Origin of the sequence: Phocaeicola sp. RTP21359st1_B8_RTP21360_211022 (assembly GCF_040911965.1) — a bacterium.
GTDB classification, from domain to species: domain Bacteria; phylum Bacteroidota; class Bacteroidia; order Bacteroidales; family Bacteroidaceae; genus Phocaeicola; species Phocaeicola vulgatus.
This window is the reverse complement of the sequence record NZ_JBDFXP010000017.1, coordinates 1-57671: the sequence shown is the minus strand read 5'-3', so window position 1 is coordinate 57671 and position 57671 is coordinate 1. Positions and strand designations below refer to the sequence as shown.

Here is a 57671-nt window from a genome sequence, read left to right as displayed (position 1 = left end):
TCACTGCTGTTCAATTCCAAACGTTTCTCATAATTATGGTTTGCAATTTCCTGTATAGCGTTGGTCAGCTCTTTAATAGGATTATCAATTGATGCGGGAAGACGCAACCACATACCAATACCAATACATATACATGCGGCACCAACAACATATATCCACAATAAAGCCCGCTGTAATCCGGGACCTGCTGCCGGACTGTCAGGTTCCGTGGCAGTCAGTATTTGCAAATTCACAACAGAAAGTACAACCAACAGTACAATCATTGCCACCAATATCCCTATGGCGAGGGTTAGTTTCGACTTTATATTCATAACTTTTATTTTTTATGCAAGTATAATCAAATCTATGTCCATTTCTGCTAAAGAGTGTAGAAATTTTCGATATTTGGAAAGACTGAATAATGCACCGGGCATTTTGAAAGCAGGATGCCCCATACAGACAGTTGTAATTCCACGTTGACGACAAGTCTTAATTATTTCTCCCATAATATCGGAAGATGAAACTTGGATAACTTCACCGCCCAACTCGGTAACCAGTTTAAAATGATTAAGTAAATGCCGCTGTGTTGCCAATGGAATACGTTCCGTACTTTCGGCAGGCGTTTGTACATAAAGGGCAAAAAAGACCGTATTGTACCGGGAAGCAAGCCGTGCCGCTTTACGGATGATATGTCGGGGAGTCCGTTCATTACTGCTGATACATGCCAAAAACTTCTCGTGCCGGATACCCTTTTCGCCTGTAACAATTTCATTTTCAACTTTTTTCTCGACTCGAAAGGCCACTTCTTTTAGTGCCAGTTCACGTAACTGAAGAATATTCTCTGTCTTAAAAAAATTATTCAGTGCCAACTGAATCTTTTCAGGGCGATAGATTTTCCCGGCTTTCAACCGGTTTATCAGTTCTTCGGCAGTAAGGTCTATATTTACCACTTCATCCGCATCCTGCAACACCTTGTCCGGAATCCGTTCCTTAACCTCTATACCTGCTATGCCTTTTACGTCTTCATTCAAACTTTCTATATGCTGGATATTAACTGCAGAAATTACGTTTATACCGGCATCCAACAATTCCATTACATCTTGCCAACGTTTCTCATTCCGGCTGCCCTCGATGTTGGTATGTGCCAATTCATCTACTATAACCAGTTCGGGATGTAACTGAAGAATGGCATCAAGATCCATTTCTTCCACTTCCTTACCTTTGTAAAATATCTTTTTCCGAGAGATAACAGGCAATCCTTCCAACATAGCAACGGTTCCTGCACGTCCGTGCGTTTCAATATAACCTATCTGTACATCTACACCGTTCTCCAACATTTCGTGAGCTTCTTGCAGCATACGATAACTTTTCCCTACACCGGCTATCATTCCGATATAGATTTTAAACTTTCCACGCCGTGAACGTTTAATCAAATCTAAAAAATGCTGTACACTTTCTTCTCTGTCTTCCATTTGTTACTTTATCATATTGGCAATATAACAATTTTCCGCATATTTAATATCAGTCCTTTTATAACAGGCAAAGAATATACCAATAAAACAAACGGCTTAGCTACAATGCCATAAGCGTGTCATCAAAGACTAAAGCTTACCAAAATGAAAAGGGGGCTCTTTCAAAATGAAACACTTTCTTAATCACTATAATTATTGCCGTTAGATCTCCTAGAATAGTTTATTCCTGCTTTTCTAGCTTGTGTATGTTGAAATTGACGGGCTATTTTATATTCACGTTCTCCTTTTAGTAATCTGTATCCGGTTTGTTTAAACCAAAAGCTTATATTATTTTCTATACATTGCCGACGAATGTCCAATACCCAGTCATAATTACATATACGCGCTTCTTTGCCCGATTCTCCACCTACCACAATCTGTTCTACCCATGTACCGAGTTCTCCCTTGAAGTTTATAGCGGACAACAACGGTTCACAGATAATGATTTTATGCTTTACAGGAGCTGCTTTATAAAGAGGAAGACGGTAATCCACTCTGTCTTGATTTTCCATGGTGCAACAAATGGTAACATTATCATACCCGTCCCCCCAATCCGGAGGCAGACATTGGCCGAGCCGGTCTATGCGTTTAGTTATAAACAAGAAATGAAGATCGTATCGTTCCCGCATCATTTTCCATGCTTCTATACGCCATTCATCGGCTTCTTCTATCAGAAAATCGGAGGTAAAACAAGTATAGACGAGATTGCCGGAAGGGATCTTGTAAGTCTTATCCTTTTTCCGTCGCACGGGCAGATTGAATTGTCCGGTTTTGGTTATTATGGAACTGTCTTTCCCATGTTTACTATCTCCGCGATATACATAACAATGCCGGCAACCTGTACTTAGCTTATGGCAGCCATGCCAAGGATTCCATAGAGAAGACTCCGGACTTATTCTATTTTCCATTCTGTCTGAATAAAATTTATCATTGTCTGCAAAGTTAGCTAAAGTCTTTTCATCATTTACATAATTCATTCCTGAATTTCTTCAAAAAGAATGGGAGTGTTATAGTTAATGCAAATGGATTAATGTACCTTTGCCGGTATAATCAATTAAGCCACTGGCAAGAATAAATTTTATAATGTAGAATATAAAACAAAAAACTTATTATATGAGCACAGACGATAGAAAATGGGAGATTATTGAAAGTGAATATCTTATCCGCCGCCCTTGGCTGACCGCACGCCGTGACCGGGTTAAACTACCTACAGGAGTTGAAATTCCTGAATATTATATTTTGGAATATCCTGATTGGGTAAATGTAATTGCTATCACCCAAGAGGGTAAATTCGTATTAGTACGCCAATACCGTCACGGAATAAAAGAAACACGTTATGAAATTTGCGCCGGAGTTTGTGAAACCGGAGAAGAGCCTTTGCTTTCTGCCCAACGCGAATTGTACGAAGAAACAGGGTATGGCAATGGAAATTGGACAAAACTTATGACTATTTCAGCAAATGCCAGCACCATGACAAATATCACTCATTGTTATCTGGCTACGGAGGTAGAACGAATCTCTACCCAGCATTTGGAAGAAACTGAAGATCTGACAGTGCATTTGCTGGATGAAGAAGAAGTAAAAGCGTTGTTATTGAATGATGAGGTGAAACAATCATTGATGGCTGCACCGTTTTGGAAGTATTTTGCTTTATATTCTCGTTTATAATAAAGACTTTTAGGGAGACTGAAAAAGCTCCCTAAAAGTAAGTTGAATCATTTATTCTATTAAACCGAGTTAATCACTTTTTATACTTCTTTGTATCGTCATTCGCTCACCTTCTCAGTGAGAATCCTTTTTTGCAGATAAAGAATGCATAGCCATAATATGCTTTATACTTACTATATAGCTCAGCCTCATGATGATTGGATGTTATCAATTCTTCTACGATTCTGCTTCCTGCATGTTTTCTTCTGAATATTTCCTCGGCTTTAGCTTGAGGAGCAAAATAATGTTCTATCCAGCAATTCTCCGGAAGAATGAATGTCGCAACTGGAATATATCCTGCTTTTTGTATCTGGGCTACTTTGTTGGGAACCGTATCTATTTCCGTATAAGCACTCATCCAGAAATCATGAATTTCTGCCGGGCGTTGATCGGTAAACCAGACACTTTCAGAAACGGCAAGGTATCCTCCCGGTTTCAAATAGTTGCGCCACTCTTTCAAGCCTCGTTCAAAGCCGATATTATAAATGGCTCCTTCCGACCAGATCAAGTCCAAAGAGTCCTTTTCAAAAGAAAGGTCATCCATCGAACCGACTATGCCTTTCACCCTATTCTGGAGATTCAGTTTCTCGGCATTCTTGTTGAAACGTTCAATGAATCCCGGGAAAAAGTCGATGCCTGTAATCTTCCCCGGCGCATGTTGTGCCAAGATCATTGTCTGCCCCCCTGTTCCACAGCCGAGATCGGCAATAAGGGATTTGTCGGTAAGATTATCTATAAAGCTTAATGCTTTAAGAGTTACTTCGGGACTTCCGGGTCCTTGTCGCTCCGTATTTAAGAAAAAATCACAAATCAAATTTACATCGAATCCTAGAATTGTATTGTTGTCATTATTCATTATCGTAATATATTAAACATACACTGAAAGCATAGCCATACTCCCTGTGTAATTAAAAAATAAAATTATAGTAATATGAAATTGCTCTCGAAAAAATATCCCGAGAATACACGAATAAACAATCTATTTATGAGAACAGATTGTTTACGACACCAAATCCGATATACGAGTTTTTAACATAGTGCAAAGATACACCTATTTCATTGAAAAACGATAGAAAACAATGTTTAAATTTAGGAGATATTTCAGTATTTGATCTTTTTCCACTCTTTTAAAAACCTATTTTACGTTTCAAATAAATCATATCTTTTAATAAAACCCCATTGTCAATGATAGGATGATCGTAGTTCTCCGTGAAAAAACCTTTTATACAATGAGAATATTCAAAGCCGCAACTTTTATAAAATGCAAGAACACCGGGAACGTCTCCTGTTCCCACTATCATCTGAGTATATTCTTTTGAATAATGATTTATCAGGTAGTTTATTAGTTTTCTTCCATATCCTTGTCGCTGGGCAATAGGGGTAACCGCTATATTCTTCAATTCACAAATTTCCGGACCTTCTTTTGTTACAACGCCCACGGCTTTTATCCCATTATCTTCCAATACAAACAAGTCACCACGCTCCAGATACCGGTCTATCATTGTTTCCTGTTCATCCCCAAGCAATAATAAGTCCAGATATTGCTTTTTATTTCTAGATATTTTAATGATGTGATAATCCATAATATTATATTTATAACATTCTTGTCTTTATAGATAGTGCAAAACAGCACTATTTTAACGATTCCCGGCATATCGGTAAACAGCAGCCGAAATATCAGAGATTATTTTAGCATTCGTTTCCATATTTTCTTTTGAGTCTTTGACAAATACAGCTACTACGTATCGGCTTCCATCAGGTAGAATTACAAAGCCAATGTCATTGATGCCAATGTATTCTCCCCGGTCATTCTTATCGGAAGTTCCTGTCTTATGTCCTATCTTGACTTCACTTTCGGGAAGGGGAGCAGGCAGTCTGTCTTTGCCTGTCCCACACTCTATCATAATATGCTTTAGAAAATCTGTATATTCATTTCTCATGAAATCTTGAGTCATAAAAAGTTCCAATAGATTGGCTGCTTCCATTGGTGTTGTCCAGTTTTTGTAACAATCATCCATGTCTTGATGCATCTCATCTTCGGTAGCAGTTATGGAAACATCGTTTATTCCCAATGAATGAATGTATTCATCCACCACGTTTACACCACCTATATAATCGAATAAGATATCACAGGCTACATTGTCACTTGACTGCATTGTATAAACTAAAAGTTCACTAATCGGAAGTTCTAAATTGCCTTGGGGATATTTATCACGCAAAGGGCTATATGTATCCGGTTTGAAATATTTTTTATCAAGATATAGGGAAGTGGAAAGTGGAATATGCCGTTTTTGCAGGTAATCACATACAGCCAATGCCTGATGAAACTTATAAACGCTCATCATGGGATATTTTTCGGCATTATTTATGGCCAGCGTATCTTCTCCATCCAGTATCAAAGCCACTCCTATAGTTGCTTTCTTATCTTTAATAATATGTCGAATTTCTGTTTTTAATGTTTTCAATGAATCTTGGGATTTATTCTGAACACATCCGCCAGACAACACACACCATATACATATAATAATATATGGACATCCGTTTTTTACTAAAGACTGCAAGATTAACCTTGGGCTCCGTTTTTTTGTTATACGCATTTTCCTGATTTTAATTGTACGAAGATACCGGATTATCAGTCATTCTCCAAATTTTTCCTTATTTAAAGATTAGCCTTTTATCTTCTTCCGCAAATAACACAGCAGTATTTACCAGTGCCAGATGAGAATAAGCTTGTGGGAAATTACCCAATTGTTCTTTTGTTTCGAAATCAATATCTTCACTGAACAGACCCAAATGGTTTGAATATTGCAAAATTTCATCGAACAGACAGCGTGCTTCGTCTTTTTCCCCGATGACATAAAGTGCACGAATCAGCCAAAATGTACAGATGGTAAAGGCCGAAGAAGGACAGCCAAAATCATCATGAGTATTATAGCGGTACATCAATCCTTTGTGTAATAAGGATTGCTTGACGGCTTTCACTGTTTTATGATAACGAATATCATCAGCATCTATAAATCCATAAGGTTCCATTAACAGTAAAGAAGAGTCCAAATCCAGATTGCCGTATGCTTGTGAAAAACTTTGTATTTCTTCCTTCCATCCGTTTCTCATAACATCCGCTTTAATTGCATCAGCTTCTTCTTCCCAACGTCGGCTATTCTCATATTTATTCAGAATACGGGCTATGCGGGCTCCTCTGTCCAAAGCAACCCAACACATCACTTTGGACGAAACGAAATGCTGTCCTTCACCCCGTATCTCCCAAATTCCTTTATCAGGCTTTCTCCAATCTTCCATCACAGTCGTCATAATACTTTTCACCATTTCCCACATATCTTCTATTTCATCCAATGTACCTGGCATCAACCGGTAATATTGGTAAATCAAGTCCATCAGATAGCCGAATGAATCATTCTGCCTTTGATGATAAGCATCATTGCCGATACGCACCGGTTGGGAATTTTTATATCCTGAAAGATGGTCGAGTATAACTTCAGTCAATTTCCTTTCCCCACGAATGCCATACATTATTTGATAAGTGTCATGTTCGGCAACAAAAGTAGATTGTATGAATTTCATGAATTTGCGGGCTGCATCGGCATGACCTATCTTGAAAAGAGTCTCTATGGACATGGAGGCATCCCGCAACCAACAAAAACGATAATCCCAATTGCGTACTTCTCCCACAGCTTCGGGCAGGCTGGTAGTAAGAGAAGCTAATACCGCGCCATTATAAAAGGACATCATCTTCAGGGTGAGTAAACTACGCTCTATTATATCGTTGTAAATAGTAAACTTTCTTGTACGATCCGTCCAGTTCAACCAATAAACCAACGTGCGGCAATACTCCAGTTTCTCACGCTCTATATCAACAGGTATCACCTTTTCATTGTATGAAAGGAGGAAAAATTCATCTTTCTCTAATATAAATTCCTGATGGTCTACGATACCTTGCAACGGCAAAGAGGAATACAGATATTGTCTGTCCTTGTTGTTAGAAGAAGAATAGGTTTCAATATACCGGGAAGTTACATAAAAAAATGCTTTTCCACGAGCATAGTCGGGAGCCGGATGGTAATTGACTTTAATGCGGGGACGACCTTTAATCCGGCGGATATAACGATAGACCTCAGCCGGACGATAATATTCCTTATTATCATATAACTCATAACAAGGCATAAAGTCGACTACCGCAAATTCGTCTTGCTCTGACACAAAAGTAGTGGAAAGAATATTGGTATGGGGAACATACGATTGGATGGTGTGATAGTCTTCTGAAACTTCAAAACCAAAAGTCCCGCCTTTTTCACGATCCAGAAGAGCTGCAAAAATAGAAGGTGAATCAAAATTTGGAAAACATAGCCATTCAATACTTCCTTTTTCGGAAATCAGTGCGGCTGTGCAGCAATTACCGATTACACCGTAATTCAAATTGTCCATGGTTATTTTTTTTGTAATGTTAGTGGTTTATTATCCGTTTAAAAAAATCTATAGCCGATGATAACTGCCCTTTCAAACCACTTTTCAAGGCTGCTTTCACCATGCCTTCATCTGTCAGCCGTTGTAAAAACGGCAAGGTGTCTGTCTGTACGGGCAGATTGTAACGTGCACTCTCGGATGCTGTACCAATCTTTACAGTCACAGCAGTAACAGGTACGGCTTTAAACATATCATCATCCGTAGTATCATCTCCTATTGCCAAGATAAAATCATATCGGGTGGCAAGCAAAAGCCTGTTTACTTCTGAACCTTTGGTAAATTCGGGAGATTTTATTTCTATTACCTTATTACCCTGCATGATTTGCAAATTCTGTTTCAAGCAAATAGATATCAAGGAATTGACCAACTGTTGCGCACGTAATCTGCCCAACCATGCATCGGCCTCACGATAATGCCAGGCAAGTGCCGTTTCTTTGACTTCAAGATGGGAGCGAGGAGTCTTGCTGACAAATAATTTTAATATAGAAAGCAATCCGGGGCTCCATTCCTGCCCGTGTACATTCTTGTGCCATACACCATTCTCTTTATAAAAGGCCCCATGTTCGGCTGCAAAGGAAAGAGGCAGTGCACCCAACCACTTCTCTAAAGTAAAATGGTCACGTCCGCTGTTTATTACCACATGATTCAAGGGGTCGGCGGTCAGTTTCTGCAATGTATCCAGCAATTGTGGAGTAGGAGAGGCATCTTCCGGCCTTTTCTGAAAAGGGACCAGTGTCCCGTCATAATCCAACAAAATCAAACGCTTTTTAGCATGTAAGTATTGATGCTGAATTTCCTGCATATTCTGTGATCCTATCTTCTTAAAAAGCATGGTTTTGTTTTTGTGTGCCACTTCCTGCCATTCATTTACAAAATCGGCAGCCCATTTATTGACAGTCTGTACGGATACAATAGACTGCATACGGTGCATCCGTTCTTGCTGTTCTTCAAACGGCATTTCCAATGCCCGGCAAATGGCATTTTCTATCTGCTCCGTATCATTGGGATTAACCAGCAAGGCGTCGGTCAGTTCCACAGCGGCACCAGCCATTTCACTTAAAACCAATACACCAGGATTGTCTTGCTTGACAGCAACATACTCTTTGGCAACCAAGTTCATTCCGTCACGCAAAGGAGTGACTAATGCAATATCAGCTATAAAATACATGGCAGCCAATTCTTCGAATGAGAAACCATGATAAAAATAGCAGACCGGAGTCCAGTTCATTGTAGAATATCGTCCGTTGATAGAACCTATTTCCTCGTCAATCCGGGTTTTCAATTCGGCATAACTGCCTACATGATCACGTGAAGGAACTATGACCATAGCCAGTGTTACCTTGCCATGATATTCGGGATGGTGTTCCAAAAAAGAGGCAAATCCATAAAGACGGTGCAAAATGCCTTTACTATAATCCAAACGGTCTACCGATAGGATAAGTTTATGTTTGCCAAACAAGAGACGGGTTCGTTCTATAGCTTTCCAAACATTTTTTTGTTGTGACACATTGTGGTAAAGGTCATAATTTATCCCCATCGGAAGTGCATCAACGCGCACAATGCGACTGCCTATCCGGGTTTCATCCAAACTGAAATCCATATGGAGTACCCGTTCGGCCGCGCTGATGAAATGACGCATATAGTCATGTGTATGAAATGCGATAAAATCGGCTCCTAACAATCCTTTCAGTATTTCGGCACGTTCAGGCAGAATTCGGAATAACTCATAAGATGGAAACGGAATGTGATGGAAATAGCCGATATGCAACCGGGGAAGCTCTTGGCGGAGCATTTCCGGAAGTAACATCAACTGATAATCTTGTACCCAGACCCAATCCCGACAAAACAAAGCGTTAACCTCTTGGTAAGATTGCCAGAAACTCTTTCTATATAATATATAGGCAAAGAAATAGTGACATAAAGGCCACAGGGTACTGTTACTGTATCCCTCATAATAGTTCTTATATTGCTCATCGGATAAAAATATGGGATGGAGATTCATTTCCTCCAACCGGTGACAGATATCCTGTTTTTCTTCCTCTTTGTCTGTACAGATTCCGGGCCACCCCACCCAATGTTTCTCGTAATTGCCTTGTAGGGAATTTAGGCCCGTTGTCAGACCTCCTTCACTACGTGAGAAAACAAAGGTATCTTGTTCTGCGACAGCCTTCACGGGCAGTCTGTTTGATATGATATACAATTTCATTTTTATATAATTCTTTTTTTCAGTTAGATGACAAAAGTCATACCACCAACTTAAATATCTTATTATCAATATGATATATACTTGTCAATTAGTTTATACATTTTCAATATGAAAGCCTTTTTTCTAAAATGGGAAATGAAATAGCCGAAAGATAAAAGTGCAATTTTTGTAATGGCATCGATTTTGATTTATACAGAGTATAACGCTATCAACTTATAGAAAAGGTAGCGAGCAAACAATAATAAACAACTGATTAACAAACTAATAAAGATGAAACTAGTAAGAATATAGCTTTCCAATATGGAAATTTGCCTGTTAAAATGAAAAAGAAACTCGAAAAGAATAAAATGCAATACAAAAATGAAAGTATATAATTTAGAAAATATTAAATCTGCTGCCGAACTGAAACATCGGACTGAAGTAATTAGCATGAACGAACGTTCTATTATAGTGCTCGACACTTTTACCGGCATTGCCCAAAAGCTGCAAGCTGTTTCTATTTCTTTATTCCATCTCGATATCGAAAAGGTTATGAATCAATTGCAGGATTTCGAGAATGATTGTGGAAATTGGCTGGACAATCTTCTTTCCTCCGAAATGCAGAAAGCAGAAGCTGCCAAAGAAATAAAAGTACACATCGATCAAATTTCCCGTTTATGTAATGAAAATCCGAACATCATTGACGATCATGAGATTATGGCTCACGGAGCAATGATATCCTCTCTTATTCTGTCACATTATTTAGAAGAATGTACGAAAAAGAACTTCATCTTGAACTCATGTCATTTCATGCGGCTAGGGCTTGATCGGAAACCGGATATAAAGTATGTGAAAAAAAATGTAGAAGAACTGATGAAAGCCTGTCCCGATGTCCCCATTCTTATTACCCAAAGCCGTTTGTGTAAAAATGCATATGATGAAGTGGATTTATTCCCACAAATAGGAAATGAGTATTATGCCACTGTTATCGGGGCTGTATTCCATGCGGATGAAATTATAACATCCTTACGTTCTGATGAAATTTGTTTCCAAGGTATGGAACATACTCGGACTCTTACATACGGTGAAGCCGAGAATTTTATTGATAGCGGCATTGCATTGCTTCATCCGGAATGTATTCCGCTGGCGCGCACCGTCGGTATGGCCATTGTATTGATAAAAACACCGGAAGATACATTACGGATATCATCAGAAAAAACAGGAACAAAAGTAAAAGCTGCTGTTTCACGCAGAGGTGTGGTCTTTGTCAAACTTCGTTCGTTAGGGGTTCTTACTTCTTATCTATTTATTGGAAAAGTATTTGATGTGTTCGAGAAATATAAGGTTCCTGTCTATTTAGCGACTTCCTCTAATGTGAGTGTTTCATTGGCTGTGAAATGTAGCAACGACACATTACGCCTGATATATCGTGAATTACATAAGTATGCGGAAATAGGAATGGAAACAGAAATGTCTGTGGTCAGCGTTATTGGCGATCTAAATTGGGAAAAGCATACAGGGTTGGAAGCCAGAATTATAGAAACGCTGAAAGAGATGCCGGTATGCATGATTTCATATGGCAGCAGCACTCACAATCTTTCAGTGCTGGTACGGGAACAAGATAGAGAAAAGGCATTAATGACACTGTGCAAAGCCTTTCTAGATATTCCATCAGAAAAATTTGATGTAATAAAACAAACTCAATTACAAGACTCTTTTGTCATGTGACCTTCTTGAATAAACAGAAGCAACAAATTTGCCCGACAGGTATTTGTTGCTTTTGTTTTTGATTAAATAATTCTTTCCCTTATAAACAAAACAGACATATAGTTGATTACCAGTCCTGAATAACCTTTTAAAATAGTTGCTGTTATCCATTCTTAACTTTAACACAGAACAGGAGATAATAAAATGGATTTAAAGCAAACAAAGAACATCTCTGTTAAAATACTTTTTGTATATTTGCAACAATACGTTTTATCGTTAAAATAGTTGTAACAGAAATAATACACATAAAAGAAAAACAGAGTAAATAGAAAATGAAGCGAGTTATTAACCTGGACAATTGGAATAGAAAAGAGCATTTTAAATTCTTCTCGGCTCTCGATGACCCTTTTTGGGGAATTACCACGACTGTTGATTTCACAAGCATATATCAACAAAGTAAAAATATGGAAGTTTCTTTTTTTCTTTATTCTGTGCACTTCCTATTGAAATGTATCAATGCGACTACTGCATTCAAATTACGTATAGAAAACGGAGAAGTAGTAGAATATGATAAAATCAATATTTCGCCCACTATCGGAAGAGAGGACGGAACTTTTGGCTTTGGATTTTTTGAGTATGACACAGATCTTTCCTTATTTATTGAAAATGCAGAAAAGGAAATACATAGAGTAAAAAACAGTACCGGACTTTCTTTTTCCAAGGACACAGCAAGAGCGGATGTCATCCGTTATTCGGCTCTGCCCTGGTTTGCCTTTTCCGAGATGAAACATGCCGGTTCAATTCAAACAGGAGATTCTATACCCAAAATTTCCACAGGTAAGCTGATACAAGAAAAAAAGAAACTTTTGCTTCCTATATCCATCAGTGTCCACCATGGCTTGGTGGATGGACGAAATGTTGCTGAATTTATACAGAACGTAAAAGACGGACAAAATAATACATTATGATATGATTGCTCTCTCTTCCTATTCTAATAATAAAACATGAAAAATAAAATAGAATTTATCGCTTTTGATGCCGATGACACTCTTTGGGAAAATGAACTTTATTTTCAAGAGTTGGAACACAAATTTTGTCATCTTCTGAGGAAATATTCACCGGCTCCTTCCGTATCAGAAGAATTGTTCAAGACAGAAATAAAAAATCTGCATATCTATGGTTATGGACTGAAAGGAATGCTGCTTTGCATGATTGAAACCATTTGCAAAGTTACTAATGGAGAAGGAGACCTCAATCTCGTAAAAGAAATCCTCCGATCAGGTCAGGAACTTCTGCAAAGACCAATCACATTATTGGACGGTGTGCAAGAAGTCATATCAGCCTTGCACGAAAATTATAAATTAGTATTGGCCACCAAAGGTGATTTGTTCGATCAAAAAAGAAAGATTTCTGCGTCCGGACTACAAGAATACTTTTGTCACATAGAAATAATGAGCGACAAGAAAAATGCGGATTATAAAAGATTGCTTGATCATTTAGGATGTAAGGCAGAAAATTTACTGATGATAGGTAACTCGATAAAGTCGGATATTATTCCCATATTGGAACTCGGAGGTTATGCAGCCTATGTACCTCATCATGTCACTTGGGCACACGAACAATATGAAGGAGAAGTAACGCACTCCCACTTTATTAAGTTGAATAACATTAAAGAGATACAAAACTATCTTTAGTTTTTGCCATACTCCATTCTCCACGTGGTAACTCTTTGAACAAAAATACCACGTCCGGCAAGACTCAAAAAAGGATAAGTCACTCTATACAACAAAAAAGGGTTGTCAAAACGTGGATAATGCTGTCGTTTCGTTCGTAGGGGCGAGGTTCGCTCGCCCGAAAACAGTTTGCTTTGTGTCTTCGGGCAGGCAAACCCTGCCCCTACAGTTGACGATTGGATAGTCCGGTTTCGTTTTGACACTTCCTTTTATACACATTTAAAACCCAATACTTAATCCGGCTATCAGATAAGTTTTGTCAAATGAGGGCGAAACAATAGCCTGTACAAACAAAGGCAAAGAAAAATGATCTGTAATATTAATGTTCTTGGAAGCTTTTAAAGCAATATCTGTAAAAGCAGCACCATCAGCATCATACATTCCTTTCCAGGGAGTGAAACCAACGGAAGGAGTGAGCGTAATTTCTGCCGGGCAAGCAATATTATAAGAAGCATTGATATAAGTGGAATAAGCACGATCACCGTCTTTGTTATCGTCTCCTCCCGCAAACATGGTAGACCAGCTCAAGGTCAGAGGAAAGTTCTCGCCGAAATTATAAGCTAATGTTCCTTCAAAATGATGATCATGTTTATAATCCCCGTAGGGCATGGTGATGCCATTCCACCAATAGTCGGTCACTGTAATACCTAAACCGCCAATGGTATAACTCAAATTGATGTCAAACTCTTGTGCACCGTCTGTCTTGGTCAGGCTCTGACTCCCCCAAGCAGACAAAGAAAGATTGCCGTAAGATAATCCTAATGTAGGCTGTACAGAGAATCCTGAATTCTGGTAAGCGCCACGCCAAATGTAATCACTTACAAAATCCGCCTTAGCCGTTACGTTAAATTCTTGTGCTTTTATCACTCCAGGCAACAGTAGAGCCAGCACCAAGACCACTTTTTTCAAATTCTTTTTCATCTTAAAAAATTAAACTAATCAATATTCGTGTTTTACATATTTATACTATTTCCTTCTTATTGTCTGAAAGGAAATATCCATTTTGAGTTTTTCTGAATCAAGATGCATCATTCAATAGGGTGATGCACGTCAAAGATCAAGAATCCATGTTATCAAAGCAAAGAACAATACAATGATAGCCACAGCTTCTAGAGCCGACAGGCTCTCGGTATCCAGGAAACTTCTCTTTTTCATGACGCACATCTTCCTAATTTAATGACTATATATTTTTTATTATTTTGCCTTTTCTAAAGCAGCATTCAGTTTTAATACATTCACCTTCTCTGTACCGAATATGCCCATAAACGGTTTTTCCACAGCTTTATCTACAATAGCTTTTACAGTTTCCTCACTCATTCCGCGAGCTTTAGCCACACGTTGTACCTGCACGTATGCGCAGGCCGGAGTGATGTCAGGATCCAGCCCGGAACCGCTGGCTGTGACCATTTCGGCAGGTACTTCCTTACGGCTCAAGTAAGGATGATGCTTTAAAAATGTATCAATCCGCGCTTCTACTTCAGCCAAGTATTCTGCATTGGTAGGGCCTTTATTGCTACCGGCCGAACTGGTTGCATCATAACCATCTCCGGCACATGAAGGACGTCCCCAGAAATAGATATCTTCCGTAAATGATTGTCCCACATTGGCGGCACCTACCACTTTTCCGTTAAGTTCCACCACCTCGGCATTGCCGGAATTAGGTCCGGCAAATTGAGCGAAAATCCATAAGACTAGTATATAGCATACTGAGAAAAACACACAAAAGACTAAGGTAAGTCTGAATGACTTTATAAAATTTTTCATTGTCGTTTACTTGTTAAAAGAATAATCCTACTACTAAATCTATTAATTTAATACCCACAAAAGGAGCAATAACACCACCTATGCCATATATCAAAAGATTACGACGAAGCAAGGCGGAAGCTCCTATCGGTTTGTATTGAACTCCTTTCAATGCCAGCGGAATCAGAATAGGAATAATGATGGCATTGAATATAACCGCAGACAAGATAGCACTCTCAGGGCTATGCAGCCCCATAATATTCAATGCAGCCAGTTCCGGAATGGAAAGCATGAACAATGCAGGAACAATGGCAAAATATTTGGCCACATCATTGGCTATGGAGAAAGTGGTCAGTGTACCACGTGTCATCAGCAATTGTTTACCTATCTCGACAATCTCTATCAGCTTGGTAGGATCATTATCCAAATCCACCATATTCCCTGCTTCCTTGGCAGCCTGTGTACCGCTATTCATGGCAACCCCCACATTAGCTTGGGCAAGGGCAGGAGCATCATTTGTTCCGTCACCCATCATGGCAACCAGTTTGCCGGCAGCCTGCTCTTTCTTGATATACTCCATCTTATCCTCTGGTTTAGCCTCGGCTATGAAGTCGTCTACTCCGGCTTTCTCTGCAATATATTTGGCGGTCAATGGGTTATCTCCCGTCACCATGACTGTTTTTACCCCCATCTTGCGTAAACGTTCAAAACGTTCCTGAATACCCGGTTTTATAATATCCTGCAATTCTATTACTCCGGCAATTTTCTTATTGACACTTACCACCAATGGAGTACCTCCATTACTTGTAATGGTTTGAATGATATCTTCCGTTTCTTTTGGGAAAGGGTTTCCGGCAGACAAAGCTATCTTTCGGATCGCATCAAATGCACCTTTACGGATTTCTGTTCCATCCTTCAAGTTAATACCCGAGCATTTGGTTTCGGCGGTAAATTTTATCATATGAGCACCATCGGTATTCAAATTACGCATCCGTAAACCCGATTCACGTCCCAGTTCAATAATAGATTTGCCTTCCGGAGTATCATCAGATACAGATGAGAGCAGGCAGGCTTCGATGAAAGCATGTTCAGCCACTCCCTGAGCCGGATAAAAACGGGTAGCTTTACGGTTTCCTATAGTTATTGTTCCTGTTTTATCAAGAAGCAACGTATCTATGTCTCCGGCTGTTTCCACTGCCTTACCCGATTTGGTTATGACATTGGCACGCAAAGCACGATCCATCCCGGCGATACCGATAGCCGAAAGCAATCCTCCGATAGTGGTAGGAATGAGGCAGACAAACAAGGACAGAAAAGAAGCAATGGTAATGACAGTTCCCGTATAATCGGCAAACGGTTTAAGGGTGATACACACAATGACAAAGACCAATGTAAATGCTGCCAACAGGATAGTCAATGCAATTTCATTCGGTGTTTTCTGGCGGGATGCGCCTTCCACCAATGCAATCATCTTATCCAGGAAACTTTCACCCGGCTGGGTGCTTACCATTACTTTTATCTGATCGGACAATACTTTTGTACCTCCTGTTACTGAACTCTTGTCACCGCCTGCTTCACGGATTACAGGAGCGGATTCGCCTGTGATGGCACTTTCGTCAATAGACGCCAGTCCTTCGATGATCTCGCCATCGGCAGGAATTACATCTCCTGCCTCGCATACAAAAATATCACCTTTCTTTAACTGGGAACTACTGACAGTTTTCAAAGTCCCGTTCACAATCAATTTGGCAGGGGTTTCCTCACGAGTCTTCCTCAGGCTATCGGCTTGTGCCTTTCCGCGCGCTTCGGCAATAGCTTCAGCAAAATTAGCAAATAACAAGGTGATGAACAGGATTACGAAAACCCATAAATTATAAATAAATGAGCCTTGTGAATCATTAACGATAGAGTAGAGCATCACCAAGAACATAATAGCTGTACAAACCTCTACCGTGAACATAATCGGATTCTTAATCATCACTCGCGGATTCAACTTCACGAATGATTGTTTTATGCTGTCAATGACTTGCTCCTTCTGAAATAAAGAAGCTGATTTATTATCTTTCATATCTTCTATTAATATCGTTGTCTGTTATCAGAATTATAAACTCAAGTGCTCGGCAATAGTGCTTAATGCATGTACCGGGAAGAATGATAGTGCGGCAACAATAAAAATAACCGCAAATGTCATCACACCGAATGTCACTGTATCGGTTTGCAATGTGCCGGCGCTTTCGGGAATAAATTTTTTCTTAGCTAGAATACCTGCTATGGCCACTTGACCTACAATCGGGACAAAACGTCCTAATATCAGCACAATACCACAAGAGTAGTTCCAAAACCATGTGTTATCACCCAGTCCTTCAAAACCGGAACCATTATTGGCGGCACACGAGGTGTATTCATAAAGTATTTCACTCAGACCATGATATCCGGGATTGTTCAGCCAGCCACCTTCACTTTCCACAAATGCAGGCGCATGAACAAACAGATAAGCAGCCAATGCCGTACCAACTAAAATGATAAACGGATGAAGTAGTGCCACAATGGAAGCAATCTTCATTTCACGTGCTTCTACTTTATGACCAAGGAACTCCGGTGTACGGCCTACCATCAACCCACTGATGAACACGGCGATAATAATAAATGTAAAGTAGTTCATCCATCCCACACCTACACCGCCAAACCATGTGTTGATCTGCATGTTCAGCATTTCCATCATACCCGAAAGCGGCATTGTTGAATCGTGCATACCATTGACAGAACCATTGGAAGTAACCGTAGTAGTAATACTCCACAAAGCAGTGGCGGCCGAGCCCAAACGTATTTCTTTACCTTCCATCGCGCCATTATCCTGCGCTATCCCCATTTCATCAATACGTGGATTACCACCCATCTCCTGACTCACATTGATACAAACTCCTACCAGATAGGCAAACAGCATGACACCATATATACTATAACCCAATTTTTTACGTTTCAGATAGAAACCGAATGCAAATGCCATCGCCATAGGTATGATAAGGATAGACCAACATTCCACCATATTGGCAAAATAGGTAGGGTTCTCCAATGGATGAGAAGAGTTTACACCAAAATAACCACCACCATTAGTACCCAATTGTTTGATAGGGACAATAGCCGCCGTAGGGCCTTGTGATACATATTGTGTAGCTCCTTCCATGGTGGTCACTTTCATTTTTCCGTCAAAGCCCATCGGAGTTCCTTGCACAATCAGGATAAAGCCTACGACCAATGAAAGAGGCAACAGGACACGGGTACAACTTAATACCAAATAGTTCCAGAAATTGCCAATAGTCTGAGTAGTCTTTGCAGCCAGCGCTTTCATTATACCTGCCATGGCAGCCATACCGGTAGCGGCAGTAATAAACTGAAAGAGCATGATGACGAATAGCTGAGTAAAATAAGTCAGCCCACTTTCACCGCTATAATGTTGCAAGTTACAGTTCACCATGAAACTGATACAAGTATTGAATGCCTGATGTGCAGTCTGACCGACATTTCCATCCGGGTTAAGCGGCAGCACACCTTGTGTAACCAACAGTACCATCCCCCAAAGGAACCAAAATAGATTTACCACCAGCAAGGCTCTCAAAAACTGTTTCCAGTTCATCTCCTCATTGGGATTGATGCCACTCAGTTTGAACATAACCCGTTCAACGGGCTTCATAAAATCCGACCAAGTCTTTTCACCTTTATAAACTTTAGCGATATATTTGCCCAAAGGATAGCTGAGCACTACCATTAAGACAATTTGCGCTATAACACCTAAAACTTCAGTATTCATAACTCTTTATTTCTTAACTTACTTTTTTAAAACTTCTCCGGCTTGATGAGAACATACATCATATAGCCGAACATAATCAAACTAACTACAAATAATGCTGTGTACATAACTTGTTTCTCCTTTCTTTTTTTAGATCTTCTCGAACCAGTCTATGCATTTAAAGAAAAGCCAAAAGCAAGCTATACCGCTCAAGGTACAAACCACAAATCCGATTGAAAATAAATCCATAATTCCTTTTTTTAATTAATACTATTGTTAACTGCCACGCTATATGCCAATAGTGTGCCATTACCGGCAAACAGGAGATAAGTAACTGATTTATATACAGATATAACAACAAGAAAAAAGAGGGAGCAAAAGAAGATCTTTTCAAAATGAAAAGGGATGAATATCAAAACAGGAGAATAATTGATTTATTTGCTGCCAAACTGCATAATTCCCCAATTTATTATATAGCTTTGTATAGAGGTTTTAATACAGAAAAACAGAAAGGAAAAATGAAGAAGATAAATGTTACCGTAGCCGATATCACTACTTTAAAAGTCGACGCCATTGTAAATGCAGCCAACTGCTCGTTGCTGGGTGGCGGTGGTGTAGATGGAGCTATCCATCGGGCTGCAGGCCCGGCGTTGTTAGCGGAATGCAAAACATTGGGCGGTTGTCCGACGGGGGAAAGCAAGATAACCGATGCATACAACCTGCCATGCAGGAAAGTGATTCATACCGTAGGACCCGTATGGCATGGGGGAACGCATGGAGAAGCCGAAAAACTTGCATCATGCTATCATACCAGTTTCATACTAGCGAGAGAGAACGGCATCCAAAGCATTGCATTCCCCTGTATCAGTACCGGCGTATATCATTATCCCAAGGAAGAAGCGGCACGTATCGCATTGAATGCCATCGGGGAAGAAATGGCACATGGCTATGAAGGAGAAGTGATTGTATGCTGTTTCTCGGAGGAAGATGCCGAAGTATATCGAAAGCTCTTGTCTTGCTGAGGAAAGTCACGGATCATTTCTATATCCGGAATGTATTGATTCCGTAGCCATCTTTGCTGAAACCATCTTGCAATAATGCTGCCTATGGTCTTTCGTGAAGCAGTAGAATTTGAGTGGGGCTGTTTATCCGTAAGGAATACATAAAAGACTTGGGAACCGGATTCGTCATTAAAAGGTTTTATCCGTATCCCTAACCCTTTCCTGCCCTATGGTTAAGGGTTTTCTTCCTGTTTGTTTTATCTCCGCAAGGTTATGGAGATAGAATACATCCGTATAAAAAGACTTAACCATAGGGCAGGAAAGGGTTGATCAATGACCTGCAACAACTAAATGCCGTACTCCTCTATCTTTCTATATAAAGTAGTCAAACCTATTTTCAATAAACGTGAAGCCTCGGTCTTGTTTCCTTTAGTATGTTGCAGAACTTTAGCGATATGACGTTTTTCCATAGCGGCCAGTTCAAACTCCGAATAATTCTTGCCGGAATAATCTTCCTGCCGGGCATTCTGTATTTCAATGGGAAGATCTTGTAAGGTGAGCTGTTTGTCGCAGACAATCATGCTGCGTTCTATCACGTTTCGCAATTCACGGATATTTCCTCTCCAGTCGGCAGCTTTCAAAGCTTTCAAGAACTCCGGAGCCATCCCTTCCACCTGTTTCCCCAGTTTCTTTGAAAAGAGTTGGATAAAGCTTTCCGCCAAAAGTTCGATGTCTTCTTTGCGCTCACGAAGAGGAGGGAGGTGTATCTGAAAAACAGAAAGACGATAATAAAGATCTTCACGGAAATTACCTTGTTCTATTTCTTTTTTCAGGTCCCGATTGGTGGCGGAGATAACGCGGACATTCACTTTCGTCGGTTTCGTGTCGCCTATCTTGATGTACTCTCCCGCTTCGAGCACACGAAGCAATTTGGCTTGCAGCTCGAAAGCCATTTCACCTATTTCATCCAAAAAGATGGTTCCGTTATCGGCCACTTCGAACAGCCCCTTCTTATCTTTCATCGCTCCGGTAAACGAACCGGCTTTATGACCGAATATCTCGCTTTCAAGCAGATCTTTGCTAAAAGCAGAACAGTTTACAGCCACAAAAGCATTCTCTTTGCGAAGACTGTTGCGATGGATGGCTTGTGCAAAGACCTCTTTCCCCGTGCCTGTTTCTCCGGTCAGCAAGACTGTAACATCCGTTGCCGAAACCTTTCGGGCCAATGCTACGGCTTGTTGCATACCCTCCGACTTCCCTTTTATAGCGTCAAAAGAGAAACTTTGGGTCTCTTCTGTTTTCACTTTTTCCCCTACATTCTTTTTAGCCTGAGCCATAGCCCGGCTGATTAACGGAATAATTTTATTATTATCATCCCCTTTGGTGATATAATCAAAGGCTCCATTCTTGATTGCCTGCACACCATCCGGAATGTTACCGTGGGCGGTCAAAAGTATCACCTCCAATTCTGGATAGAGTTTTTTGATGGTCGTAACCATATCCACTCCATTGCCGTCCGGCAAAAACACATCACACAACACCACTTGGGGATTATGTAACTTAAGTTGTTTCAATGTAGACTGGCAATCGGCTGCCTGGAATACTTCGTAACCTTCCAATTCCATCATACGCGAAAGAAGTTTGCGTATTTGCGGTTCATCATCAATAATTAAAATACTATCCATATATTTATTCTGTTTTGCGTGACAAAGATAGAATAAAATGAACGCTCGACAAAAGGATAATACTTAATTTCTGTTTTATAGAAAACGCTTTCTGATTAGCTTTTTTTAATCTCGGACTTTCTGAACCACTCCCGTAGGGAGTAAACAATAACAAGCTGTAAAAAAACATATTTACTGATCAATAAAACTCATCTTATGATGAACCTTTTTATATTTTGTTTCGTTAAATATACCGGATGACATCTCAATTTACTTCCGTCAATTCCTCCCTATTCTTAATTAATTTAAACTATTATAGACTATGAACAAAATAGAAATAAAAGACTTGTATCTTGTTTTCGGTCCGGAAAAGCAGAAAGCGTTCCGGATGTTGAAAGAAAGAAAAAGCAAAAATGAAATTTTAAAGGCGACTAATTGTACTGTAGCAGTTAAAAACGCCAATCTGACAATCAAAGAAGGAGAGTTCTTCGTAATCATGGGACTGTCGGGCAGTGGCAAATCAACTTTATTGCGCTGCATAAACCGGTTAATCAAACCCACAAAAGGACAAGTACTGATTAATGGAACAGACATTACTGCCGCATCTGATAAGGAATTGCTGGAAATGCGTCGCCGGGAAATAGCTATGGTGTTCCAAAATTTTGGTTTGTTACCTCATCGCAGTGTTTTAAGCAATATTGCATTCGGGCTCGAACTCCAAGGAGTTCCCAAACAGGAACGTGAGAAAAAAGCCATGAAGAGTATGGAAATAGTCGGGCTGAAAGGATATCAGAATCAGATGGTCGGACAACTTTCCGGCGGAATGCAGCAACGTGTGGGATTGGCACGCGCTTTGGCAAATGATCCGGAAATATTACTGATGGATGAAGCCTTTTCCGCTCTGGACCCATTGATCCGCGTACAAATGCAAGATGAAATGCTGGCACTGCAATCCAAAATGAAAAAGACCATCGTCTTTATCACGCATGATTTGAGCGAAGCAATTAAACTGGGTGACCGCATTGCCATTATGAGAGATGGAGAAGTGGTGCAAGTCGGAACTTCAGAAGAAATTTTAACTGAACCGGCCAATGACTATGTGGCAAGATTTGTAGAAAATGTGGACCGGAGCAAAATCATAACGGCAGGAAGTATTATGATAACCCGTCCCGCCGTAGCCCGTCTGCGTAAAGAAGGTCCCGAGGTTCTGATCAGAAAGATGAAAGAAAGAGATATTACCGTGCTTCCTGTGATAGATGAAAATGACAAGCTGATAGGAGAGATTACATTGGAAAGTGCCGCCATTCTTCGGCGTAAAGGTATAAAATCAATCCAGGAAGCCGTACAAAGTGAAGTACATTCCGTTACGGAGGACACAAAGATTGAGGATCTGCTTCCCTTAATCACGAAAACCAATTCTCCCATTTATGTGGTAAATGAAGAACGCGAACTGAAAGGCTTGGTTCCTCTATCGTCCATCGTAGTAGAGATGACCGGAAAAGATAAAGAAGAAATTAATGAACTTATTCAAAACGCTATCGAATTATGATAAACATAGGAAAATATATAGAAACAGCCATCAACTGGCTCACAGAAAACTTTGCCCCTCTTTTCGACGCCATCAATGTTGGAATAGGCGGGTTCATAGATGGGTTCCAAAACATATTGATGTGGATACCTTTTTATGTAACAATAGCATTGCTGGCCATCCTGGCTTGGTATAAATCGGGAAAAGGAGTCAGCATTTTTACCATTTTAGGATTATTGCTGATTTGGGGAATGGGATTTTGGAACGAAACCATGCAGACTTTAGCATTGGTGCTTTCGTCTACCATCATCGCTCTTATCATGGGACTTCCCTTGGGAATATGGAGCGCAAACAGCAAACGATGTGATAAAATTCTGCATCCTATCCTCGACCTGATGCAAACGATGCCTGCTTTCGTCTATCTGATTCCTGCCGTACTCTTTTTCGGGCTGGGAACCGTTCCGGGAGCCTTTGCCACCATTATTTTTGCCATGCCTCCCGTAGTGCGTCTGACCAGCCTGGGTATCAAGCAAGTACCGAAGAATGTTGTAGAAGCTTCGCGCTCTTTTGGTGCGACACCTATGCAATTATTATTCAAGGTACAATTACCGCTGGCATTGCCCACTATCATGACCGGTATAAACCAGACAATCCTGATGTCGCTCTCCATGGTGGTCATTGCCGCTATGATTGCAGCCGGAGGGTTAGGGGAAATCGTACTGAAAGGTATCACGCAGATGAAAATAGGTTTAGGTTTCGAAGGCGGTATCGCAGTAGTCATCCTGGCCATCATTCTGGATAGAATAACACAAGGACTTGGAAAACAAAAGAAAGGGAAATAAGCATGAAGAAAATACTATATTTTTTGTCTTTCCTCCTGCTGCTTACCTCTTGCAGCGGGAAAAAAGATGATAAGACAATAAGCATTGGATACATAAACTGGGACGACGGCATCGCCCTGACCTATTTGACGGAAGTGATTCTTGAACAACAAGGTTATCATGTCGTTTTAAAGAATGCCGATCCGGCTCCTATCTATGCAACAATGGCCCGTGGCAAAGTAGATTTGCTGATGGATGCTTGGTTACCGGCTACACAGGCCGATTATATGAAACAATACGGAAAGAATCTGGAAATCTTAGGCAAGATCTATCCGGATGCCCGTATCGGTCTGGTAGTCCCCGATTATGTGGACATTCATTCCATTGAGCAATTAAATGCCAACAAAGAAAAATTCGGAGGCGAGATTATCGGCATTGATGCCGGTGCAGGGATTATGCATGCTACAGATATGGCCATAGAAAAATACAATCTGGATTACAAATTGCTGGAGTCTAGCGGACCGGCCATGACCGCAGTACTAAAAAGAGCCGTTGACGAGCATCAATGGATTGTGGTGACGGGATGGACTCCCCATTGGATGTTCACCCGCTTTAAATTAAAATTTCTGGAGGACCCGAAAGGTATTTTTGGTAAAGCGGAAACAATTACGGCCATTGCCCGCAAAGGATTTGGTGAGCAACACCCGTTTGTGGCAAAACTGATAGAAAACATACATCTGAGCACCGAAGAAATCAGCAGCCTGCTGGATGATGTATCACAAAATGAATATAATGAAAAAGAAGGAGCGGAAAAATGGGTAAAAGAACATCAGGAGCTGGTAGATTCCTGGATTCCCCGGAAATAGAAATATCTCACTTACCTTGAGGGCCGCGCCCAAGGTAAGTGAGAAAACAAACGAACTTTGTATCAGCTCAACTATGCCATATATTTTAATAAGTTTCTCGAAAACAAAACCTATCTTTGCAACATAATAAAACACATATAAATTATGAATGTTATCAAATCAAGGTTCGTCTATCACTTAATGGCAATAATCACAGTAGCTATCTGGGGAACTACTTTTGTTTCTACTAAGATTCTAATCCAACATGGATTAAGTCCTTCCGACATCTTCTTTTATCGTTTCACTCTGGCCTATCTTTGCATGTGGTGTATTTCTTATAAAAAACTATTTGCCAACAGAGTAAAAGATGAATTGTTACTTTTATTGGCCGGATTATGTGGAGGAACTATTTATTTCATTACTGAAAATACGGCTCTCGGCATCACATTAGCCTCCAACGTGTCTCTGATAGTATGCACATCACCTGTTCTGACCACACTGCTTTCTTATTTGTTCAGAAGAAAAGAACCTTTCACCCGCCATCTTGTTTACGGATCGATCATGGCTTTGATAGGAGTGGGGCTGGTTGTTTTCAACGGCAGTTTCATTCTGAAAATTAATCCTTTGGGAGATATTCTTTCACTGACCGCTGCATTGATGTGGGCATTTTATTGCCTTATTCTCAAACAATTGGATAATCATTATTCTATCGTATTCATTACCCGTAAAGTATTCTTCTACGGAGTGCTGACCATTCTGCCCATGTTTTTATTCCGTCCGTTAAATTGGGACAATGTCTTGATGATGCAACCCATCGTGTTTGGAAATCTTCTCTTTTTGGGATTTGTCGCCTCCATGCTCTGCTTCATAGCCTGGAATGCTTGTGTCAAGGAATTGGGAGCCGTAAAAAGTACAAACTATATTTATATCGTCCCTTTGGTAACTCTTCTTACTTCAGCGGTCATTATTAATGAAAAGATAACTTGGATAGCCCTTACCGGCTGTTTTCTTATCTTGTGTGGTGTATATTTGGCAGAACGGAAAACAAATCCTACATTTGAGGCGAAATCTTAAAGCCCTTTAATTATGAACGAGATAGACAAAATGCGTAACAGTCAGCTGGCCGATATGGAGAAACCGGAAATACAGGCCAGTTTCATACACGCCAAAAAACTAGTGGCCCAATTACGGATGATGAGTACATACGATGATGGTTTCAGGGAAGTGCTGGAAGAATTAGTGCCGGGTATCCCTTCCACTTCTGTCATCTGTCCACCATTTTACTGTGATCATGGACACGGCATCCGCTTAGGAGAGCATGTCTTTGTGAATGCCAACTGTACATTTTTAGATGGTGGATATATCACCATAGGAGCACATACATTGATAGGGCCCAATGTACAGATCTATACTCCACATCATCCGGTAGATTACATAACCCGACGCGACCCCAAAGAGTATGCATATCCCGTAACTATCGGAGAAGATTGCTGGATAGGAGGAGGAGCTATTCTTTGTCCCGGAGTAAAAATAGGTCATCGCTGTATTATCGGAGCCGGAAGTGTCGTAACTAAAGACATTCCCGACAATTCCGTTGCTGTAGGTAATCCGGCCAAAGTGATTAGAAAAGTTGATTAAAAAAAGAAAACAGATAATTATGAAAGTTTTGGCCCCACATAATTATCTGTTTCTCGTATTCAGCCAATATAAACATTGACGCTCAGAAACAGGCAATCGTCTCCGTTAGAACATTCAAAGTCTATTTTATTCTCTCTGGCCAGCCAACCTATAGCTGCATTCAAATCTCTGTCAGACAATTCTGAAGCTCTTTTTAAATCACAATAACTCCACCGTTTATTGTCATTCAGCAGTTTCCAAACTTTTCCTGCGTTTACTCCAATTTGATGTTTATCCATTTTGATGTTCAATTAAAGAAGTTAATAATAGAATGCTTAGTTTTTTGCGGTAAATATAACCTTTTATTAAAATAAAATAGACTCTCCTACATAAAATTCATGTAAAAGACATGATTATTTAACATTTGTTTCTGTCAAATTTCATGTAAATTCTCTTTTTATGAAGATATTTATTGCCGGATGAGCCATTTTTACAAATATTTCCTCTAACTTTGTAAGTCAATTAATCCTTTGATATGAAAAGAAATAAAATAAACTGGAGAGTTCCCAAAGGTATGGAACTCACAGAGTTAGATAAAAAGGTTCTCTATTATCAAGATAGAGGTCATTTAGTACCTTCACGTGAACTGATCAAGACACCGGAACAGATTGAAGGAATACGCCGTAGCGGTATTGTCAATACCGGAGTGCTAGACCTTGTAGAACGTGAGATCCATGCAGGCATGAGCACATTGGAAATAGACAAGCTGGTTTATGAATATACGAAAGATCACGGTGGCATTCCTGCAACCTTAGGTTATGACGGTTTTCCCAAAAGTTGCTGCACCTCTATCAATGAGGTTGTTTGTCACGGTATTCCCAATGAATTCGATATTCTGGAAGAAGGAGATATCATCAATGTGGATTGTACTACCATTCTTGATGGTTATTATGCCGATGCATCGCGTATGTTTACCATTGGAAAAACCACACCTCAAAAAGAAAAACTGGTACGAGTAGCTAAAGAATGTCTGGAGATAGGCATGGAAGCTGCGAAACCATTTGGTTTTGTAGGGGACATAGGACATGCCATTGAAAAACATGCTAAAAAAAATGGATTCTCAGTAGTGCGTGATCTCTGCGGACACGGAGTAGGCATAGAGTTCCATGAAGAACCGGATGTAGAACATTTCGGGAAAAAAGGAACTGGTATGCTATTGGTGCCGGGAATGGTTTTTACCATTGAACCAATGATCAATATGGGAACATGGGAAGTCTTCATTGATGAGGAAGATGGCTGGACTGTAGTCACCGAAGACGAACAGCCGTCTGCACAGTGGGAACATACTTTCGTTATGACAGATAACGGACTTGAAATTCTGACACATTAATATATATAATAAGGTATAGAAATATGGATACAATTATATTAGGTATAGAATCTTCCTGTGACGACACATCAGCCGCAGTTATCAAGAATGGCGTATTGTTGTCCAACGTAGTGTCCAGCCAGGCTGTTCACGAAGCTTACGGAGGGGTGGTTCCCGAATTGGCGTCACGTGCCCATCAACAAAACATTGTACCGGTGGTGCACGAAGCCTTAAAAAGGGCAGGAGTTACCAAAGAGCAACTAAGCGCCGTTGCATTCACCCGAGGACCCGGCTTGATGGGATCATTACTGGTCGGAGTATCTTTTGCGAAAGGTTTCGCACGTTCATTGAATATACCAATGATTGATGTTAACCACCTGCAAGCCCATGTGTTAGCCCATTTCATTAAAGAATCGGAAGAAGACAACAACCAACCTAAATTCCCTTTCTTGTGCCTGCTGGTGTCAGGAGGAAACTCACAGATAATATTGGTAAAGGCCTATAATGACATGGAAGTTTTGGGACAAACTATTGACGATGCAGCAGGAGAAGCTATCGACAAATGTTCTAAAGTAATGGGCTTAGGTTATCCCGGAGGTCCTATCATTGATAAACTGGCACGTCAAGGCAATCCAAAAGCGTTCACTTTCAGTAAACCACATATTCCGGACTATAACTATAGTTTCAGCGGATTAAAGACTTCTTTCCTATACTCTTTGCGTGACTGGTTGAAAGAAGATCCCGATTTCATCGAACATCATAAAAACGACTTGGCAGCTTCATTGGAAGCGACCATTGTAGATATTTTGATGGACAAGCTGAGAAAAGCAGCCAAAAATCTCAAGATAAATGAAGTGGCAGTAGCCGGAGGGGTATCAGCCAACAACGGGCTTCGTAACTCATTCCGCGAGCATGCCGGGAAATATGGTTGGAATATCTATATCCCGAAGTTCAGCTTTACTACGGATAATGCCGCAATGATCGCAATTACCGGTTATTACAAGTATCTGGACAATGATTTTTGCACTATAGACAAGCCCGCTTATTCACGGGTAACTATTTAATATTAAAAAACCGTTTTCAACATGTCAGTAGAAGGTAAATTTTTAAGTAAAGAGATTAACGATTTGTTTTGGAGAGAGGGCCTGACACTCGTTACTGCCGAGAGTTGCACGGCAGGAAGTGTGGCGGCCGCTATTACAGCCGTTGCCGGAAGTTCACAATTCTTTAAAGGTGGAATTATCGCCTATTCCAACGAAATAAAGGAAAGTCTGTTAGGGGTAAACCACGAAACTTTAGAAACTCACGGAGCTGTAAGTGAAGAAACCGTTATCGAAATGGTAAAAGGAGCGATGAAATCGATGAATTCTGATTGTGCTGTAGCAACTTCAGGTATCGCAGGACCCACAGGAGGTACTCCCGACAAGCCGGTAGGTACCATTTGGATTGCTGCCGGATGTAAAGACAAAGTGATTACACTGAAATTGGAAGGCGACGAAGGAAGAAACAAAAACATTGCAAATGCAACCCAAAATGCACTGCAACTGCTTCGAAAGTTGTTCCAAAACGAAGAAAATGAGCAGTAATTGCAGAATTATTTGCAAAAACTCTTGTTTTATACAAATAAAAGTGCTTATTTTGCACTCCGTTTGAAATAAGTATTGAAAAAAACTATAAAAATAAGATAGCAATGTCGAAGATTTGTCAAATTACCGGAAAGAAAGCCATGATTGGCAACAATGTTTCACACTCTAAGAGAAGAACCAAAAGAACTTTTGATGTGAACTTGTTTACTAAGAAATTCTACTATGTAGAACAAGATTGCTGGATTAGCCTGAACATCTGCGCTAACGGCTTACGTGTGATTAATAAAAAAGGCCTGGATGCAGCGCTGAATGAAGCGGTAACCAAAGGCTATTGTGATTGGAAAAGCATCAAAATTATTGGTTAATTAAAAAGGAGAGATAGACTATGGCAAAGAAGGCTAAAGGTAATAGAGTACAGGTAATCCTTGAATGCACAGAAATGAAGGATAGTGGTATGCCGGGAACTTCTCGTTACATTACAACAAAAAACAGAAAAAATACCACTGAAAGATTGGAACTTAAGAAGTACAATCCTATTTTGAAAAGAGTAACAGTTCACAAAGAAATTAAATAATTATAACCCATGGCAAAGAAAACAGTCGCAACCCTTCAGACAGGTAAAGAAGGACGTTCTTATACTAAGGTTATCAAGATGGTTAAATCTCCGAAAACAGGAGCTTACATCTTCGATGAGCAAATGGTACCTAACGAAAAAGTTCAAGACTTTTTCAAGAAATAATTCAGTCGGAATGACTGGTAGAAAGTTCCTTTCATATATTATGGAAGGAACTTTTTTTATACCACAATGTTATCATCATAATACATTATGACCAATCATTGTGACACTTTTTTTTGTCCGTGTAAGAGATTAGTTATATCTTTGTAGCATAAACAGATAAATCAGACTCCAATATGGGATTTTTTAATTTTTTCTCAAAAGAAAAGAAGGAAACTTTAGACAAAGGATTGTCCAAAACCAAAGAAAGTGTATTTAGTAAGATTGCCCGTGCCGTAGCGGGTAAATCAAAAGTAGACGATGAAGTATTGGATAATCTGGAAGAAGTGCTTATCACTTCGGATGTAGGCGTTGAAACAACTCTGAATATCATCAAACGCATTGAAGAAAGAGTTGCCAAAGATAAATATGTAAACACTCAGGAACTGAACAAGATTCTCCGTGAAGAGATAGCGGCATTATTGACTGAAAATAACACGGTGGATTCGGATGATTTCACTGTTCCGGAAGGTAAGAAGCCCTATGTCATCATGGTGGTAGGTGTAAACGGTGTGGGTAAAACCACAACCATTGGTAAATTGGCATATCAATTTAAGAAGGCGGGCAAAACCGTCTATTTGGGTGCCGCTGATACATTCCGTGCTGCCGCCGTAGAACAATTGGATATTTGGGGAGAAAGAGTAGGAGTGCCTGTTATTAAACAGAAAATGGGATCAGATCCCGCATCTGTAGCTTTTGATACCTTAAGTTCCGCCGTAGCTAATAATGCAGATGTAGTAATCATTGATACCGCAGGCCGTCTTCACAATAAAGTAGGTTTGATGAACGAGCTTACTAAAATCAAGAATGTGATGAAGAAAGTTGTTGCGGACGCACCTCACGAAGTATTATTGGTTTTAGACGGTTCTACCGGTCAAAATGCATTTGAACAAGCCAAACAGTTTACTTTGGCGACAGAAGTTACTGCTATGGCAATTACCAAATTGGACGGAACAGCCAAAGGGGGCGTTGTAATTGGCATCTCAGAGCAGTTCAAGATTCCCGTAAAATATATTGGATTGGGCGAAGGCATTGAAGACATGCAGGTATTCCGCAAAAAAGAATTTGTAGACTCACTATTTGGAGAGACTGAATAATAAATGAAACGTAACACAATAGATATCATCACCTTAGGGTGTTCCAAAAACTTAGTAGACTCAGAAAAGCTGATGCGTCAGCTGGAAGCAAACGGTTATAAAGTAACTCACGATTCCGACAAACCGCAAGGAGAAATCGCAGTTATTAATACATGTGGTTTCATCGGTGATGCCAAAGAGGAATCGATCAATATGATATTGGAATTTTGTCAGGCCAAAGAAGAAGGGAAGCTCAAAAAACTATATGTGATGGGCTGCCTTTCAGAAAGATATCTAAAAGAATTGGCATTGGAAATTCCTCAAGTAGATAAATTCTATGGTAAGTTTAACTGGAATGAGTTGCTGGCAGATTTAGGCAAAGCATACAAGTCGGAATTTGCCTTTGAACGGACATTAACCACACCCCATCACTACGCTTATCTGAAAATATCAGAAGGCTGTGACCGTAAATGCTCTTATTGCGCCATTCCTATTATTACAGGACGCCACATTTCACGGCCGATGGAGGAGATTATTGATGAAGTGAAACTACTTGTATCCGAAGGAGTAAAAGAGTTCCAAATTATAGCCCAAGAATTGACTTACTACGGCGTAGATTTATATAAAAGTCAGAAATTGCCCGAACTCATCGAAAGAATCGCCAATGTTCCCGGTGTAGAATGGATACGTTTACACTATGCATATCCGGCCCATTTTCCGGAAGAATTATTCCGTGTTATGCGCGAACACGATAATGTATGCAAATATATGGATATTGCCCTGCAACACATTAGTGACAATATGCTGAATAAAATGCGCCGGCATGTAAGTAAAGCGGAAACCTACGAATTAATCGAAAAATTCCGTCGGGAAGTACCCGATATTCACTTACGTACAACATTAATGGTAGGACATCCCGGTGAGACTGAAGAAGATTTTGAAGAATTAAAAGAATTCGTCAAAAAAGTACGATTCGACCGGATGGGAGCCTTCGCTTACTCGGAAGAAGAAGGAACATTCGCCGCTAAAGAATACGAAGATTCCATTTCTCATGAAGTGAAACAACAGCGTTTGGATGAATTAATGGCACTTCAGCAGGAAATAGCCGGCGAACTGAGCCAAACGAAAATAGGTAAAGAATTTAAAGTCATTATAGACCGGAAGGAAGGAGATTACTACATAGGCAGAACCCAGTTTGACTCTCCCGAGGTAGATCCTGAGGTCTTGATAAAAGCTGATGACGAGTACTTAAAAATAGGTGAATTCTATAAAGTGAAAATAACAGCCGCTGATGATTTCGACCTATACGCCAGCATTTTATAGACCTTTTCCCTTATAAAGTTTGGATAATGTTTGTTTTTTTACTAATATAGCAACCAAATTAACACTTTAAGCTTTGAATAACAAAGAATTTATATCTGAATTATCACGTAAACTAGGATATACGAATAAAGATACATCACAATTGGTATCCTCAGTCATTGGTGTTATGACCCAGGAATTGCAAGATGGCAACAACATTGCAATCCAGGGATTTGGTACGTTTGAGGTTAAGAAAAAGCTGGAAAGAATTTCTATCAACCCGGCTACTCAACAACGTATGCTGATTCCCCCCAAGTTAGTGCTGACTTACAAACCCAGTGTAACTTTAAAAGAAAAGTTTAAATAAAATAGCCCTTATTTATAATATTATCATGAGCGAGAAAGTAACCATACAAGATATCATCGAACTTTTGGCTGAGAAACACAGCATGACTAAAAAAGATGCTGAAATCTTTGTCAAAGGAATGTTTGAACTGATAGAGGAAGCTTTAGTTACTGAAAAGTATGTAAAGGTTAAAGGACTAGGTACGTTTAAACTTACAGAGGTGGAGAGTCGTGAAAGTGTAAACGTAAACACGGGGGAAAGAATTGAAATACAGGGCCATACAAAAATATCTTTTACTCCGGATTCCAGTATGAAAGATTTAATAAATAAACCATTCGCTCATTTTGAAACGGTTATATTAAATGAAAACACCAAACTGGAAGATACCGAAACAGAAATAGAAGGAGAGGAGGAAGATACCTTTGACGGAAACGCGCCTAAGCCTAAACAAACAATTGCGGCTAAAGAGGTTGAGTTCATAGAAGCGGAAAATACAGAAGATTCTCCAAATGAGAATGCCATTGCCGCTGAAGACACTACTCCGGTTATTGAGGAAACAATTATTGAAGAACCTGCACCTTCTGTTGAAATTACAGAGGAAGAGATACAAATTATAGAACCGGAAAAAGAATCGGAAGATATTGTCACTGAAGCAGAAAAGGATATTGTTGCTGAAACAGCTGTTCCCCAAACCGTTTCCCCTTTAGCAGAGACAATAGAAGGAAACGAGGTAACAGACAAACCTCAAGAAGAAGTTATGACTATCGCCGATGCAGCCATACTGGCTGCTCGTAAAGCTTGTGAAGAAAAAACATCCTTGGAAACAACAGCGTCAGAAGAGGCAACCCCGTCAGAGAAAACAGTAATAACTCCTGTTACTTCTGATTTTGAAAAAGAACAGAAGATAGAGGAAACAACAGAGACACAAGAAATCTCAGAAGAGAAAAAGAACAGAGTTTCCCGGGGAGTTATTCTTGCTATCATTTTGATTGCCTGCATTGCAGGTGGCATATATTGGTATTTGCAATCAGATAAAACTTCGGATTTACAATCGCCGGCTACAATAAAAAACACCCAAGAACAATTGGAAGAGGATATTCCTGCAATTCCGGTTAATGACTCATTGATGCAAGGTAAAGATACCGCAAACATATGGACGAATGTTGCCGGAAAAGAGACCATCAGTCAATCACAACAGACTGTATCTCCTAGTACGGAAAAGAGTTCAGGCGTTGCGACAACCGCAAATGTTGCAAAAGAAACTTTAGCCGATACTGTAGAATATGACATAACAGGGACTAAAACTAATTACACATTACGAGAAGGAGAGAGCCTGGTAAAATTAGCTGTGAAATTCTATGGTACAAAAAAGCTATGGCCCTATATCGTGAAACATAATAAAAACATCATTAAAGATGCCGACAGAGTACCCATAGGGACTACTCTGCGTATTCCTGAACTAACTCCTAAAAAATAAGCCTTCTTGCATTTTGCCTGCTTTCGGCATAAATAAAGCAGGCAAAATACAAGAAGTAAAAAAAAGTGCGTTCAACTGATATTCTCACTCTACAAACCTTATCTTTGTATTTTAAAATTCTTTAGCCCAATAACCTTTAAAAAGTAGAGATGCACTTTACTTTTTTAATAAAAATTAGTTGCCGCTGTTAATTAATTAGCGTAATTTTGGCTGCGTTAAATGAACAAGGCTATTTACAAGCCCGTTATTAGATCAATAAAGAAACAACTAAATAAAAACAAAATTATGGCTGAAGCAATTGACATTCGCGAACTAAACGAACGAATTGAAAGACAAAGTGCGTTCGTAACCAACTTAATGACTGGTATGGACCAGGTTATTGTAGGTCAGAAACATTTGGTAGAATCATTACTTATCGGTTTACTGTCCGATGGTCATATCCTGTTGGAAGGTGTTCCGGGTCTGGCAAAGACTCTGGCGATCAAAACGCTTGCATCTTTGATTGATGCCAAGTACAGCCGAATCCAGTTTACTCCGGACTTGCTGCCCGCCGACGTTATCGGTACCATGATTTATAGTCAGAAAGACGAACAATTCATAGCAAAGAAAGGTCCGATTTTTGCAAATTTCGTATTGGCCGATGAAATTAACCGTGCCCCGGCTAAAGTACAGAGTGCTTTGCTGGAAGCCATGCAGGAACGTCAAGTCACACTGAGCAAGGAAACCTTTATGCTACCCGAACCTTTCCTTGTAATGGCTACTCAGAACCCGATTGAACAGGAAGGTACCTATCCGCTTCCCGAAGCCCAGGTAGACCGTTTTATGCTGAAAGTTATTATCGACTATCCGAAACTGGAAGAAGAAAAGAAAATCATCCGCCAAAATATCACCGGAGAGAAAATCGAAGTTCGCCCCATTCTGAAAGCAACAGATATTATGGAAGCCCGTAAAGTGGTGCGCCAAGTCTATCTGGACGAAAAGATAGAGCAATACATCGCTGATATCGTATTCGCAACCCGTTTCCCTGAAAAATATGACTTGAAAGAACTGAAAGACATGATTGGTTTCGGTGGTTCACCGCGTGCATCTATCAATCTGGCATTGGCAGCACGTAGTTATGCATTCATCAAACGTCGCGGTTACGTGATTCCCGAAGATGTTCGTGCAGTTGCTCACGATGTGCTTCGCCACCGTATCGGCTTGACTTACGAAGCAGAAGCCATGAACATGTCTTCTGATGAAATTGTAAGCAAAATCCTGAATAAAGTGGAAGTACCCTAAGGATTGTGTTCTGAGGCAGTTCTTAATTGCTTGACAGTTAGGAAGAAGACTTGGAAACAAAAGGTTGAGTACAGAGTTCCACATGGGTGGGACCGCCATTCCACCCATGTGGAACTCCCGTTTCATCTATGTGAGACTGCCGTCCCACCTGGGTGGAACACCAAATGCATCCGTTTGAAAAACCATTCTCGATAGGAGAAAAAACAGAAACCGATGCACCGGATAAATAAACAACATAGTACGAACAGTATGGAAACAAGTGATTTATTAAAACGGGTTCGCCAGATTGAGATCAAGACACGCGGACTTTCGAACAATATCTTTGCCGGACAATATCACTCTGCATTCAAGGGCAAAGGTATGTCATTCTCGGAAGTACGTGAATATCAGTATGGTGACGACGTACGTGACATTGACTGGAACGTAACCGCCCGCTACAACAAACCCTTTGTCAAGGTGTTTGAAGAAGAGCGCGAATTGACGGTTATGCTCTTGATTGATGTTTCGAACAGCTTGGATTTCGGTACGGTGAAGCAGTTGAAGAAGGATATGGTGACCGAGATTGCCGCTACATTGGCATTCTCGGCCATTCAAAATAACGATAAAATAGGAGTTATTTTCTTTTCAGACCGGATTGAGAAATTCATTCCGCCTAAAAAAGGCCGTAAACATATTCTTTATATCATCCGTGAACTGCTTGATTTCAAGCCCGAAAGCAAGCGTACAGATATAAAGATGGCTGTGGAATATCTGACCAACGTAATTAAAAAACGTTGCACCACCTTTATGATAAGCGACTTTATAGATGAAAACGACTTCCGCAATGCTTTGACCATTGCCAACCGGAAACATGATATCGTAGCTATCCAGGTATACGACCGCCGCATGGCAGAGTTACCTGATGTGGGACTAATGAAAGTACGCGATGCCGAAACCGGCCACGAGCAATGGATTGACACCTCGTCACGAGCTTTGCGTCGCGCACATAATGACTGGTGGATACAGCGTCAGGGAGTATTGAATGAAACATTTACCAAAAGTAATGTGGACTCTGTATCTATCCGCACGGATCAGGATTATGTGAAATCGTTGCTTAACTTATTTGCTAAACGAAATTAAAGAATATGAATATACTGAATACTAGCAAAAAGTTCTTGAAAGCTGGAGTTTGTGCAATTATGCTGATAACAGCCGGACAGGCACAGGCACAGCAGGTTACGGTAGACGCCAGCATTGACTCGCTGCAACTTCTCATTGGCGAACAGGCTAAAGTGAAGCTGGAAATCAGCATGGATGCCAAGCAAAAACTGCAACTTCCGTTCCTGCGCGATACATTGGTAAAAGGAGTGGAGATATTGGATATAGCCAAGCCTGATACCCAGATGCTGAACGATGGAAAACGTATGCTGATAAAACAGGAATATACAATAACCTCTTTTGACTCGGCACTTTACTATCTCCCCCCATTCGAGGTGATGGTAAACGGAGAGCCTTACCGGTCCAAAGCATTGGCCGTAAAAGTATATTCCATTCCGGTAGATACGCTGCATCCCGAACAATTCTTCGGACCGAAGACCGTTCGTGAAGTACCTATCACCTGGGATGACGTATCGGCCATCGTATGGCTTACCTTGCTGATGCTTGCTTTGGGCGGACTGGCTTACTATCTGTTTGTACGCTACAAGGATAACAAGCCTATCATCAAGAAGATCAAGATTGAACCGAAGTTGCCGCCACACCAGCAGGCGTTGAAGGAAATAGAGCGTATCAAGGGAGACAAAACCTTGCGTACAGCCGATCCGAAGACCTATTATACCGAGCTGACGGATGTACTCCGTACTTATATGGAAGAACGATTCGGCTTTAACGCTATGGAGATGACTTCATCCGAAATTATTGATAAGCTACAGGAAATCAACGACAAAGAATCTATCAAGGATTTGATGTATTTGTTCCAGACTGCCGACCTGGTGAAATTCGCCAAACATTCTCCGTTGATGAACGAAAATGATATGAATCTGGTAAACGCAGTAGACTTCATCAATAATACAAAAGTGGAACCAGACCCGAATGCAAAGCCCGAACCTACGGAAATCACCGTGGAGGAAAAGCGAAGCAAACAGGGCAGAATGATTCTGCTGGGCAGCATCAGCATCATTGTTATTGCTATTGTGGTAATTCTGTATAAGGTGCTGAGTGGTGTATATAACCTCTGGTTTTAACAAATAAATACTAGGAACAATGATTTTTGCAAATATTGAATATCTATTTCTGCTGGTTCTGCTCATACCTTATATAATATGGTACGTCATGAAGCGGAAGAAAACCGAGCCTACGCTTCAGGTTTCTACCACACGCATGTATATGAAGGCACCCAAAAGCTGGAAGATTTACTTGCTGCATGCTCCGTTCGTACTCCGTACGGTGGCTATCATCATGGTAATCCTGATCTTGGCACGCCCTCAGACCACAGACAACTGGCAGAATACCGAAATAGAAGGAATCGACATCATGCTGGCAGTGGACGTTTCTACCAGTATGCTGGCCGAAGACTTGAAACCCAACCGACTGGAAGCTGCCAAACAAGTAGCTTCCGAGTTTATCAACGGCCGCCCCAATGATAATATCGGTCTGACCATCTTTGCCGGTGAGAGTTTTACCCAATGTCCGCTAACGGTAGACCATGGGGTGCTGCTGAATCTGTTCAACAGCATCAAAGGCGATATCGCCCAGCGCGGACTGATTGAAGATGGTACTGCCATCGGTATGGGCATTGCCAATGCGGTGACCCGTCTGAAGGACAGCAAGGCTAAATCGAAAGTGATTATTCTGCTGACGGATGGTAGCAACAACCGTGGAGATATTTCTCCGCTGACGGCTGCCGAGATAGCCAAACAGTTCGGTATCAGAATCTACACCATCGGTGTCGGTACAAACGGAACTGCCCCTTATCCGATGCAGACCTACGCAGGGACGCAATATGTGAATGTCCCCGTCGAGATAGACGAAAAGACTTTGACCGAGATTGCAGGTACAACGAACGGAAATTATTTCCGTGCCACCAGCAATTCCAAGTTGAAGGAAGTCTATCAGGAGATAGACAAACTGGAGAAAACGAAGTTGAACGTGAAGGAATTCAGCAAACGCGAAGAAGAATATCAGGTATTCGCCTGGATTGCTTTCTTCTGCATTTTGCTTGAACTCTTGTTGCGTAACTCAGTATTAAAGAAAATACCTTAAAAAAAGAAAGTCATGTTTCGATTTGCAGACCCGAACTTTTTATATTTACTCATCCTATTGCCGTTTTTGGTGGCGCTATATTTGTATTCCAATTATCACCGCCGCCAAAATATTCGCAAATATGGTGATCCGGCATTGCTGAAAGGGCTCATGCCGACTATTTCCAAGTATCGTCCTGACATCAAGTTTTGGCTGACTTTTGCTGCGTTGACATTGGTTATACTGATGTTGGCCCGCCCACAGTTCGGCTCAAAGATGGAAACGGTGAAACGAAGTGGAGTGGAAGCTGTCATTGCCTTGGACATTTCAAACTCCATGCTGGCAGAAGATGTGACTCCCAGTCGTTTGGACAAATCAAAGAAATTGATTTCCAGACTGGTAGATACGTTCAATAATGATAAAGTGGGATTGATTGTTTTTGCAGGTGATGCTTTCACGCAATTGCCCATCACAAGCGATTATGTTTCCGCCAAAATGTTCTTGGAAACCATTAATCCGTCATTGATAACCACACAAGGTACGGATATCGGTGCGGCCATCCGCCTGGCAATGAAGAGTTTTACTCCGCAAGAAGGAGTGGGACGTGCAATTATTGTCATTACCGATGGTGAAAATCATGAAGGTGGGGCAGTAGAAGCAGCCCAAGAAGCAGCCGAAAAAGGTATGCAGGTATTTGTATTAGGAGTAGGTTCACCGGATGGTTCTCCAATTCCAGCTGAGGACGGTAGCAACAATTTCCGTCGCGATAAGGATGGAAATGTTATCGTCACCCGCTTGAATGAGCAGATGTGCCAGGAAATAGCCAAGGCTGGCAATGGAATGTATATTCGCGTGGATAATACCAACTCAGCCGAGAAGGTATTGAACAATGAAATCGCCAAACTGTCAAAAGCTGATGTAGAAAGTCAGGTTTATACTGAATTTGATGAACAGTTCCAGGCTTTGGCATGGCTGGTGCTTATCCTGCTGGTGGTAGAAATGCTTATTTTGGAACGGAAAAATCCGCTTTTCAAAAATGTCAGACTATTTAAATAAGGAATGCTTATGTTACAAAAAACCTATATCACTCTGTTATTCTTACTTGTGGCAAGCAGTGCCTTCGCCCAAAAAACAGAAAGAGATTATCTGCGCAGCGGAAACAAGCTGTATAACGACAGCTTGTTTATCAAAGCGGAGGTAGATTATCGTAAGGCATTGGAAATTAACCTGAAATCAACAGATGCCATGTTCAATTTGGGAAACTCACTCTTGATGCAGCAAAAAGCAAAGGAAGCGATGGAACAGTTTGAATCTGCTTCTAAGGTAGAGAAGGACAAGGATAAACTGGCACAGATTTATCATAACATGGGAGTTATCCTTCAGTCGTCCAAGCAGTATCCACAGTGTATAGAGGCTTATAAGGAATCTTTACGGAATAACCCGAAAGATGATGAAACTCGTTATAACTTGGCTTTGGCACAAAAGCTGTTGAAAGACCAACAGCAAAATCAAGACCAGAATCAGGATAAGAATCAAGATCAAAAACAAGATCAGAAAGACGACAAAAAGGATCAGAACAAAAACCAGCAAGAACAGGATAAGAAAGACCAACAAAATCAAAATCAGCAGCAACAGCAGCAAAATAAGGATGAAATGTCCAAGGAAAATGCCCAACAATTATTGAATGCTGTGATGCAAGATGAAAAGAATGTGCAAGACAAAGTTAAAAAACAACTGCAAATTCAAGGAAAGAAGTTGGATAAAGACTGGTAATTTCTTAATTTTGGCAAATAAAAAAATAATTAGATAGCAATGAGGAAAGTAATTCTCTTATTCATATTAATAACATCGGTGCTCGGAGCATGGGCAGACGGAAATGTGACGTTTACCGCTTCTGCGCCTGATGTAGTAGTAAGCGGGGATCAGTTCCGGCTGACTTATACGGTCAACACTCATAAAGTCAGGGATTTTCGTGCACCTAATATCAAGGGGTTCGATGTCTTAATGGGACCAAGCCGTTCACAGCAGAGTAGTACACAGATTATAAATGGTAATGTTACTTCTACCAGCTCCATTACTTTTACTTATATTTTGATGGCTGATAAAGAAGGAACTTACACCATTCCTGGTGCTACTATTGTGGCAGACGGACAAAACAAAACTTCAAATTCCGTACAAATCAAAGTATTACCGCCTGATCAAACAAATGGTGTTGGAGGTGGAAACAATAGCGGTGGAAGAACTTCTTCACGCAGTCAGGTTGCCGGAAGCAAAATAACCAATCAAGATTTGTTTATTACCGCAACAGCAAGTAAGACTACTGTTTATGAACAGGAAGCCATCTTGTTGACATACAAAGTTTATACACTGGTAAATCTGAGACAGTTGTACGGGAAAATGCCGGATTTGAAGAATTTCCATACACAAGAAGTAGAACTTCCCCAACAAAAGACATTCTCTTTGGAGCATTATAACGGAAGAAACTATAACACTACCGTGTGGAGTCAGTATGTACTTTTCCCTCAGCAATCAGGTAAAATGGAAATTCCGTCTATTACCTTTGAAGGGGTTATAGCTCAACAAGTTGCCTCAGACGATCCTTTTGATGCTTTCTTTAATGGTGGAAGTAACTATGTGGAAGTAAAGAAAAACATTGTCACTCCTAAGCTAACCATCAATGTGAAAGCATTGCCCGATGGCAAACCGGCTAATTTCTCCGGAGGAGTAGGAGAGTTTACTATCAGTTCGTCTATAAGTACAAAAGAACTGAAAACAAATGATGCTGTAACCATTAAGTTAGTCATTTCTGGTACAGGTAATTTGAAATTGGTCAATACTCCGGAAGTAGCTTTCCCAAAGGATTTTGAAGTATACGACCCCAAGATTGACAATAAATTTACATTAACTCGCGAAGGTTTGTCAGGCAATAAGGTGATAGAATATCTAGCAATTCCAAGACATGCCGGCAATTTCACTATTCCGCCTGTCGAATTTTCCTATTTTGACTTAAAAAGCAATAGCTATAAAACAATAAAAACAGAAGCTTACAACCTAAAAGTGGAAAAAGGTGCAGGAAATGCAGATCAAGTTATTGCAGACTTTACCAACAAGGAAGATTTGAAAGTATTGGGACAAGACATCCGCTACATCAAAATGGGGGAAACTAGTTTAACTCGTAAGGGAGATTTCTTCTTTGGCTCAACGACATATTATCTATGGTATATCATTCCATTGGTTCTCTTCGTTGTTTTCGTAATTGTCTATCGTAAAAAAGCTATTGAAAATGCAAATGTAGCAAAAGTTCGTACTAAAAAAGCGAATAAAGTGGCTGCCAAACGCATGAAAAATGCAGGCAGATTATTAGCTGAAAACAAACAAGAAGCATTCTATGATGAGGTGTTGAAAGCACTTTGGGGATACATCAGTGATAAGTTGAATATCCCGGTTTCTCAATTGTCTAAAGATAATATCGAGGACGAATTGACCAAATATGGTGTTGCCCCCGAACTGATTAAAGATTTCATCGGAACATTGAATGAATGCGAGTTCGCCCGCTATGCTCCGGGTAATCAGAATGAAGCTATGGATAAAGTATATTCTTCGGCTGTTGAGGTCATCAGCAAAATGGAGAATAGTATAAAACACTAAATCAAAGGAGATTATAACAATGACAAAAATATATTTCATTTTGATATTCCTGATAAGTTTTGTCACAGTCTACGCACAGAATGAATCAGACTCTGCACAGGTTACCGCCCAAACAGAAATGCCACAAAGTGCTGCTGTGCAAACTTTCCCAACAAAGACAGAAGCCGATAGTGCATATATAAGAAACGACTTTGCAGCTTCTGTAGAGATGTATGAGAATATATTAAAAAACGAGGGGGAATCTTCCGATATTTATTATAATTTAGGTAACAGCTATTATAAAATGAATAACATTGCCAAAGCTGTCCTTAATTACGAACGTGCCTTGTTGCTAAACCCAGGAAATAGTGATATTCGTTTCAACCTAGAACTGGCTAGAAGCAAAACTGTAGACAAGGTAATCCCTTCTAGTAAAATGTTTTTCGTTACCTGGACTCAATCACTTATTAATACAATGAGTGAAAAGGCATGGGCACATACAGGCATCATCATGTTTATTCTGATGATATTGGCACTGTCTTTATTTATTTTCGGAAAACGAGTAGTCTTGAAGAAAGTAGGATTTATTTCAGCAATCTTTTTCTTACTAGTGACCATTTTAGCAAATATATTTGCCTCAGAACAAAAATCTGAATTAATTAATCATGATAACGCTATTATAATGGCTCCTAGCGTTACAGTCAAAAGTACTCCTAACCAAAGTGGAACAGACTTATTTATTCTTCATGAAGGTAGGAAAGTAATAATTAAAGATAATACGATGAAGGAGTGGAAAGAAATTAAACTGGAAGACGGTAATGTGGGATGGGTACCTACCAATGTTATTGAAATCATTTAAAACATAATCAATGGATATACAACAGTACATAGCAGCAGATAAAGAATTACTACTGAATTTGAACGGAAGCCAATCCTTATTTTGGGACGGATTCATGTGGGTAGCTACCAGTACAATTGTATGGGTACCTGTAGCTGCTATGCTGTTATATATCATAATTAAAAATAACAAAATTCAAGAAGCATTATTGACTATCGTTATGATTGCCTTAGTCATAACTTTAGCAGATCAAATAGCTTCTGGTTTATGCAAACCGTTTTTCGCACGTTTCCGTCCAACACAAGACCCCAATATTATGTATATGGTTGATATTGTAAACGGATATAGAGGAGGACGATTTGGCTTCATATCCAGTCATGCTGCCAACACATTTGCTATTTCTGTCTTTTTATCTTTACTAATTAAAAGAAAATCTCTTACTTTTATGCTTCTTTTTTGGGCCGTACTCAATTCCTATTCTAGAATCTACTTAGGAGTGCATTATCCGGGAGATATTCTTTTTGGTACTATAGAAGGTTGTTTCATAGGATATTTGATTTATCTCCTTTATAAATTTATTCAAAAAAAAATCTTTTATAAACCACGTTGCATTTCTAATCAATACACTGCCAGCGGTTATTTGATTAGTGATATTAATTTATTCTACATAATTCTCATTTCTACTTATTTCTTCATTATTATAGCAGGTATGATTGTGACTCATACACTCAATCTATAATCAGCAAATTAACCATTATAAATTTACATACAGTCAAAAATAGCACAAAAAGATTTGTTTTATGCATTTTTTTGATTAAGTTTATACCATGATTTAAGTACTCACTTTTATAACTAAATTTAATACATCATGAGAACAATAACATTTAATGAACTGCGCAGAATCAAAGATTCATTACCTAGTGGGAGTATGCACAGAATCGCAGATGAACTCAATATGACCGTAGAAACTGTACGTAACTTTTTTGGTGGACACAATTTCAAGAATGGTAAAAGTGTTGGAATTCATTTGGAACCGGGACCAGATGGGGGACTAGTAATGCTAGATGATACAACAGTTCTTGAAAAAGCCCTTCAAATATTGAGAGAAACTGAAGAAAAAGTAACGCAAGAAGCGTAATATAAAATCCCGGTTGAATGCAACATTCAATTGGGATTTTTTGTTTAACCTGAAAATCACTTAAAATATAGAATTATGGAAGATAAATTGGTAACCTTAGCAATCCTCACTTATGCTAAAGCACAGATTTTAAAGAATGTACTTGAGAATGAAGGAATTGAAGCGTACATTCACAATGTGAATCTTATTCAACCTGTCATATCTTCTGGAGTAAGGCTAAGAATTAAAGAAAGCGACCTGCCTCATGCTTTGCAGATTATAGAAAGTTCTGCATGGCTTTCAGAAGATATAATCAAAGGTAAGGAGAGCAGCTCAGAAAGAAATAAAGAAAAAAGAAAAGTACTTATCCCGATAGACTTTTCAAACTATTCTCTTAAAGCCTGCCAATTTGGTTTTTCTTTTGCTAATGCTATTAATTCAGAAGTTGTGCTTCTACATGCTTATTTCAGTCCTATTTATGTGCCTACAATTCCTTATGGAACTGATAATTTCAATTTTCAGATCGAAAGAGAAGAATCTGTAAAAAGTATGATAGAAACAGTGCACAACGAGTTGAATAAACTTTCTGATACAATCAAAAAGAAAGTTGAGTCGGGAGAGTTTCCTAATATAAAATATACTTGTATTTTGCGTGATGGTATTCCCGAAGAAGAAATCTTACGATATGCTAAAGAATATAATCCTCAGATAATTATAATGGGAACAAGAGGGAGAAGCCAAAAAGATATAGACTTGATTGGTAGCGTTACAGCTGAAGTTATAGAAAGAAGCAAATCCTTTGTATATGCTATTCCAGAACATACACCACTAAAAACATTCAATGATATAAAAAAAGTAGCTTTTGTGACCAATTTTGACCAAAGGGATCTAATAGCTTTTGACTCCTTGATAAATGCTTTTAAATCGTTTCATTTTGCTGTTTCCTTCATTCATTTAAGTACAGATAACGATGCATGGAATGAAATAAAACTAGCAGGTATTAAAGATTACTTTCAAAAACAATACTCTAAATTGGAACTATATTATAATGTAGTGAAAGAAGATAACATACTGAACAATTTGGACAACTATGTAAAAGAAGAAAATATAGACGTGATTTGCATCACAAATTATAAACGAAATATATTTGCTAGATTGTTTAATCCTAGCATAGCAAGAAAAATGATATTTCATGCTAATACACCTATATTAGTAATAAAATAAAGAATCAAGAAGGGTAGCACAAGCAAATCACAATGTGTTACCCTTCAACATATTAATGTTCACTTAGTATTTAATTAAACATAATACTGATTATATATCAAAAATGGCTCGCGTAAATAGACTTGAAAAAGGGATTGGTTGATTAATAAAGACGAAAATAAATTTTGCCATAACGCAAAAAACTAATATCTAAAGATACATAAACTTTAGATAATAACAAAGCCCAGACTGGAAAAGTCCGAGCTTTGTGCATAAATAAATAGAAAGATCGTATTAATATCCTAATTCTTTTTCCAAAGAATCATATTCAGCTCTATTTAACTTCCAATAAATATTTAGCAAATAATTTCCCCACAAAGCTTTATTATCAGGCTTTAATTCTTTTGCCTTCTCATAATATGGTTTAGCTTTCTCATACAACTCTTTAATCTTATTTTCGTTTTCATTGTATTTGGGATCATCAATAGCTAACTTTGCATTTTCCTCAACAATAATCTGGGCTGGGAAAAAATAACAATCACCAATCTTTGAATATGCTTCAGCAACTAAATCTCCGTTGTTTGAAATAATTTTATTAAATATAGCAACTGCATCATCATACTGCTTTTTCTCATACAATAAGATACCTTTTACATAAAGATAGTACGGAGTTTCACTCGTAGCAAGCAATTTATTAATTTGAGCCAAACCCTCATCAACCATACCTTTTTGAATATAATAATCCATAATATTACCAACAAAGTATTCTTGCTTAGGAAACAATTCAGTACCTTCTTTGATTACTTCAAGCCATTTTGCAGAATCACCACCTTCTTTCTGACCATATGTTTCAGCCAAGCACATTAATGCTCTATAACCTTCTTCTTTATGATTCTTACCTATATTGCCATATTTGATGACAGCTTGATTGTCTTTCAGCATATTAGCAGCTAAAGTTGCATAACAAGCATATAATGCATTCAAAGTGTCAGCCTTCAACTCATCATCATCAGCAAACATAGGCTCGTTTACTACATCAACAAATAATCCAAAATATTTTAGAGCATCAGCATAATCTCCTTTATTGTAAGCATCACCACCACCATTAACTAGGTTTAAACGCAAAGTCTTCAAAGCATCTGCATTCTTCTTTCTGAATTTGGGTTTCTTTAACTCACCACTTTGGACTTTAGCCTGCTCTATTTCATCGCATTTCAAGTAGAAGTCATACATCTTAGCTAAGCTGTTATAAAGCTTAGTTGTATCTGCCTGACCTCCGGGTAAATAAAGTTTCATGTTTTCTTCATCATAAATTGCTTTCTGAAAATCTCCAGCTAATTTCCATGTTTCCGGATCATTAGCGGTTTCAGGATTAGTTAAAGCCGGTTCGATAGCTTTTGCAGCTTCTTCAGGTTTGCTTTTCAAGGATTTAGCCTCCTTAACAACACTTACTTGTGCAGACACAAAGCAAGCTGTTAACAATAAAGCCACTGTAAATAATACTTTTCTCATGATTTTGTGGATTTAATAATACAATTTATTTTATTCTTCACTATTTGCTTCGGCAGTTAAATCTGAATTAGTATCAGAATTAGTAGTACCACCACTCTCTCCTTCAGTTATATTTTCAAGATCTGTATTTGAATTTTCATCTGTAACCTCTTCTTCAGATGTCACCTTACATACAGAGCCTATTTGGTCATTACGTTTCTCCAAATTTATCAATCGCACACCTTGTGTTGCACGTCCCATGATGCGGACTTCAGCGACTTTTAAACGAATTGTAATACCAGATTTATTAATAATCATCAAGTCATTCTCATCTGTAACAGACTTGATAGCTACCAATTTACCCGTTTTATCTGTAATATTCAACGTTTTTACACCCTTACCGCCACGATTGGTCTTACGATAATCTTCGATATCAGAACGTTTACCGTATCCTTGTTCAGAAACTACCATAATTGATTCAGCTTCAGGATCTTTTATACAAATCATACCGATAACTTCATCGCCACCATCTTCATCCAAAGTCATACCACGCACCCCTGTAGCCGTACGTCCCATAACACGAACCGCACTTTCGTGAAAGCGAATTGCACGCCCGTTACGGTTAGCAATAATGATTTCATTATCACCGTTAGTCATACGAACTTCAATCACTTTATCATCCTCACGAATAGTTATCGCATTAACACCATTCTGGCGAGGCCGTGAGTATTGTTCCAACAAAGTCTTTTTAATGACGCCATTCTTTGTACAGAACAGCACATAATGGCTATTAATGAACTCGGTATCATTAAGGTTTTTCACACGTAGATATGCTGTAACCACGTCATCGGAATCAATATTCAGCAAATTCTGAATAGCGCGTCCTTTAGCATTTTTAGTTCCTTCGGGAATTTCGTAAACTTTCAACCAATAGCACTTACCTTTCTGAGTGAAGAACATCATAGTATTGTGCATTGTAGCCGGATAAATATGCTCTACAAAGTCTTCATCACGGGTTTCACTTCCTTTTGATCCAACTCCACCCCTATTTTGGGCACGGAATTCTGATAAAGGAGTACGTTTGATATATCCCATATGAGATATCGTGATAACCATCTGATCATCAGCATAAAAATCTTCCGGATTAAATTCTTCTGAAGAATAAACTATTTCAGACCGACGCGCGTCCCCATACTTCTCTTTTACCTCTACTAACTCATCTTTGATTACTTTTTTACAAAGTTCATCATTTGAAAGAATTTCTTCATAATAAGCAATCTGTTTCATCACCTCTTCATATTCTGCGTGAAGCTGATCTTGCATCAAACCTGTTAATTGGCGCAAACGCATTTCTACAATAGCACGTGCCTGAATTTCACTCAGATTAAAACGTTCTATTAACCCTGCTATGGCATCATTAGGGGTTTTTGCAGCACGAATAATACGGATCACTTCATCAATATTATCAGAAGCTATAATCAATCCTTCAAGAATATGAGCACGCTCCTGTGCCTTCCGTAAATCATACTGAGTACGACGAATTACCACATCATGACGATGTTCTACAAAATATCTGATTAAATCTTTCAGATTCAACATTTTGGGGCGACCATGGACCAGAGCGATATTATTTACTCCAAATGAAGTTTGCAGAGCTGTCATTTTGAACAATTTGTTCAGCACCACACTAGCATTTGCATCACGTTTAACATCAATAACAATACGCATACCTTCACGGTCGGATTCATCATTTACATACGAAATACCATCAATCTTCTTGTCATTGACTAAAGATGCGATATTTTCAATCAATTCCTTCTTATTTACATTATAAGGAATTTCATTAACTATGATCTTGTCATGTGTAGTATGAGTTTCTATCTCAGCCTTAGCACGCATCACTACTCTACCACGTCCGGTTTCGTAAGCATCGCGTACCCCGCTTATACCATATATATATCCACCTGTAGGGAAATCCGGTGCTTTTACATATTGCATAAGCCCTTCAATATCAATATCATTATTGTCAATGTAAGCAATACATGCATCGATTACTTCAGAAAGATTATGGGTAGGCATATTGGTTGCCATACCTACAGCAATACCGGATGCTCCATTTACCAACAAGTTAGGAATCCGTGTTGGCATGACAGTCGGTTCCTGCAACGTGTCATCAAAATTATTCTGAAAATCAACAGTTTCCTTATAAAGATCCTGCATCATCTCTTCACCTATTTTCTTTAATCTTGCTTCCGTATAACGCATGGCAGCAGGGCTGTCACCATCAACAGAGCCGAAGTTACCCTGACCATCTACCAACGGATATCTCATAGCCCAATCCTGAGCCATTCTGACCAAAGCTCCATACACGGAAGAGTCACCATGCGGGTGATATTTACCCAAAACTTCACCTACAATTCTTGCTGATTTCTTATAAGCTTTATCGGAGGTATTTCCCAGTTCAATCATACCATATAAGATACGTCTATGAACCGGTTTAAAGCCATCGCGAACATCCGGGAGGGCGCGCGCAACAATTACTGACATTGAGTAATCAATGTACGACGACTTCATTTCCTCTTCGATGTTAATCTTTATAATTCTGTCTTGTTCTAGCATTTAAACAAATATTAATTATACATCTTTTTGGTTTACCAAAAACCACGCTAAAGTACTACTTTTATACGACATACGAAACAAAACCCATAAAAAAGTTAAGTCTATTAAATGTTTTTACTTATATAAGTAAAAAGTATCCCTATACCTTATTTTATAGTATATAGTGATTATCACTCCCACTTCTCATTTACTTTGTGAATAGTTCGCTATAACCCTTATTTTTGTTTAATCCATTTAGCCTGTCAAAGCTTGGCATACATTTTGTTATGCTAATATAAATAAGAAAACAATGGTATGCATTGTTATTATGTGTATCTTTGCACACTGGGAAATAAATACTATACTTTAGGAGGACGATAAATTTATGAACAATCAATTTACACAAAGAGTGTCCGATATCATCATGTATAGCAAGGAAGAAGCCAACAGGCTGCGAAATAGCTATATTGGTCCCGAACACTTGTTGTTGGGACTGATACGTGAAGGTGAAGGAAAAGCTATCGAGATTTTGTTTAATTTGCAAATAAACTTACAGGACATAAAAAATCAGTTGGAGGCCATTGTGAAAAACAATGCAGAAAATGACACCACCTATGACGAGAATATTAGCTTTAATGACAAAGCATCCAAAGTGTTAAAGCTATGTATTCTAGAGGCTAAGTTATTGAGAAACATTGCGGCTGACTCTGAACATATTTTGTTAGCAATTATGAAGGTCAAGGATAATGCAGCTTTCCACGTCTTGGAAAGCAATGGCGTAACATACGAAAAAATCAAACTCACTTTACAACCAGACACCCATGCAGGTCTGGGGTTCAGTGAGGACGAGGATGAAGACGAGGATATACGTCAGAGTCCAAGTGGCAATAAATCAAATGCAGCACAACAGCAGGCACGCCCGGCACAAAAAAAGCCGGCTAATGACACTCCTGTACTCGACAATTTCGGCACAGACATGACAAAAGCTGCCGAAGAAGGAAAACTAGATCCTGTAGTTGGCCGGGTGAAGGAAATAGAGCGACTGGCACAAATATTGAGCCGTCGCAAGAAAAACAACCCAATTTTGATTGGCGAACCGGGAGTCGGCAAATCTGCCATTGTTGAGGGACTTGCATTACGGATTGTGGAAAAGAAAGTATCACGTATCTTATTTGACAAACGAGTGATAGCTCTTGATATGACTGCCGTTGTCGCAGGCACTAAATATCGTGGACAATTCGAGGAACGTATTCGTTCTATCTTAAACGAGTTGAAGAAGAATCCTAACATCATTCTTTTCATCGATGAAATCCACACTATTGTGGGAGCAGGTTCTGCAGCGGGCTCAATGGATGCAGCCAATATGTTGAAACCCGCATTGGCCAGAGGCGAGATTCAATGCATCGGAGCGACGACGTTGGACGAATACCGCCAAAACATTGAAAAAGACGGTGCATTGGAACGTCGGTTCCAAAAGGTTATTGTAGAACCAACAACTGCAGAAGAGACACTTCAGATATTGAAAAATATCAAGGATAAATACGAGGATCATCATAATGTGAACTATACAGATGCAGCCCTTGAAGCTTGTGTGAAACTAACAGACCGATATATCACAGACCGTAACTTCCCCGATAAAGCGATAGATGCTTTAGATGAAGCCGGCTCGCGCGTACATCTTACTAATATCACTGCTCCTAAAGAAATAGAAGAACAGGAAAAACTGATTGATGAGATGAAATCTCTTAAAAATGAAGCTGTCAGGCTACAGAATTTCGAACTGGCCGCCAGTTATCGTGACAAAGAGAAAGAATATACGAATCAGCTTGATACCCTGAAGGAAGAATGGGAAAAAAGTCTGAAGGAAAACCGGGAAACGGTAGATGACGAACAAATAGCTGAAGTCGTTTCCATGATGTCAGGCGTACCTGTACAAAGAATGGCACAGGCTGAAGGAATGAAATTATTAGGAATGAAAGACGATCTGCTTTCTAAAGTTATCGGTCAGGACAAAGCAATCGCCACACTGGTAAAAGCTATTCAAAGAAGCCGTGTAGGCCTGAAAGATCCTAATAAGCCGATTGGTACATTCATGTTTCTAGGTCCGACAGGTGTCGGCAAGACTCATTTGGCCAAGGAGTTAGCGAAACTAATGTTCGGTTCAGCAGATGCACTTATCCGCATTGACATGAGTGAATATATGGAAAAATTCACCGTATCCCGTCTGGTAGGAGCACCTCCCGGATACGTAGGTTATGAAGAAGGTGGGCAGCTGACGGAGAAAGTAAGGCGTAAACCCTACTCTATCGTTTTATTGGATGAAATTGAAAAAGCGCATCCCGATGTATTCAACATATTGTTGCAAGTGATGGATGAAGGTCGGTTGACTGACAGTTATGGCAGAACTGTAGACTTTAAAAATACCATAGTCATCATGACATCTAATATTGGAACCCGCCAACTGAAAGAATTCGGAAAAGGAATCGGATTTGCCGCCCAGGTCCGTACTGATGACAAAGAATACTCGCGCAGCGTGATTACAAAAGCTTTGAATAAGTCTTTTGCGCCCGAATTCATCAATCGTTTGGACGAAATAATAACTTTCGACCAACTCGATCTGGATGCACTGACCCGGATTATTGATATTGAACTTAAGGGCCTTTACAGTCGTGTGAAAAACATTGGTTACAAGCTTGTTATTGACGAAGATGCCAAAAAGTTTGTAGCCACCAAAGGTTACGATGTACAGTTTGGAGCACGCCCATTGAAACGTGCCATCCAAAACAACTTGGAGGATGGCATCTCCGAGCTGATACTTGGATCAGAAATGGCAGCTGGTGACACGATCAAGGTAAGCTATGACAAAGAAAAAGACCTCATTGTCATGACTGTGGAAAAGTAAAGAGTCCAAAGTTATTCAAAAAATAACAGACAAAATGTCAGATATCACTGTATCTGGCATTTTTTTTGCCCATCATCCAACAAAAAGACGATTCAAACGTATATATAACATAATAACTTAAAACCATAAATAGTATGCAAAAAGGAAATATTGGGGTAACCACTGAGAACATTTTCCCCATCATTAAAAAGTTCTTATACAGTGATCATGAAATATTCCTCCGTGAATTAGTTTCTAATGCAGTAGATGCCACACAGAAGCTGAAAACCCTTGCATCTAAAGGTGAATTCAAAGGAGAGATGGGAGATCTTACCATTAAAGTAAGCTTAGGAAAAGATACCATCACCATTTCCGACCGGGGTATCGGACTTACAGCCGAAGAGATCGACAAATATATCAATCAGATAGCTTTTTCAGGTGCTAACGACTTCCTTGAAAAATATAAAGATGATGCCAATGCCATCATCGGACACTTTGGTCTGGGTTTCTATTCTGCCTTCATGGTAGCCAAAAAAGTGGAAATCATCACAAAATCCCACCAAGAAGGAGCACAAGCTGTGAAATGGACTTGCGACGGAAGCCCTGAGTTCACTATCGAAAACGTTGAAAAAGAAAGCCGCGGATCGGATATTATCCTTTATATAGATGATGACTGCAAGGAATTTCTGGAAGAAACACGTATTTCTTCATTGCTGACTAAATATTGCCGCTTCCTTCCTATCCCCATTGCATTCGGCAAAAAGAAAGAATGGAAAGATGGAAAGCAGGTTGAAACAAACGAAGACAACGTAATCAACGAAACCTATCCTTTATGGACACGCAAACCGGTAGAGCTGAAAGACGAAGATTATAAGAAATTCTATCGGGAGTTATATCCTATGGCAGACGAACCTCTGTTCTGGATCCACCTGAATGTGGATTATCCGTTCAATCTGACAGGTATTCTGTACTTCCCGAAAGTGAAGAGCAACATTGAATTACAAAAAAACAAAATCCAACTTTACTGCAACCAGGTCTATGTCACCGACTCGGTAGAAGGTATTGTTCCAGACTTCCTGACCCTGTTACACGGAGTGATTGACTCACCGGATATCCCGTTGAACGTATCCCGTTCTTACTTGCAGAGCGATTCCAACGTGAAGAAAATCTCCACTTATATTTCTAAGAAAGTATCAGACCGCCTGCAAGCCATTTTTAAGAATGACCGCAAAGAATTCGAGGAGAAATGGGATGATTTGAAGATTTTCATCAACTACGGCATGTTGACTCAAGAAGATTTCTACGAAAAGGCTAATAAATTTGCTCTGCTGAAAGACACAGATGACAAATATTATACTTACGAAGAATACCAAAGCTTGATCAAAGATAACCAAACAGATAAGGACGGCAACTTGATTTATCTGTATGCTACCCATGCAGACGAACAATACAGCTACATTGATGCGGCCAAAAACAAAGGCTACAACGTATTGTTAATGGATGGTCAGCTGGATGTAGCCATGGTAAGTATGCTCGAACAGAAATTTGAAAAGAGCCGCTTCACCCGTGTGGACAGTGATGTAATTGACCACCTGATTGCTAAAGAAGAGCGCAAAGATGCCAGTTTGGAAGTTGGCCAACGCGATATTCTATCTTCCGTATTCCGCAGTCAGTTACCACAGATGAAGAAAGTGGAATTCAATGTGGAAACACAATCTTTAGGCGAGACAGGAACTCCTATCATGATTACCCAAAGTGAATATATGCGCCGTATGAAAGAAATGGCCAATATCCAGGCAGGTATGAGTTTCTATGGAGAAATGCCGGATATGTTTAACTTGGTTCTGAATGTCGACCACAAACTGGTGAAACAAGTTTTGAATGATGCGGACAACTCTTGCAAAGCTGCTCTTGAACCTATTGAAGCTGAAATGACCAGTCTGAATAAACGTCACGACGAACTTCACAAAGCACAGGAAGGTAAAAAAGCCGATGAAATACCTCAAGCAGAAAAAGATGAATTAAGTGATGTTGAGAAAAAGTTGGCCGATGAAAAGACCAAGAAAGAAGCTGTTTTAGGTGAATACGCAGGTGGTAACAAAGTAATCCGCCAATTGATTGACCTTGCTCTGTTACAAAACAACATGTTGAAAGGTGAAGCTTTGACAAACTTTGTAAAACGCAGTATCGAACTGATTTAACAAATCTATCACATTTTGCTATCAAAAGCGTCGGGAAGTTCATTTCCGGCGCTTTTTTATTCTAAAAAACGATTGGAAACGAAGATTTCTTTCTATATTTGGAGCGACACATACAAAGATTCGACATCCATGAAACATTATCTATATATACTTTTTCTTCTCTTTTTACTACTTCCTCCCATCCATGCACAGAAAGTGGGACTGGTACTGAGCGGAGGAGGTGCCAAAGGCCTAACCCATATCGGCATTATCCGCGCATTAGAAGAAAACGGTATCCCCATAGATTATATTGCAGGCACATCCATGGGAGCCATTGTCGGTTCACTTTATGCCATGGGCTATTCTCCCGATGAAATGGAGGCTTTACTCAAATCCGATGACTTCAAACGCTGGTATTCAGGTAATGTGGAAGAGAAATACATCTATTATTTCAAGAAAAATCCTCCAACACCCGAATTTATCAACATCCGTATCTCCTTAAAAGACTCGCTGAAGAATGTCAAACCTCAGTTTTTGCCTACCAGCATTGTAGATCCCATTCAGATGAATATTGTATTTCTGCAATTATTCGGTCAGGCAACAGCTGCAAGCAAGGCCAATTTTGACAGCCTGTATATTCCCTTCCGCTGTATAGCTTCGGATGTGTACAACAAAAGACCACTGATATTGAAAAAAGGAGATCTGGGAGATGCCGTACGTGCCTCCATGAGTTTTCCTGCCATGTTCAAGCCTATCGAAATAGACTCGATACTGGCATACGACGGTGGCATTTACAATAATTTTCCAGTGAATGTAATGCGTGATACCTTCCATCCAGATATCATTATAGGAAGTGCCGTATCCGCCAATCCGGGCAAACCCAAGGAAGGTGACATTATGGGGCAACTGGAAAATATGATTATGCAAAAGACAGATTACTCTTTACCCGATTCCCTCGGCATCCTCATGACTTTTAAATATGATGATGTCAATTTAATGGACTTCCAGCGCTTTGACGAGTTGCATGACATTGGTTATAAACGTGCCATAGAAATGATGGACTCCATAAAAAGCCGAATTCATCGAAGAATCACCCCCGAACAAGTGAAAGTTAAACGACTGGCCTATAAGAGCAATTTACCGGTTTTCCGTTTCAAAAGAGTTAATATAACCGGTGCCAATGAACAGCAAAAGCAATATATACAAAAAGAGTTTCATGAAAACGACTCCGATGTTTTCACTATGGAGGATGTCAAACGAGCATATTTCCGTTTGTTGTCCGATAATATTATATCCGAAATCATTCCTCATGCCGTTTATAATGAGAAAGACCAAACCTACGACTTGAATCTTCAGGTCAAAATGGAGGCCAATCTCTCCGTTCGTGTCGGTGGAAACGTGTCTTCCAGTGGCTCCAATCAAGTCTATTTTGGTGCTTCTTATCAAAACTTGAACTATTATTCAAAAGAATTTAATTTTGACGGACAGTTAGGCCGGGTCTACAATAATGTACAACTTGCAGCACGAATCGATTTTCCAACCAAACTGCCTACATCTTATAAATTCATAGCCTCGATCTCTACCTTCGATTATTTCAAAGAAGCCAAATTCTTTTCCAACAAAGACAATCCGGCTTTCAACAAGAAAAGGGAAGAGTTTGTAAAATTGAAGGTGTCATTACCGTTTCTAAGCCGTAAAAAAGCTGAATTCGGTGTAGGTATAGCCCGTATGGAGGACAGGTACTTCCAAACCAATATCATCGACTTCAGCGAGACAAAACATGATGAAAGCACTTATTCTATCTTCGGAGGCTCTATCGTATTGGAAGGAAGTACCTTGAATGCCCGCCAATTTGCCACACAAGGAAGTCGTGAAAAAATGGCTGCACAAATTTTCACCGGCACAGAACATTTCAGATCAGGTGTATCCAAAGTGACTAAAGGCACACCGGAGCCTTATAAAAAAGTACAATCCTGGCTTCAAGTTTCATATCAGAACGAAACATACCATAAGGTAAGCCCTAAGTTTACTTTGGGAGCGTATCTGGAGGCATATTACTCATCCCGAAATTTCTCCAACAATTATACGGCTACATTAATGCAGGCAGGAGAATTCACTCCGACAGCCCATAGCAAAGTAACCTATAATGAGGCTTTCCGTGCTAATCAATATGCCGGAGTCGGCACCATGCCCATCTACCAGTTAAGCGAGTCTTTTCAATTACGCGGAGAATTTTATGGATTTATACCCATCTTTCCTATCAAGAAAGATGAATATGGACAAGCATATTACGGGAAAGCTTTCACAAAATTCGAATATCTTGGAGAAATTTCATTAGTCTTTCAATTATCGTTCGGTTCTATCAGTGCCTATGTAAATCACTATAGCTCACCGTCTAACGATTGGAATGTAGGTTTAACACTAGGCTGGCAGCTGTTTAATTCCCGTTTCGTCGAATAATTTTTAGAAAAAAGTTTTAGTAAAACGCTTGCATTTTCAAAAAAAGTCCGTATCTTTGCACCCGTTAAAACGAAAGAACAATAAACAATGGCCGCGTAGCTCAACTGAATAGAGTAGCTGACTACGGATCAGCCGGTTACAGGTTTGAATCCTGTCGCGGTCACCACCAAAAAGTTCGATTAGTTTTACAATGGCCGCGTAGCTCAACTGAATAGAGTAGCTGACTACGGATCAGCCGGTTACAGGTTTGAATCCTGTCGCGGTCACTACTAAAATATTAAACAACGGTCGCGTAGCTCAACTGAATAGAGTAGCTGACTACGGATCAGCCGGTTACAGGTTTGAATCCTGTCGCGATCACAAAAAAGACTATCTGAAAAGATAGTCTTTTTTGTGTTTTCTTGAGTCAGTCTAGAATTAGGATGGCTCAGTTTGAAAACGGAGGCTCAATTTTCAAACGGCTCAGCGGAAATTTCTGGTTGTTAAGTTTTAAAATTAGCTACCTTTGCTTACCTTTGTTTTATGAAACCCGAAC

Annotated in this window: 51 protein-coding genes and 3 tRNA genes (1 of these 54 running past the window's edge); 37 read left to right on the top strand and 17 right to left on the bottom strand. The window is 39.7% G+C overall.

Annotation, left to right across the window (positions count from 1 at the left end):
- The 3 genes from AB5062_RS10775 to AB5062_RS10765 all read right to left on the bottom strand — a co-directional run.
- Positions 1 to 311 carry the start of a sensor histidine kinase gene (locus AB5062_RS10775; RefSeq protein ID WP_005843553.1) on the bottom strand. It extends 1159 nt beyond the left edge of the window, so 311 of the gene's 1470 nt are visible here — the first part of the coding sequence; its start codon is at positions 309 to 311; its stop codon lies beyond the left edge, outside the window.
- A gap of 12 nt (positions 312 to 323) precedes the next feature.
- Positions 324 to 1451 (bottom strand): histidine kinase, encoded by a 1128-nt coding sequence (locus AB5062_RS10770; protein ID WP_008669044.1) that lies wholly within the window; start codon positions 1449 to 1451, stop codon positions 324 to 326.
- Positions 1452 to 1630: 179 nt separating this feature from the next.
- A complete protein-coding gene (locus AB5062_RS10765; RefSeq protein WP_057280957.1) occupies positions 1631 to 2398 on the bottom strand; it encodes a DUF5131 family protein in 768 nt (255 codons plus the stop codon).
- 205 nt (positions 2399 to 2603) lie between these two features.
- On the opposite strand from AB5062_RS10765, the gene AB5062_RS10760 reads away from it, so the two are divergent.
- Positions 2604 to 3158 carry an NUDIX hydrolase gene (locus AB5062_RS10760; RefSeq protein ID WP_368326880.1) on the top strand — a complete coding sequence of 185 codons (555 nt, stop codon included), beginning with the start codon at positions 2604 to 2606 and terminating at the stop codon, positions 3156 to 3158.
- A 106-nt stretch (positions 3159 to 3264) separates the two neighbouring features.
- Here AB5062_RS10760 and AB5062_RS10755 read toward each other — a convergent pair whose 3' ends face one another.
- The 5 genes from AB5062_RS10755 to AB5062_RS10735 all read right to left on the bottom strand — a co-directional run bounded on the left by AB5062_RS10755 (position 3265) and on the right by AB5062_RS10735 (position 9885).
- Positions 3265 to 4053, bottom strand: coding sequence for a class I SAM-dependent methyltransferase (locus tag AB5062_RS10755; RefSeq protein ID WP_057280955.1), 789 nt, complete (start codon positions 4051 to 4053; stop codon positions 3265 to 3267).
- Between the two features lie 271 nt (positions 4054 to 4324).
- Positions 4325 to 4780 carry a GNAT family N-acetyltransferase gene (locus AB5062_RS10750; RefSeq protein ID WP_005852452.1) on the bottom strand — a complete coding sequence of 152 codons (456 nt, stop codon included), beginning with the start codon at positions 4778 to 4780 and terminating at the stop codon, positions 4325 to 4327.
- 54 nt (positions 4781 to 4834) lie between these two features.
- Complete coding sequence (bla, locus tag AB5062_RS10745) at positions 4835 to 5794, bottom strand: class A beta-lactamase, subclass A2 (protein WP_005852454.1); 960 nt, start codon at positions 5792 to 5794, stop codon at positions 4835 to 4837.
- Between the two features lie 58 nt (positions 5795 to 5852).
- Complete coding sequence (locus AB5062_RS10740; protein ID WP_117696131.1) at positions 5853 to 7640, bottom strand: glycoside hydrolase family 15 protein; 1788 nt, start codon at positions 7638 to 7640, stop codon at positions 5853 to 5855.
- A 19-nt stretch (positions 7641 to 7659) separates the two neighbouring features.
- Positions 7660 to 9885, bottom strand: coding sequence for a bifunctional alpha,alpha-trehalose-phosphate synthase (UDP-forming)/trehalose-phosphatase (locus AB5062_RS10735; protein ID WP_368326881.1), 2226 nt, complete (start codon positions 9883 to 9885; stop codon positions 7660 to 7662).
- A 360-nt stretch (positions 9886 to 10245) separates the two neighbouring features.
- Between AB5062_RS10735 and AB5062_RS10730 the strand changes: the two genes are divergently transcribed.
- The 3 genes from AB5062_RS10730 (at position 10246) to AB5062_RS10720 (ending at position 13265) form a co-directional block, all read left to right on the top strand.
- Positions 10246 to 11592, top strand: a complete 1347-nt coding sequence (locus AB5062_RS10730) for an aspartate kinase (protein WP_117694082.1) — start codon at positions 10246 to 10248, stop codon at positions 11590 to 11592.
- A 311-nt stretch (positions 11593 to 11903) separates the two neighbouring features.
- Positions 11904 to 12539 (top strand): chloramphenicol acetyltransferase, encoded by a 636-nt coding sequence (locus AB5062_RS10725; RefSeq protein ID WP_005938547.1) that lies wholly within the window; start codon positions 11904 to 11906, stop codon positions 12537 to 12539.
- Between the two features lie 36 nt (positions 12540 to 12575).
- Entirely contained in the window at positions 12576 to 13265 is a 690-nt protein-coding gene (locus tag AB5062_RS10720; protein WP_005841236.1) for an HAD family hydrolase, read from the top strand.
- Between the two features lie 258 nt (positions 13266 to 13523).
- Here the strand turns inward: AB5062_RS10720 and AB5062_RS10715 are convergent, their stop codons facing one another.
- The 5 genes from AB5062_RS10715 to AB5062_RS10695 form a co-directional block, all read right to left on the bottom strand.
- A complete protein-coding gene (locus AB5062_RS10715) occupies positions 13524 to 14225 on the bottom strand; it encodes a hypothetical protein (RefSeq protein WP_005841238.1) in 702 nt (233 codons plus the stop codon).
- A 273-nt stretch (positions 14226 to 14498) separates the two neighbouring features.
- Positions 14499 to 15068 (bottom strand): K(+)-transporting ATPase subunit C, encoded by a 570-nt coding sequence (locus AB5062_RS10710; RefSeq protein ID WP_005841242.1) that lies wholly within the window; start codon positions 15066 to 15068, stop codon positions 14499 to 14501.
- Between the two features lie 13 nt (positions 15069 to 15081).
- Positions 15082 to 17115 (bottom strand): potassium-transporting ATPase subunit KdpB, encoded by a 2034-nt coding sequence (gene kdpB, locus AB5062_RS10705; RefSeq protein ID WP_118292552.1) that lies wholly within the window; start codon positions 17113 to 17115, stop codon positions 15082 to 15084.
- A gap of 33 nt (positions 17116 to 17148) precedes the next feature.
- Positions 17149 to 18855, bottom strand: coding sequence for a potassium-transporting ATPase subunit KdpA (kdpA, locus tag AB5062_RS10700; protein ID WP_202184623.1), 1707 nt, complete (start codon positions 18853 to 18855; stop codon positions 17149 to 17151).
- A 26-nt stretch (positions 18856 to 18881) separates the two neighbouring features.
- Complete coding sequence (locus tag AB5062_RS10695; protein ID WP_074783379.1) at positions 18882 to 18962, bottom strand: potassium-transporting ATPase subunit F; 81 nt, start codon at positions 18960 to 18962, stop codon at positions 18882 to 18884.
- Positions 18963 to 19229: 267 nt separating this feature from the next.
- Here AB5062_RS10695 and AB5062_RS10690 point away from each other — a divergent pair, with 267 nt between their 5' ends.
- On the top strand, positions 19230 to 19856 hold the full coding sequence (locus AB5062_RS10690) for an O-acetyl-ADP-ribose deacetylase (RefSeq protein WP_117616356.1): 627 nt from the start codon (positions 19230 to 19232) through the stop codon (positions 19854 to 19856).
- 326 nt (positions 19857 to 20182) lie between these two features.
- On the opposite strand, the gene AB5062_RS10685 is transcribed toward AB5062_RS10690, so the two are convergent.
- Positions 20183 to 21520: a sigma-54 dependent transcriptional regulator gene (locus AB5062_RS10685; RefSeq protein WP_005841250.1), complete on the bottom strand. Its 1338-nt coding sequence runs from the start codon at positions 21518 to 21520 to the stop codon at positions 20183 to 20185.
- A 301-nt stretch (positions 21521 to 21821) separates the two neighbouring features.
- Between AB5062_RS10685 and AB5062_RS10680 the strand changes: the two genes are divergently transcribed.
- The 5 genes from AB5062_RS10680 (at position 21822) to AB5062_RS10660 (ending at position 26331) form a co-directional block, all read left to right on the top strand.
- A complete protein-coding gene (locus AB5062_RS10680) occupies positions 21822 to 23048 on the top strand; it encodes a glycine betaine/L-proline ABC transporter ATP-binding protein (RefSeq protein WP_005852472.1) in 1227 nt (408 codons plus the stop codon).
- Positions 23045 to 23869 (top strand): proline/glycine betaine ABC transporter permease, encoded by an 825-nt coding sequence (locus AB5062_RS10675; protein WP_005841255.1) that lies wholly within the window; start codon positions 23045 to 23047, stop codon positions 23867 to 23869. Before AB5062_RS10680 ends, AB5062_RS10675 begins: the two co-directional genes overlap by 4 nt.
- Before the next feature lie 2 nt (positions 23870 to 23871).
- Entirely contained in the window at positions 23872 to 24714 is an 843-nt protein-coding gene (locus AB5062_RS10670) for a glycine betaine ABC transporter substrate-binding protein (RefSeq protein WP_005852475.1), read from the top strand.
- Between the two features lie 144 nt (positions 24715 to 24858).
- Positions 24859 to 25767 carry a DMT family transporter gene (locus AB5062_RS10665; RefSeq protein WP_005852477.1) on the top strand — a complete coding sequence of 303 codons (909 nt, stop codon included), beginning with the start codon at positions 24859 to 24861 and terminating at the stop codon, positions 25765 to 25767.
- A 12-nt stretch (positions 25768 to 25779) separates the two neighbouring features.
- Positions 25780 to 26331, top strand: a complete 552-nt coding sequence (locus AB5062_RS10660; RefSeq protein WP_032946465.1) for a sugar O-acetyltransferase — start codon at positions 25780 to 25782, stop codon at positions 26329 to 26331.
- 59 nt (positions 26332 to 26390) lie between these two features.
- On the opposite strand, the gene AB5062_RS10655 is transcribed toward AB5062_RS10660, so the two are convergent.
- Positions 26391 to 26609, bottom strand: coding sequence for a winged helix-turn-helix domain-containing protein (locus AB5062_RS10655; protein ID WP_005841264.1), 219 nt, complete (start codon positions 26607 to 26609; stop codon positions 26391 to 26393).
- 236 nt (positions 26610 to 26845) lie between these two features.
- Here AB5062_RS10655 and map point away from each other — a divergent pair, with 236 nt between their 5' ends.
- The 21 genes from map (at position 26846) to AB5062_RS10550 (ending at position 45547) form a co-directional block, all read left to right on the top strand.
- Positions 26846 to 27700 (top strand): type I methionyl aminopeptidase, encoded by an 855-nt coding sequence (gene map / locus AB5062_RS10650; protein ID WP_005841266.1) that lies wholly within the window; start codon positions 26846 to 26848, stop codon positions 27698 to 27700.
- A gap of 23 nt (positions 27701 to 27723) precedes the next feature.
- Complete coding sequence (tsaD, locus tag AB5062_RS10645; RefSeq protein ID WP_005841268.1) at positions 27724 to 28743, top strand: tRNA (adenosine(37)-N6)-threonylcarbamoyltransferase complex transferase subunit TsaD; 1020 nt, start codon at positions 27724 to 27726, stop codon at positions 28741 to 28743.
- 21 nt (positions 28744 to 28764) lie between these two features.
- Positions 28765 to 29265 (top strand): CinA family protein, encoded by a 501-nt coding sequence (locus AB5062_RS10640; protein WP_005841281.1) that lies wholly within the window; start codon positions 28765 to 28767, stop codon positions 29263 to 29265.
- A gap of 104 nt (positions 29266 to 29369) precedes the next feature.
- A complete protein-coding gene (gene rpmB / locus AB5062_RS10635) occupies positions 29370 to 29630 on the top strand; it encodes a 50S ribosomal protein L28 (protein WP_005841284.1) in 261 nt (86 codons plus the stop codon).
- 20 nt (positions 29631 to 29650) lie between these two features.
- Positions 29651 to 29839 (top strand): 50S ribosomal protein L33, encoded by a 189-nt coding sequence (gene rpmG / locus AB5062_RS10630; protein ID WP_005841291.1) that lies wholly within the window; start codon positions 29651 to 29653, stop codon positions 29837 to 29839.
- A 9-nt stretch (positions 29840 to 29848) separates the two neighbouring features.
- Entirely contained in the window at positions 29849 to 30004 is a 156-nt protein-coding gene (locus tag AB5062_RS10625) for a DUF4295 domain-containing protein (protein ID WP_005841293.1), read from the top strand.
- 173 nt (positions 30005 to 30177) lie between these two features.
- The gene (ftsY, locus tag AB5062_RS10620) at positions 30178 to 31137 is read left to right on the top strand and encodes a signal recognition particle-docking protein FtsY (RefSeq protein ID WP_005852483.1); all 960 of its coding nucleotides are present in this window, start codon (positions 30178 to 30180) and stop codon (positions 31135 to 31137) included.
- A gap of 3 nt (positions 31138 to 31140) precedes the next feature.
- Complete coding sequence (gene rimO, locus AB5062_RS10615; RefSeq protein WP_032952833.1) at positions 31141 to 32439, top strand: 30S ribosomal protein S12 methylthiotransferase RimO; 1299 nt, start codon at positions 31141 to 31143, stop codon at positions 32437 to 32439.
- A gap of 73 nt (positions 32440 to 32512) precedes the next feature.
- The gene (locus AB5062_RS10610) at positions 32513 to 32785 is read left to right on the top strand and encodes an HU family DNA-binding protein (protein WP_005841299.1); all 273 of its coding nucleotides are present in this window, start codon (positions 32513 to 32515) and stop codon (positions 32783 to 32785) included.
- Positions 32786 to 32810: 25 nt separating this feature from the next.
- Entirely contained in the window at positions 32811 to 34241 is a 1431-nt protein-coding gene (locus AB5062_RS10605) for an HU family DNA-binding protein (RefSeq protein WP_032952832.1), read from the top strand.
- 285 nt (positions 34242 to 34526) lie between these two features.
- Positions 34527 to 35522 carry a MoxR family ATPase gene (locus tag AB5062_RS10600; protein ID WP_005841303.1) on the top strand — a complete coding sequence of 332 codons (996 nt, stop codon included), beginning with the start codon at positions 34527 to 34529 and terminating at the stop codon, positions 35520 to 35522.
- A gap of 249 nt (positions 35523 to 35771) precedes the next feature.
- Positions 35772 to 36641 carry a DUF58 domain-containing protein gene (locus tag AB5062_RS10595; RefSeq protein ID WP_008781538.1) on the top strand — a complete coding sequence of 290 codons (870 nt, stop codon included), beginning with the start codon at positions 35772 to 35774 and terminating at the stop codon, positions 36639 to 36641.
- Positions 36642 to 36646: 5 nt separating this feature from the next.
- Entirely contained in the window at positions 36647 to 37744 is a 1098-nt protein-coding gene (locus AB5062_RS10590) for a BatD family protein (protein ID WP_005841307.1), read from the top strand.
- Positions 37745 to 37763: 19 nt separating this feature from the next.
- Entirely contained in the window at positions 37764 to 38762 is a 999-nt protein-coding gene (locus AB5062_RS10585) for a VWA domain-containing protein (protein ID WP_005841320.1), read from the top strand.
- 12 nt (positions 38763 to 38774) lie between these two features.
- Positions 38775 to 39797, top strand: coding sequence for a VWA domain-containing protein (locus AB5062_RS10580; RefSeq protein ID WP_005841321.1), 1023 nt, complete (start codon positions 38775 to 38777; stop codon positions 39795 to 39797).
- A 9-nt stretch (positions 39798 to 39806) separates the two neighbouring features.
- Positions 39807 to 40514, top strand: a complete 708-nt coding sequence (locus AB5062_RS10575) for a hypothetical protein (protein ID WP_032952831.1) — start codon at positions 39807 to 39809, stop codon at positions 40512 to 40514.
- A gap of 39 nt (positions 40515 to 40553) precedes the next feature.
- On the top strand, positions 40554 to 42389 hold the full coding sequence (locus AB5062_RS10570; protein ID WP_022508910.1) for a BatD family protein: 1836 nt from the start codon (positions 40554 to 40556) through the stop codon (positions 42387 to 42389).
- A 19-nt stretch (positions 42390 to 42408) separates the two neighbouring features.
- Positions 42409 to 43227, top strand: a complete 819-nt coding sequence (locus tag AB5062_RS10565; protein ID WP_032952830.1) for a tetratricopeptide repeat protein — start codon at positions 42409 to 42411, stop codon at positions 43225 to 43227.
- A 10-nt stretch (positions 43228 to 43237) separates the two neighbouring features.
- On the top strand, positions 43238 to 43945 hold the full coding sequence (locus AB5062_RS10560; protein ID WP_005841329.1) for a phosphatase PAP2 family protein: 708 nt from the start codon (positions 43238 to 43240) through the stop codon (positions 43943 to 43945).
- A 129-nt stretch (positions 43946 to 44074) separates the two neighbouring features.
- On the top strand, positions 44075 to 44344 hold the full coding sequence (locus AB5062_RS10555; protein ID WP_005852491.1) for a hypothetical protein: 270 nt from the start codon (positions 44075 to 44077) through the stop codon (positions 44342 to 44344).
- 75 nt (positions 44345 to 44419) lie between these two features.
- A complete protein-coding gene (locus AB5062_RS10550; protein ID WP_005841333.1) occupies positions 44420 to 45547 on the top strand; it encodes a universal stress protein in 1128 nt (375 codons plus the stop codon).
- 273 nt (positions 45548 to 45820) lie between these two features.
- Here the strand turns inward: AB5062_RS10550 and AB5062_RS10545 are convergent, their stop codons facing one another.
- Together AB5062_RS10545 and gyrA are read right to left on the bottom strand one after the other, a co-directional pair.
- A complete protein-coding gene (locus AB5062_RS10545) occupies positions 45821 to 47038 on the bottom strand; it encodes a hypothetical protein (RefSeq protein WP_005852494.1) in 1218 nt (405 codons plus the stop codon).
- Between the two features lie 30 nt (positions 47039 to 47068).
- Entirely contained in the window at positions 47069 to 49636 is a 2568-nt protein-coding gene (gene gyrA, locus AB5062_RS10540) for a DNA gyrase subunit A (RefSeq protein ID WP_005844612.1), read from the bottom strand.
- Between the two features lie 364 nt (positions 49637 to 50000).
- Here gyrA and AB5062_RS10535 point away from each other — a divergent pair, with 364 nt between their 5' ends.
- From AB5062_RS10535 to AB5062_RS10510, 6 genes are all read left to right on the top strand, one after another.
- Positions 50001 to 52517: an ATP-dependent Clp protease ATP-binding subunit gene (locus AB5062_RS10535; RefSeq protein WP_005844614.1), complete on the top strand. Its 2517-nt coding sequence runs from the start codon at positions 50001 to 50003 to the stop codon at positions 52515 to 52517.
- Between the two features lie 134 nt (positions 52518 to 52651).
- Positions 52652 to 54697 (top strand): molecular chaperone HtpG, encoded by a 2046-nt coding sequence (htpG, locus tag AB5062_RS10530; protein WP_005844616.1) that lies wholly within the window; start codon positions 52652 to 52654, stop codon positions 54695 to 54697.
- Positions 54698 to 54826: 129 nt separating this feature from the next.
- Positions 54827 to 57136 carry a patatin-like phospholipase family protein gene (locus AB5062_RS10525; protein ID WP_057250652.1) on the top strand — a complete coding sequence of 770 codons (2310 nt, stop codon included), beginning with the start codon at positions 54827 to 54829 and terminating at the stop codon, positions 57134 to 57136.
- A gap of 89 nt (positions 57137 to 57225) precedes the next feature.
- Positions 57226 to 57302 (top strand) — tRNA-Arg (locus tag AB5062_RS10520).
- 26 nt (positions 57303 to 57328) lie between these two features.
- Positions 57329 to 57402, top strand: a tRNA-Arg gene (locus tag AB5062_RS10515).
- A 20-nt stretch (positions 57403 to 57422) separates the two neighbouring features.
- Positions 57423 to 57496 (top strand) — tRNA-Arg (locus tag AB5062_RS10510).
- Positions 57497 to 57671: the final 175 nt, after the last annotated feature.

Excerpts from the sequence above, each read along its gene's own strand:
- AB5062_RS10770 (WP_008669044.1), bottom strand. The coding sequence starts at position 1,451 with ATGGAAGACAGAGAAGAAAGTGTACAGCATTTTTTAGATTTGATTAAA.
- AB5062_RS10765 (WP_057280957.1), bottom strand. The coding sequence starts at position 2,398 with ATGGAAAATAGAATAAGTCCGGAGTCTTCTCTATGGAATCCTTGGCAT.
- AB5062_RS10760 (WP_368326880.1), top strand. The coding sequence starts at position 2,604 with ATGAGCACAGACGATAGAAAATGGGAGATTATTGAAAGTGAATATCTT.
- AB5062_RS10755 (WP_057280955.1), bottom strand. The coding sequence starts at position 4,053 with ATGAATAATGACAACAATACAATTCTAGGATTCGATGTAAATTTGATT.
- AB5062_RS10750 (WP_005852452.1), bottom strand. The coding sequence starts at position 4,780 with ATGGATTATCACATCATTAAAATATCTAGAAATAAAAAGCAATATCTG.
- bla (WP_005852454.1), bottom strand. The coding sequence starts at position 5,794 with ATGCGTATAACAAAAAAACGGAGCCCAAGGTTAATCTTGCAGTCTTTA.
- AB5062_RS10740 (WP_117696131.1), bottom strand. The coding sequence starts at position 7,640 with ATGGACAATTTGAATTACGGTGTAATCGGTAATTGCTGCACAGCCGCA.
- AB5062_RS10735 (WP_368326881.1), bottom strand. The coding sequence starts at position 9,885 with ATGAAATTGTATATCATATCAAACAGACTGCCCGTGAAGGCTGTCGCA.
- AB5062_RS10730 (WP_117694082.1), top strand. The coding sequence starts at position 10,246 with ATGAAAGTATATAATTTAGAAAATATTAAATCTGCTGCCGAACTGAAA.
- AB5062_RS10725 (WP_005938547.1), top strand. The coding sequence starts at position 11,904 with ATGAAGCGAGTTATTAACCTGGACAATTGGAATAGAAAAGAGCATTTT.
- AB5062_RS10720 (WP_005841236.1), top strand. The coding sequence starts at position 12,576 with ATGAAAAATAAAATAGAATTTATCGCTTTTGATGCCGATGACACTCTT.
- AB5062_RS10715 (WP_005841238.1), bottom strand. The coding sequence starts at position 14,225 with ATGAAAAAGAATTTGAAAAAAGTGGTCTTGGTGCTGGCTCTACTGTTG.
- AB5062_RS10710 (WP_005841242.1), bottom strand. The coding sequence starts at position 15,068 with ATGAAAAATTTTATAAAGTCATTCAGACTTACCTTAGTCTTTTGTGTG.
- kdpB (WP_118292552.1), bottom strand. The coding sequence starts at position 17,115 with ATGAAAGATAATAAATCAGCTTCTTTATTTCAGAAGGAGCAAGTCATT.
- kdpA (WP_202184623.1), bottom strand. The coding sequence starts at position 18,855 with ATGAATACTGAAGTTTTAGGTGTTATAGCGCAAATTGTCTTAATGGTA.
- AB5062_RS10695 (WP_074783379.1), bottom strand. The coding sequence starts at position 18,962 with ATGTACACAGCATTATTTGTAGTTAGTTTGATTATGTTCGGCTATATG.
- AB5062_RS10690 (WP_117616356.1), top strand. The coding sequence starts at position 19,230 with ATGAAAAGGGATGAATATCAAAACAGGAGAATAATTGATTTATTTGCT.
- AB5062_RS10685 (WP_005841250.1), bottom strand. The coding sequence starts at position 21,520 with ATGGATAGTATTTTAATTATTGATGATGAACCGCAAATACGCAAACTT.
- AB5062_RS10680 (WP_005852472.1), top strand. The coding sequence starts at position 21,822 with ATGAACAAAATAGAAATAAAAGACTTGTATCTTGTTTTCGGTCCGGAA.
- AB5062_RS10675 (WP_005841255.1), top strand. The coding sequence starts at position 23,045 with ATGATAAACATAGGAAAATATATAGAAACAGCCATCAACTGGCTCACA.
- AB5062_RS10670 (WP_005852475.1), top strand. The coding sequence starts at position 23,872 with ATGAAGAAAATACTATATTTTTTGTCTTTCCTCCTGCTGCTTACCTCT.
- AB5062_RS10665 (WP_005852477.1), top strand. The coding sequence starts at position 24,859 with ATGAATGTTATCAAATCAAGGTTCGTCTATCACTTAATGGCAATAATC.
- AB5062_RS10660 (WP_032946465.1), top strand. The coding sequence starts at position 25,780 with ATGAACGAGATAGACAAAATGCGTAACAGTCAGCTGGCCGATATGGAG.
- AB5062_RS10655 (WP_005841264.1), bottom strand. The coding sequence starts at position 26,609 with ATGGATAAACATCAAATTGGAGTAAACGCAGGAAAAGTTTGGAAACTG.
- map (WP_005841266.1), top strand. The coding sequence starts at position 26,846 with ATGAAAAGAAATAAAATAAACTGGAGAGTTCCCAAAGGTATGGAACTC.
- tsaD (WP_005841268.1), top strand. The coding sequence starts at position 27,724 with ATGGATACAATTATATTAGGTATAGAATCTTCCTGTGACGACACATCA.
- AB5062_RS10640 (WP_005841281.1), top strand. The coding sequence starts at position 28,765 with ATGTCAGTAGAAGGTAAATTTTTAAGTAAAGAGATTAACGATTTGTTT.
- rpmB (WP_005841284.1), top strand. The coding sequence starts at position 29,370 with ATGTCGAAGATTTGTCAAATTACCGGAAAGAAAGCCATGATTGGCAAC.
- rpmG (WP_005841291.1), top strand. The coding sequence starts at position 29,651 with ATGGCAAAGAAGGCTAAAGGTAATAGAGTACAGGTAATCCTTGAATGC.
- AB5062_RS10625 (WP_005841293.1), top strand. The coding sequence starts at position 29,849 with ATGGCAAAGAAAACAGTCGCAACCCTTCAGACAGGTAAAGAAGGACGT.
- ftsY (WP_005852483.1), top strand. The coding sequence starts at position 30,178 with ATGGGATTTTTTAATTTTTTCTCAAAAGAAAAGAAGGAAACTTTAGAC.
- rimO (WP_032952833.1), top strand. The coding sequence starts at position 31,141 with ATGAAACGTAACACAATAGATATCATCACCTTAGGGTGTTCCAAAAAC.
- AB5062_RS10605 (WP_032952832.1), top strand. The coding sequence starts at position 32,811 with ATGAGCGAGAAAGTAACCATACAAGATATCATCGAACTTTTGGCTGAG.
- AB5062_RS10600 (WP_005841303.1), top strand. The coding sequence starts at position 34,527 with ATGGCTGAAGCAATTGACATTCGCGAACTAAACGAACGAATTGAAAGA.
- AB5062_RS10595 (WP_008781538.1), top strand. The coding sequence starts at position 35,772 with ATGGAAACAAGTGATTTATTAAAACGGGTTCGCCAGATTGAGATCAAG.
- AB5062_RS10590 (WP_005841307.1), top strand. The coding sequence starts at position 36,647 with ATGAATATACTGAATACTAGCAAAAAGTTCTTGAAAGCTGGAGTTTGT.
- AB5062_RS10585 (WP_005841320.1), top strand. The coding sequence starts at position 37,764 with ATGATTTTTGCAAATATTGAATATCTATTTCTGCTGGTTCTGCTCATA.
- AB5062_RS10580 (WP_005841321.1), top strand. The coding sequence starts at position 38,775 with ATGTTTCGATTTGCAGACCCGAACTTTTTATATTTACTCATCCTATTG.
- AB5062_RS10575 (WP_032952831.1), top strand. The coding sequence starts at position 39,807 with ATGTTACAAAAAACCTATATCACTCTGTTATTCTTACTTGTGGCAAGC.
- AB5062_RS10570 (WP_022508910.1), top strand. The coding sequence starts at position 40,554 with ATGAGGAAAGTAATTCTCTTATTCATATTAATAACATCGGTGCTCGGA.
- AB5062_RS10565 (WP_032952830.1), top strand. The coding sequence starts at position 42,409 with ATGACAAAAATATATTTCATTTTGATATTCCTGATAAGTTTTGTCACA.
- AB5062_RS10560 (WP_005841329.1), top strand. The coding sequence starts at position 43,238 with ATGGATATACAACAGTACATAGCAGCAGATAAAGAATTACTACTGAAT.
- AB5062_RS10555 (WP_005852491.1), top strand. The coding sequence starts at position 44,075 with ATGAGAACAATAACATTTAATGAACTGCGCAGAATCAAAGATTCATTA.
- AB5062_RS10550 (WP_005841333.1), top strand. The coding sequence starts at position 44,420 with ATGGAAGATAAATTGGTAACCTTAGCAATCCTCACTTATGCTAAAGCA.
- AB5062_RS10545 (WP_005852494.1), bottom strand. The coding sequence starts at position 47,038 with ATGAGAAAAGTATTATTTACAGTGGCTTTATTGTTAACAGCTTGCTTT.
- gyrA (WP_005844612.1), bottom strand. The coding sequence starts at position 49,636 with ATGCTAGAACAAGACAGAATTATAAAGATTAACATCGAAGAGGAAATG.
- AB5062_RS10535 (WP_005844614.1), top strand. The coding sequence starts at position 50,001 with ATGAACAATCAATTTACACAAAGAGTGTCCGATATCATCATGTATAGC.
- htpG (WP_005844616.1), top strand. The coding sequence starts at position 52,652 with ATGCAAAAAGGAAATATTGGGGTAACCACTGAGAACATTTTCCCCATC.
- AB5062_RS10525 (WP_057250652.1), top strand. The coding sequence starts at position 54,827 with ATGAAACATTATCTATATATACTTTTTCTTCTCTTTTTACTACTTCCT.